Genomic DNA, 57,671 nt, shown 5'->3' on the forward strand with positions numbered 1-57,671 from the left:
CACCCAAGACAACGACTGCTGAACACACGAAACAGAAGACACCTGGGTCACTTTTGACCCGCCCAAACTGGGTCACGGTTCAGCCGCCGCCGACAGCGGCGCTGATCTATCAGCACAGGGGGGACACGGAGGGCTGAACGGCCCCGGGAACGACTGAAGGCCCAGGGAGAGGAAAACGACCTCTCGCCTGGGCCTTCGGCGTACAGAGCGGGCGACGGGAATCGAACCCGCGTAGCTAGTTTGGAAGACTAGGGCTCTACCATTGAGCTACGCCCGCAGCAGTGAGCCGCAGGTCGGTGACTGCGGCACTGGAGTGCATCGTAGCGGGTCGCCCGCCGTGGAGGCCAACGTGTTGTTCTGCGGCGATGCCACGCGCACATGCACCGGATAAAGCGGCCGCCGTACCCGGCCGGGCCATGTACCCTACGTCTCGCACCAGACGGGGTGTGGCGCAGCTTGGTAGCGCGTCCGCTTTGGGAGCGGAAGGCCGTGGGTTCAAATCCCGCCACCCCGACCACCGGCTCACGTCGCTGTGATGATCGCCTTTTGGGGCGTCCCGCGGCTGCGGTTACTATGCAGACTGCGCGCCCGTGTGTCCCGGCCCCAGGGCCTACGAACTCCTCCGGGCGGCTAAATCGGCCGGGCCTGTCAGGTCCCGGCGGAACCCGAGAAGTCAGCCACAAGGAGACCGAACCGTGAAGAGCGCCGTGGAGACCCTGAACCCGACCCGGGTTCGGCTCACTGTCGAGGTGCCCTTCGAGGAGCTCAAGGACAGCCTCGACGCGGCGTACCAGAAGATCAACCAGCAGGTCACGGTGAAGGGCTTCCGTAAGGGCAAGATCCCGGCCCGCGTCATCGACCAGCGGTTCGGCCGCGGTGCGGTCCTCGAGGAGGCCGTCAACGACGCGCTCCCGAAGTTCTACACCGAAGCGGTCAACGAGGCCGAGCTGAGCCCGCTGGGCCAGCCCGAGGTCGACATCACCGAGCTGAAGGACGGCGAGACGCTGAACTTCACCGCCGAGGTCGACGTCCGCCCGGCCATCGAGATCCCGGACTACTCCGGCATCGAGGTCGAGGTCGACGCCGTCGAGGTCACCGACGAGGACGTCGAGAAGTCGGTCGAGCAGCTGCGCGAGCGCTTCGCCTCCACCTCCCCGGTCGAGCGTGCTGCCGAGGACGGCGACGTCGTCACCATCGACCTGGAGGCCAAGGTCGACGGCGAGGTCCTCGAGGACGGCGTCGCCAACGGCGTCTCCTACACCATCGGCTCCGGTGAGCTGCTGGACGGCATCGACGACGCCGTGAAGGGCCTGGAGGCCGGTGGCGAGGCCACCTTCACCTCCGAGCTGAAGGGCGGCTCCGCCGCGGGCAAGGAGGCCGAGGTCACCGTCAAGGTCACCCAGGTCGCCGCGCGTGAGCTGCCGGAGCTGGACGACGAGTTCGCGCAGCTCGCCTCCGAGTTCGACACCCTGGACGAGCTGAAGGCCGACAGCCGCAAGCGCCTGGCCAACATGAAGCAGTTCGACCAGGCCACGCAGGCCCAGGAGCGCGTCCTGGAGAAGCTCCTCGAGCTGGTCGAGGTCCCGGTCCCCGAGAAGCTGCTCGAGGACGAGATCAACACCCGCAAGCACAACCTGGAGCACCACCAGCTCGGCCAGATGGGTCTGACCCTCGACAAGTACCTGGAGATCCAGGGCAAGACCGCCGAGGAGTTCGACACCGAGACCCGCGAGGCCGCGGTCAAGGGCATCAAGACCCAGTTCGTCCTGGACGAGCTGGTCAAGAAGGAGCAGCTCAACGTCAACCAGGAGGAGCTCACCGAGCACCTCATGCGGCGTGCGGCCTCCTCCGGCATGTCCCCCGACCAGTTCGCCCAGGCCGTCGTCGAGGGTGGCCAGGTGCCGCTCCTCGTCGGCGAGGTCGCCCGCGGCAAGGCCCTGGCCGTCGTGGTCGAGGCCGCCACGGTGAAGGACACCAACGGCGAGGTCATCGACCTGGACGACGAGGACGAGGCCGAGGCCGCCATCGAGACGGTCGAGGCCGCCGAGGCCGCCGAGGAGCAGCCGGAGGCCTGAGCGGCCGTACGGTACCTCTGACGACGTACACGGGCCCCTGGGGACTTTCCCAGGGGCCCGTTCGCCACATCCGGCCCCGGCGCAGCCGTTATGCCCCAGGCAGAGCCTCTACGCCCCCGGCGAACACCCCCATCTCCGGGATTCCCCGAAGGGACCTGCGCGTTAGGGTCCATGAATACGGGGGCAGGGGAGTCTCCTGAAGCCCCCGGCAGGACCCCGCAGGGAACACGTGAGACGGCCCGGCGCCGTCGTAAGACGAGCAGGTGGATACGTGACGAATCTGATGCCCTCCGCCGCCGGCGAGCCTTCCATCGGTGGTGGCCTCGGCGACCAGGTCTACAACCGGCTGCTCAACGAGCGGATCATCTTCCTCGGTCAGCAGGTCGACGACGACATCGCGAACAAGATCACCGCGCAGCTGCTCCTCCTTGCCGCCGACCCCGACAAGGACATCTACCTCTACATCAACAGCCCCGGCGGCTCGGTGACGGCCGGCATGGCGATCTACGACACCATGCAGTACATCCCGAACGACGTGGTCACGATCGCCATGGGCATGGCGGCCTCGATGGGCCAGTTCCTGCTCACCGGCGGTGCACCGGGCAAGCGCTTCGCGCTGCCGCACGCCGACATCATGATGCACCAGGGCTCCGCGGGCCTCGGCGGCACCGTCTCGGACATCAGGATCCAGGCCGAGTACCTGATGCGCACCAAGGTGCGCATGTCCGAGCTGACCGCGCAGCACTCCGGCCAGACCGTCGAGACGATCATCCGCGACGGTGACCGCGACCGCTGGTTCACCCCGGCAGAGGCCAAGGAGTACGGTCTCATTGACGAGATCATCACGCACGCCTCGGGTGTTCCGGGAGGCGGCGGCACCGGTGCCTGATGCCTGACCGGCCCGGCCGCGCCAGGCACCGCCACGACCCCAGCTCCCAGAACGCCACCAGGACGGTGAACACCCCATGAGCAACTTCCCCGGCGCCGCCAGCGGCATGTACGAAGGGCCCCGCCCCGAGAGCCGCTACGTCATCCCGCGCTTCGTCGAGCGCACCTCCCAGGGCATCCGCGAGTACGACCCGTACGCGAAGCTCTTCGAGGAGCGCGTGATCTTCCTCGGCGTCCAGATCGACGACGCCTCCGCCAACGACGTCATGGCGCAGCTGCTGTGCCTGGAGTCGATGGACCCCGACCGGGACATCTCGATCTACATCAACAGCCCGGGCGGCGACATGACCGCCCTGACGGCGATCTACGACACGATGCAGTTCGTGAAGCCCGACATCCAGACGGTGTGCATGGGCCAGGCGGCCTCCGCCGCGGCCATCCTGCTCGCCGCCGGTACGCCCGGCAAGCGCATGGCGCTGCCGAACTCCCGCGTGCTGATCCACCAGCCGGCCGGCTCCACCGGCCGCGGCCAGCTCTCCGACCTGGAGATCATCGCCAACGAGTTCACCCGGATGCGGACGCAGCTGGAGGACATGCTGTCCAAGCACACCGGCCGGCCGATCGAGAAGGTCCGCGAGGACATCGAGCGCGACAAGATCCTCACGGCCGAGGAGGCGCTGGAGTACGGCATCGTCGACCAGATCATTTCCACCCGGAAGATGAACAACGCATCGGTCCGCTGACCCGGAACGGCATATTCTGTGCCCCCCTTGGCGTGGCGCACGTCAAAGTGAACCGTGCCAAGGGGGGCCCGAACACCGGGCCCGGCAAGGTACCGTCGGACATAAGGCAGCACCAGGAGCCGCTGGACTCGAAAGCGTCCGGGCGTCTCCCAGGCGAAGGGGAAGCACACCGTGGCACGCATCGGTGACGGCGGCGATCTGCTCAAGTGCTCGTTCTGCGGCAAGAGCCAGAAGCAGGTCAAGAAGCTCATCGCAGGGCCCGGTGTGTACATCTGCGACGAGTGCATCGATCTCTGCAACGAGATCATCGAGGAGGAACTCGCCGAGACGAGCGAGGTGCGCTGGGAGGAACTCCCCAAGCCCCGCGAGATCTACGAGTTCCTGGAGGGGTACGTCGTCGGCCAGGAAGCGGCCAAGAAGGCGCTCTCCGTCGCCGTCTACAACCACTACAAGCGGGTCCAGGCGGGCGAGAACAGCGGCGCCAACGGCCGTGACGACGGGATCGAGTTGGCGAAGTCCAACATCCTCCTGCTCGGCCCGACGGGCTCCGGCAAGACCCTCCTCGCGCAGACCCTGGCGCGCATGCTGAACGTGCCCTTCGCCATCGCCGACGCGACCGCTCTCACGGAGGCGGGCTATGTCGGCGAGGACGTCGAGAACATCCTCCTGAAGCTCATCCAGGCGGCGGACTACGACGTCAAGAAGGCCGAGACGGGCATCATCTACATCGACGAGATCGACAAGGTGGCCCGCAAGAGCGAGAACCCGTCGATCACCCGGGACGTCTCCGGCGAGGGCGTCCAGCAGGCGCTGCTGAAGATCCTCGAAGGGACGACGGCCTCGGTCCCGCCGCAGGGCGGCCGCAAGCACCCGCACCAGGAGTTCATCCAGATCGACACGACGAACGTGCTGTTCATCGTGGGCGGTGCCTTCGCCGGCCTGGAGAAGATCATCGAGGCGCGCGCGGGTGCGAAGGGCATCGGCTTCGGTGCCACGATCCGCTCCAAGCGCGAGCTGGCGTCCAAGGACGTCTTCGAGGACGTCATGCCGGAGGACCTGGTCAAGTTCGGCATGATCCCCGAGTTCATCGGCCGTCTGCCGGTCATCACCTCGGTCCACAACCTCGACCGCGAGGCCCTCCTCCAGATCCTGGTCGAGCCCCGCAACGCGCTCGTCAAGCAGTACCAGCGCCTCTTCGAACTCGACGGCGTGGAACTGGACTTCGAGCGCGAGGCCCTGGAGGCCATCGCCGACCAGGCCATCCTCCGCCAGACCGGCGCCCGCGGCCTGCGCGCCATCATGGAGGAAGTCCTCATGTCCGTGATGTACGAGGTCCCGTCCCGCAAGGACGTGGCCCGAGTCGTCATCACGGCAGACGTCGTCCACTCGAACGTGAACCCGACCCTGATCCCGCGTGACGCGCGGGGGCGGGGGACGGGCGAGCAGAAGACGGCCTGAGCATCTCGAAGTTGGTGGGCAGGCACCCTTGGGTGTCTGCCCACCGGCATATCGGCCTACGGGTGACCGGCTCGTCGTGGCGTCACCGGCAAGCGCTAGCCAGGGTGCGTGTGGAGCGCGCCGGTGTTGCGCAGGAGGCGTGCACCCGAACCTGACGAAAGCGAAGGCGACTCGGTGTCGTCACCGAGTCGCCTTCAGCATTGAGGCAGTGCTGTGACAGGGAACGTCAAGCCTTGACGCGGACGTCGTTGCGCAGCTTGGCCGCCAGGTCCGCCGTGTCGTTGATCGTGCCGCCGTCACCGGAGGCAAGCATGGCGACGCTGAACGCCGTCACCCGGGCGATCGTGCTGTGGTCGGCCCAGATGCAGACCGGCACCTTGACCGTCTTCGCCGCTCCGCTGGACGACGACGAGGAGCTGGTGTTGTCGAGCTGAATCACCTGGCACTTCATGATGCCGCCGGAGAAGCCCGACGGGTTGACCGTCTCGGGGCTGCCGAGCAGTTTGCCCTTCAGGTCCGAGTCGCTCTGGTCCTTTTCGGACTCTGTCTTGGCCTTGGCGAACACGGCGTCCAGGACCGCTTCGGGATCGTCGATCGTGCCGTAGACACCGCTGAAGGTGAATCCCTTCGCGGTGAGCCCCTTGCCGTTCTTGTAGGTGCCGCCGGCACCCTGCGGGTTCTTGACGCCGGCCTTCTCGAAGTCCTTGAGGTCGGACGAGGTGACCTCGCTGCCGGACCCCGAGTTCGCATCCTTCGTGTAGGTGCCGTTGATCACCGTCTCCGGAGCCGTCAGCTTGTGCGGGCCATCGTCCGCCACGCCGCTGCTGCCGCTGCCGCCGTTGAGCAGCAAGGCCGCGCCCACCGCCACGGCGGCCACCACGGCCACCGCGCCGATGATCAGGCCCGTCTTCTTCTTGCCACCGGCCGGGGCCGGCGGCTGCGCCATGCCGTAGGGCTGCTGGCCGTAAGGGGCCTGCTGGCCGTAGGGGTTCGGCTGCGGGGGCATGCCGCCCTGCTGCGGGTAGCCGTAGCCGGGCTGCTGGGCCGGAGGGGCCTGCTGGGGGTAGCCGTAGCCGGGCTGGGGCGCCTGCGGCTGCTGGCCGTAGGGGCCCGGCTGGCCGTACGGACCCGGCTGCCCCGGCTGGCCGTACGGACCCGGCTGCTGGGGCGGCCCGCCGTACGGGCCCGGCTGGTTGTAGCTCATTTCTGGGTTCCCCTCCAGATGCTTATGTGTTCCAGACATCCTGGACCAAGCCCGGGAACCCCACGCCACCGGGGGCGGCACCGTTACAGAACAAACGCGTTTCGGGACCACCCCGTGACACCCCTAAACTGGCCCCCGTGACCGAGAACGCTCAGCAGCAGCCACCCGCGCCCGACAACGAACTGCCGACCCAGTACGCGCCGGCCGATGTAGAGGGGCCGCTGTACGAGCGCTGGGTAGAGCGCGGTTACTTCGAGGCGGACGCGAAGAGCGACAAGCCGCCGTACACCGTCGTCATCCCGCCGCCCAACGTCACCGGCAGCCTCCACCTGGGCCACGCCTTCGAGCACACGCTCATCGACGCCCTGACCCGCCGTAAGCGCATGCAGGGCTACGAGACCCTGTGGCAGCCCGGCATGGACCACGCCGGCATCGCCACCCAGAACGTCGTCGAGCGCGAGCTGGGCAAGGAAGGCAAGTCCCGGCACGACCTGGGTCGCGAGGCCTTCGTCGAGCGCGTCTGGCAGTGGAAGGCCGAGTCCGGCGGCCAGATCAGCGGGCAGATGCGCCGTCTGGGTGACGGCGTCGCCTGGTCGCGCGAGCGCTTCACGATGGACGAGGGCCTCTCCCAGGCCGTCCAGACCATCTTCAAGCGGCTCTACGACGACGAGCTGATCTACCGCGCCGAGCGCATCATCAACTGGTGCCCCCGCTGTCTGACGGCGATCTCGGACATCGAGGTCGAGTACCAGGACGACGACGGCGAGCTGGTCTCCATGAAGTACGGGGAGGGGGACGACGCCATCGTCGTCGCCACCACCCGTGCCGAGACGATGCTCGGCGACACCGCCGTCGCCGTCCACCCGGACGACGAGCGCTACAAGCACCTCGTCGGCAAGCTCATCAGGCTCCCGCTGACCGACCGTTCCATCCCGGTCGTCGCCGACACCCACGTCGACCCCGAGTTCGGCACCGGCGCCGTCAAGGTGACCCCGGCCCACGACCCGAACGACTTCGAGATCGGCCAGCGTCACGACCTGCCGTCCATCACGATCATGGACGAGCACGCGGTCATCACGGCCCACGGCCCCTTCCAGGGCCTGGACCGCCTGGAGGCCCGCTCCGCCATCGTCGCCGCGCTGCGCGCCGAGGGCCGGATCGTCACCGAGAAGCGGCCGTACGTCCACTCCGTCGGCCACTGCTCGCGCTGCAAGACCACCATCGAGCCGCGCCTGTCCATGCAGTGGTGGGTCAAGGTCGGCCCGCTGGCCAAGGCCGCCGGTGACGCCGTCCGCGACGGCAAGGTCAAGATCCATCCGCAGGAGATGGAGAAGCGGTACTTCGACTGGGTCGACAACCTCCACGACTGGTGCATCTCGCGGCAGTTGTGGTGGGGCCACCGCATCCCGGTCTGGTACGGCCCGAACGGCGAGGTCGTCTGCGTCGGCCCGAACGAGGAGCCGCCGTCCGGCGAGGGCTGGCACCAGGACACCGACGTCCTCGACACCTGGTTCTCCTCCGGCCTGTGGCCCTTCTCCACCCTGGGCTGGCCCGAGCAGACCGACTCGCTCGCGAAGTTCTACCCGAACTCCGTCCTGGTCACCGGCTACGACATCCTCTTCTTCTGGGTCGCCCGGATGATGATGTTCGGCCTGTACGCGATGGACGGCACCCCGCCGTTCCACACCATCGCCCTGCACGGCATGGTCCGCGACCAGTTCGGCAAGAAGATGTCGAAGTCCTTCGGCAACGCGGTCAACCCGCTGGACTGGATGGACAAGTACGGCTCCGACGCCCTCCGCTTCACCCTCGCCCGCGGCGCCAACCCCGGCGTCGACGTCCCGATCGGTGAGGACTGGGTCCAGGGTTCCCGTAACTTCGCCAACAAGATCTGGAACGCGACCCGCTTCGCGCTGATGAACGGCGCGACGGTGGAAGGCCCGCTGCCCGACGCCTCGAAGATGTCGGCGACGGACCGCTGGATCCTCTCCCGGCTCAACTCGGTGATCGCCGAAGTCGACGCGTACTACGACGACTTCCAGTTCGCCAAGCTCTCCGACGCCCTCTTCCACTTCGCGTGGGACGAGGTCTTCGACTGGTACGTCGAGCTGTCCAAGACGACGTTCCAGGCGGGCGGCGAGGCGGCCGAGGTCTCCCAGCGGGTCCTCGGCGAGGTCCTCGACGTCACCCTGAAGCTGCTGCACCCTGTGGTCCCGTTCGTCACGGAGACCCTGTGGACGACGCTGACGGGCGGCGAGTCGCTCGTCATCGCCGACTGGCCGAAGGACAGTGGCTTCCGTGACGCCGACGCCGAGCGGGAGATCGAGTCGCTCCAGTCCGTCATCACCGAGGTCCGCCGTTTCCGCGCCGACCAGGGCCTGCAGCCCGGCCAGCGTGTCCCGGCCCGCCTGACGCTGGACGGTACGGCGCTGGCCCCGCACGAGGCGGCCATCCGCCAGCTGCTGCGCCTCCAGCCGGAGGGCGAGTCCTTCACGGCCACGGCGACCCTCCCGGTCGCGGGCGCCGAGGTGGCGCTGGACCTCTCCGGCACGATCGACGTCGCGGCGGAGCGCAAGCGCCTCGCGAAGGACCTCGCGGCGGCCGAGAAGGAGAAGGCCCAGGCCACGGCCAAGCTCGGCAACGAGGCGTTCCTCGCGAAGGCCCCGGACCAGGTGGTCGACAAGATCCGCACGCGCCTGGCCAAGGCGGACGAGGACATCGCCCGCATCCAGTCCCAGCTGGACCGACTGCCGCAGGCGTAAGTCGTTCGACGCTGCTGAAGGCCCCCGGAGCTGTCACGCACCGGGGGCCTTTCGCTTGCCCGTGCGGAAGCCACCCCAGACCGGCGCCGCCAAGCCCCCGCGCGCTCCGTAGACTGACCCTGTGAGCGACCACGACGACCAGCCAGACCCCCTCGACAGCTTCGACGAGATGATCGAAGCCGAAGCCACCCGCGACCCCGACCTCGCGGTGATCGAGGCCGGCAGCCGCACCCTGCGTACCCAGGGCGGCCTGCCGCAGGCCGACGTACCCGGGCGCCCCGAAGACCCCGAGGTCGACAAGGCCCTGCGCGAGGTCGAGGCGGAGCTGGCGGCCCGCTGGGGCGAGACCAAGCTGGAGCCGTCGGTCAGCCGTATCGCTGCGCTGACGGACCTGCTGGGCGAGCCGCAGCGCTCGTACCCCTCCCTCCACATCACCGGCACCAACGGCAAGACCTCCACCGCCCGCATGATCGAGGCCCTGCTCGGCTCCTTCGAGCTGCGCACCGGCCGCTACACCAGCCCGCACGTGCAGTTGATCACCGAGCGGATCAGCCTGGACGGCGCTCCGATGTCCGCCGAGCGGTTCATCGAGGCGTACAACGACATCAAGCCGTACGTCGAGATGGTCGACGCCTCCCAGGAGTACCGGCTCTCCTTCTTCGAGGTGCTCACCGGCATGGCGTACGCCGCCTTCGCGGACGCGCCGGTGGACGTCGCCGTCGTCGAGGTGGGCATGGGCGGCTCCTGGGACGCCACCAACGTGATCGACGCCGATGTCGCCGTGGTCACCCCGATCGACCTGGACCACACCGACCGGCTCGGCGAGTCGCACGCGGAGATCGCCGCCGAGAAGGCCGGGATCATCAAGCAGGGCGCGACCGTCATCCTGGCGCAGCAGCCGGTGGAGGCGGCGCAGGTGCTGCTGAAGAAGGCGGTCGAGGTCGACGCGACCGTGGCCCGGGAGGGTCTGGAGTTCGGGGTCGTCGCCCGGCAGGTGGCCGTCGGCGGGCAGCTGATCACGCTGCGCGGTCTCGGCGGCGAGTACCCCGAGGTGTACCTGCCGCTGCACGGCGCCCACCAGGCGCACAACGCGGCCGTGGCGCTCGCCGCCGTCGAGGCGTTCTTCGGCGTCGGCGCGCAGCGCTCGGAGCCGCTGGACATCGACGTCGTCCGCAGGGCCTTCGCGACCGTCTCCTCGCCGGGCCGGATGGAGGTCGTACGGCACTCACCCACGGTGATCCTGGACGCCGCGCACAACCCGGCGGGCGCGCGGGTGACCGCGGAGGCGGTGCAGGAGGCCTTCGACTTCAGCCGGCTGATCGGCGTGGTCGGCGCGAGCGGCGACAAGAACGTCCGGGAGGTGCTGGAGGCCTTCGAGCCGATCTTCGCCGAGGTCGTCGTCACCCGGAACTCCAGCGACCGCGCCATGGACGCGGACGAGCTGGCCGCGATCGCCGTCGAGGTGTTCGGCGAGGAGCGGGTCCAGGTCGAGCCGCGGCTGCCGGACGCACTGGAGGCCGCGATCACGCTGGCCGAGGAGGAGGGCGAGTTCGCGGGCGGCGGGGTGCTGGTCACCGGCTCGGTCATCACGGTGGGCGAGGCCCGCCTGCTTCTGGGAAAGGGCTGAGGGGTCCGTCGTGCGTGTGCTCTGCTCATCGACGCTGATCGGCGAGTTCTTCGTCATCGGCTTCGCCGGTCTGGTGGCCATGAAGGACCCGGACCTGTCGGTGTCCATGGTGTGGCTGGTCAGCGGTATCGCCATGGTGCTGTCCGTGCTGCTGTGCGGCATGGTGACCCGGCCGGGCGGCGTCGCCCTCGGCTGGGTGCTGCAACTCGGCCTGATCGCCTCCGGCTTCGCCGTCCCGACCATGTTCTTCCTCGGCGTGGTGTTCGCGGGGCTGTGGTGGGCGTCGGTGCACTTCGGCAGGAAGGTGGACGAGGCCAAGGCCCGGTTCGCCGCCCAGGCCGAGGCCGAGGCGGCGGGCTCCTCCGCACCTGACGCTGCGTAACGGGCTCCCGGACACGCCCTGTAACCTCGTCCCACCGCACACGTCAGTCAGAAGGAGTCACCCCGTGAGCCAGCGCACCCTCGTCCTGCTCAAGCCCGACGCCGTCCGTCGCGGCCTGACCGGCGAGATCATCAGCCGTATCGAGCGCAAGGCCGGCTGGCAGATCACCGCGCTGGAGCTGCGCACCCTGGACCAGGGAACGCTGGAGCAGCACTACGGCGAGCACGTCGGCAAGCCCTTCTACGAGCCGCTGGTCGAGTTCATGGCCTCGGGTCCGGTCGTCGCGCTGATCGTGGAGGGCGAGCGGGTCATCGAGGGCGTGCGCCAGCTGGCCGGCCCCACCGACCCGATCGCCGCCGTCCCCGGCTCCATCCGCGGTGACTTCGGCGTCATCGTCCGGGAGAACCTGATCCACGCCTCCGACTCCGAGGAGTCCGCCGAGCGCGAGGTGAAGATCTTCTTCCCGGGCCGTGCCTGAACGGCGACGTCGCGCTGATATTCGGATAAATTTTCTGACGGGGCATCAGCTCCGCCGGGGGTCCTCGGGGGACCGCCGCCAGGGACGGCCGTACATTTTCGGCCGTCCTTTGGCATATGCGTTGCCGATCGGGGGAACGCGTGCCACCGATGGACCGTCTCCACAAGCGAGGCGGCTCGTCATCTGCTGACAATGGCGAAGACCCTCGCGCAGTGTCCGTGCAGGCGCGTCTACCATGGAAGCCTTCACGTCACAGCACCCACCTCGCCAACCTGAAAAGCCCTCAAAAGCTCGTGGGAAGGCCAGACGAATCCTGATGGGGAACTCAATGTCGTTCATCGGCCGTGACATGGCTGTCGACCTCGGGACCGCCAACACGCTGGTGTACGTCAGGGGTCGCGGGATCGTACTCAACGAGCCGTCCGTGGTCGCGATCAACACCAACACTGGTGGCATCCTCGCGGTCGGTGCCGAAGCGAAGAAGATGATCGGCCGGACGCCGGGCAACATCGTCGCCGTGCGTCCACTGAAGGACGGCGTGATCGCCGACTTCGAGATCACCGAGCGGATGCTCCGCTACTTCATCCTGAAGATCCACAAGCGGCGCTATCTCGCCCGGCCGCGCGTGGTCGTCTGTGTGCCCTCGGGCATCACGGGCGTCGAGCGCCGCGCCGTCATCGAGGCGTCCACCCAGGCCGGCGCCCGCCAGGTGCACATCATCGAGGAGCCCATGGCCGCCGCCATCGGCTCCGGGCTGCCGGTCCACGAGGCCACGGGCAACATGGTGGTGGACATCGGCGGCGGCACCACGGAGGTCGCGGTCATCTCGCTCGGCGGCATCGTCACCGCCCAGTCCATCCGTGTCGCGGGCGACGAACTGGACAACGCGATCATCCAGCACATCAAGAAGGAGTACAGCCTTCTGCTGGGTGAGCGGACGGCCGAGCAGATCAAGATCACGATCGGTTCGGCGTACGACCTCGACTCCGACGAGCACACCGAAATCCGTGGCCGGGACCTGGTGTCCGGACTGCCGAAGACCGTCGTCATCTCGGCCGCCGAAGTCCGCAAGGCGATCGAGGAGCCGGTCAACGCGATCGTCGACGCCGTGAAGACGACGCTCGACAAGTGCCCGCCGGAGCTGTCCGGCGACATCATGGACAGAGGAATCGTTCTGACCGGCGGCGGGGCGCTGCTGCGCGGCCTGGACGAGCGCCTGCGGCGGGAGACCGGCATGCCGATCCACATCGCCGAGGACCCGCTGGACAGCGTGGCGCTCGGCTCCGGAAAGTGCGTCGAGGAGTTCGAGGCGCTCCAGCAGGTCCTGGACGCCCAGCCGCGCCGGTGACGTGACGCCGATTCCGCCGTACGAGACGTTCTCCTCTCGTGCGGCGGATCGTTGATGTAGACGTTGATATAGAGGCATAAGCTCCCACAAATGGACCCCATGGGTTGATGCTTCACCGACGGCACCGTCGGGGGGTCCCCGAATTCCTACTTGAGGAAGGGCACGGCCGCCGCACGTGAGGGACACGAAAGAGAGCCGGCTGCTCCTGGTCCTGCTGATCGCCATCGCGTTCGCGCTGATCACGGTGGACATCCGAGGGGGCCGGAACTCCCCTGTCGACGGTGCCCGGCAGGCCGCCGCCGCGGTGTTCGGCCCGATCGAGAACGGGCTGTCATCGGCGGTCGAGCCGGTCGGCAACGCCGTCTCCGCCATCCGTGACTCCGGCAGCCGCCACAACCGGCTTGCCGCGCTGGAGAAGGAGAACGCGGCCCTCAAGGCGAAGCTCGGCAGCGACGACCGCAACCGCAGCCGCCTCAAGCAGCTCGACAAGATGCTGAAGATCTCGGGCGAGGGCCAGTACGGCATCAAGGGCGCCCAGGTCATCGCCATAGGGTCGGCGCAGGGCTTCTCCTGGACCATCACCATCGACGCCGGCGCCGACGACGGCATCAAGCGCGACATGACCGTACTCAACGGCGACGGGCTGGTCGGCCGCGTCACCACCGTCGGCCCGAACACCTCCACCGTGCTCCTCGCCAACGACCCCGACTTCACCGTCGGCACCCGCTTGGAGGGCAGCGACGAACTCGGCTTCGCCTCCGGGCAGGGCGACCGCCCGCTGCGCGTCGAACTCCTCAACGCCAAGGCCGAGGTGAAGAAGGGCGACCGGCTCGTCACCTTCGGCTCCGAGGCGGACAAGCCCTTCGTGCCCGGCGTCCCGGTCGGTGTGGTCTCCCGAGTCGACCCCTCCGGCGGCGGCCTCACCCGCACCCTCTACGTCACGCCGTACGTCGGCTTCACCAAGCTCGACATCGTCGGCGTGGTCGTCGAGGCGCCGAAGAAGGACCCGCGGGACACCGTGCTCCCGGCCCAGCCCAAGCCGATCCCGACGCCGACGGTGACCGTCACGGTCACCCCCTCGGCCGACGCACCCGCCGACGGACAGCAGCAGTAGGAGCTCTTCACCTCATGCGCCTCAACCGGATCCTGCTCTCCTCCGCGCTGGTCGTCGTCGCCCTCGTGGTGCAGGTCAGCGTCCTCGCCCGGCTGCATCTGCCGGGCGCCGTGCCCGACCTGCTGCTGCTCACCGTCCTCGGCCTCGCCATGGTGTACGGCCACGTCGGCGGCGCCCTCGTCGGCTTCGGCGCGGGCCTCATCGCCGACCTCGCCCCGCCCGCCGACCACGCGGCCGGCCGCTACGCGCTCGTGCTGTGCGTCATCGGCTACGGCGCCGGGCTCATCAGACCGGAGAACGGCCGCCTGAAGTCGGCGACCGGCCCGATGGCCGTCGTGGTCGCCGCCGCGATCGGCTCCACCCTGCTCTACCTGGGCGTCGGCACCCTCGTCGGCGACACCGCCGCCCGCCATGTCGGCCTGACCGGCCTGCTGTTCTCGGCCGCCCTGTACGACCTGCTGCTCGCCCCGTTCGTGGTCCCCGCGATCATGTGGCTGGCCCGCCGCGCCGACAACAACCCGCTGGCCGAGACCGGCCCCGCCGCCAAGGCGGGTGACATCTCCTCGGGCTGGCAGTCCTCCGGCACCGGCCTGCGCATCGGCTCCCAGCGCGGCGGCCTCGGCGCGCTGAAGGCCAAGGCCCGCACCCGCTCGGCCCGGGTCGGCCGCATCAAGGGGGTCAAGCGGCTGTGAACAGCGCAGAGTTCACCCGAACGGGGCAGCTTTCGCGGAACGCGGGCTCACAGGCCGGCCGTTCATCATGCGTACGCACACACACGGTTCGCGTACTCACGTTCGCGTACTGAGAGGGGGAGACAGCCACAGTGACCAACATTCCCGAGACCGGAAGGACCCCACGGGTCCAGACGCGCCTCGTCGTGATCCAGATCCTCGTCCTCTCCCTCCTCGGCACGCTCGGCGGCCGGCTGTGGTACCTGCAGATCCGGGAGGGCGCCGAGTACCAGAAGGAGGCCTCCGGCAACCACGTCCAGCAGGTCGTCCAGCCCGCCGTCCGCGGCGACATCCTGGACGCCCGCGGCGTGCCCCTCGCCGACAACGAGACCCGGCTGGTGGTCTCCGCCTCCCGCACCGACCTGCTCAAGCAGCGGGACGGCGGCAAGGCCGTCCTCGCCAAGCTGGCCGGCGTCCTCGGCATGAAGACCGAGGAGGTCAGGCAGAAGGTCCGGCTGTGCGACGCCAAGACCCCGCAGCCCTGCTGGAACGGCTCGCCGTACCAGCCGATCCCGATCACCGACAAGGCAACCGCCAAGCAGGCCCTGCAGATCCGCGAGCGCTCCGAGGACTTCCCCGGCATCACCGCCGAGCCCGAGGCCGTACGCCGCTACGCGGGCCCCGGCAAGTCCAACACCGCCCAGGTGCTCGGCTACCTCTCGCCCGTCACCGACGACGAACTCCAGAAGGCCAAGGACACCGACTCGCCGTTCCTGCGCTCCGACATGGTCGGCCGCTCCGGCCTGGAGCGGGAGTACGACAAGCAGCTGCGCGGCAAGGCCGGCGTCACCCGCTACGAGGTCGACAACCTCGGCCGGGTCATCGGCAAGGCCAAGGCGGACCCGGCCGAGGCCGGTTCCAAGCTGGTCACCAGCATCGACTCCCGCGTCCAGCGCGTCGCCGAGTACGAACTGGACAAGGCGATGAAGGTCGCCCGCCAGCAGTTCGACAAGGTCACCGGCGAGAAATACAAGGCCGACTCCGGCGCCGTCGTCGTGATGGAGGCCAAGACCGGCCGGATCGTCGCCATGGCCTCGGCCCCGACCTACGACCCGAACGTGTGGGTCGGCGGCATCTCCGCCAAGGACTACAAGGCCCTCACCGGCAAGAACTCCGACTACCCGCTGCTCAACCGGGCCATACAGGGTCAGGCCGCGCCCGGCTCGACCTTCAAGGTGGTCTCCACGGCCGCCGCGGTCCAGGCCGGCTATGTGTGGGACGGCGGCTACCCGTGCACCAGCTCGTACTCGGTGGGCGGCCAGGTCTTCAAGAACTTCGAGGGCGAGAACTTCGGCCCGATCTCCCTCGGGCGCGCCCTGGAGGTCTCCTGCGACACCGTCTTCTACGGTCTCGCGGACCGGGAGTGGAAGAGGGACGGCGGCATCCACCCGAAGAAGGGCCAGCCGAAGGACTGGTTCTTCAAGACCGCCCACCAGTTCGGCCTGGGCAAGGAGACCGGCGTCGACCTGCCCAACGAGGTCACCGGCCGCGTCCCCGACCGCCAGTGGAAGCTCGACTACTGGAAGGCCAACAAGGACGCCTGGTGCAAGTCCGGGAAGAAGGACGGCTCCTACGTCGAGAGGATTGCCTACGAGAACTGCCTCGAAGGCAACAGGATGCGCGAGGGTGACGAGATCAACTACTCCATCGGCCAGGGCGACACCCTCGTCACGCCGATCCAGGAGGCCGTGATCTACGGCGCCGTCTCCAACGGCGGCACCATGTACGCGCCCACCATCGGCAAGGCGATCATCAGCCCCGACGGCAAGACCGTGACGCCCATCAAGCCGAAGGTGCGGGGCCGGCTGCCGGTCAGCCAGGCCACCCTCCACGGCATGAACGACGCCTTCGCGGGCGTCATCACCCGCGGTACGGCCGCCTGGAAGTTCGGCGGCTGGCCGCAGGACAAGATCCCGCTGCACGCCAAGACCGGTACCGCCGAGGTCTACGGCAAGCAGACCACCTCCTGGCTGGCCACCTACTCCAAGGACTACACGGTGATCATGACGATCGCCCAGGCCGGTACGGGTTCCGGCGCCTCCGGTGAGGCCGTGCGCAACATCTACAGCGCGCTCTACGGCGTCCAGGGCGACGGCTCCATCGACAACAAGAAGGCCCTGCTGCCCGAACCGCAGAAGAACCTGCCGAAGGTCCGCACGGACGGCACCATCGCCGCCCCGAAGATCACCGGCGACCCGGGGAAGGACAACGAGAAGGCCCAGGCGACGGGGACGGACGACACCAACGCGGCCGACGACCAGCAGACCCCGGCCACCACGCCCTCGCCCGGCACGGGCGGCAACCGCGACACCCGCAGACGGCCTCGCGGCCGGGGCGGCCGAGGCGGCCGGAGGACGCTCGCATGACTGGCAACAGCTTCTCCGTCTCCGGGTACGGGCCCGAGCGGGCCGGGTGGACCAGGATCTTCGCCCGTGACTCACTGACCCGCCGCCTCGACTGGCCGATACTGCTCGCCGCCGTCGCGCTGTCGCTGATCGGCTCCCTGCTGGTGTACTCGGCGACCCGCAACCGCACCGAGATCAACCAGGGCGACCCGTACTTCTTCCTCGTCCGGCACCTGATGAACCTCGGCATCGGGGCCGCCCTGATGATCGGCACGATCTGGCTCGGGCACCGCGCCCTGCGCAACGCCGTGCCGATCCTCTACGGCCTGTCGGTCCTGCTGTCCCTGGTGGTCCTCACCCCGCTCGGCGCCACGATCAACGGCCAGCGGAACTGGATCGTCATCGGCGGCTTCTCGATCCAGCCCGCCGAGTTCCTCAAGGTCACGATCATCCTGGGCATGGCGATGATGCTGGCCACGCGGGTGGACGCGGGAGACAAGCCGTACCCGGATCACCGGACCGTGGCGCAGTCCCTCGGCCTCGCGGCCGTACCGATCCTGATCCTGCTGCTCATGCCCGACCTCGGCTCGGTGCTCGCCATGGTGGCCATCATCCTGGGCGTGCTGCTCGCCTCCGGCTCCTCCAACCGCTGGGTCTTCGGCCTGCTCACCGCCGGCGTGATCGGCTGCGTCGCCATCTGGCAGCTGCACATCCTGGACGAGTACCAGATCAACCGCTTCGCGGCCTTCGCCAACCCGGACCTCGACCCGGCCGGCGTCGGCTACAACACCAACCAGGCCCGCATCGCCATCGGCTCCGGCGGACTGACCGGCGCGGGCCTCTTCCACGGCTCGCAGACCACCGGCCAGTTCGTCCCCGAGCAGCAGACGGACTTCGTCTTCACGGTCGCGGGGGAGGAGCTGGGCTTCCTCGGCGCGGGCCTGATCATCTTCCTGATCGGCGTCATCCTGTGGCGCGCCTGCCGCATAGCCCGCGACTCGACCGAGCTCTACGGCACGATCGTCGCCGCCGGGATCGTGGCCTGGTTCGCCTTCCAGTCCTTCGAGAACATCGGCATGACCCTCGGCATCATGCCGGTCACCGGCCTGCCCCTGCCGTTCGTGTCCTACGGCGGTTCGTCCATGTTCGCGGTGTGGGTGGCAGTAGGCCTGCTGCAGTCGATCAAGGTGCAGAGACCGATGTCGGCCTGAGGCGGTTCGCGAGGTCGTTAACCGGGTGATTGGGGGGAGTTTTCCCGCCATTCACCCGGGGTGACCTCTGCCCTCCCGGCTCGACAGCCACTAGATTCAATCCATGGCGGATACGACACGCGAGATCGAGCGTAAGTACGAATCCGACGACAGTGGGCTGCCCGACCTGACCGGCGTCGGCGGAGTCACGGCCGTGCTCGACAAGGGCCTGGTCGAACTGGACGCCACCTACTACGACACCACCGACCTGCGCCTGGCCGCCGCCTCCCTCACCCTGCGCCGCCGCACCGGAGGCTCCGACGCCGGCTGGCATCTGAAGATCCCGGTCGCCCCCGGAGTCCGCGACGAGATCCGGGCGCCGCTCTCCGACACCATCCCCGACGAACTGGCCGCCCTCGTGCGCTCCCGGGTCCGTGACGCCGAGCTGATCCCCCTGGTCCGGCTGCGCTCCGCCCGCGACGTGCGCCACCTCCTCGACGCCCACGGCACCCTGCTGGCCGAGGCGAGCGTCGACACCGTGACCGCCGAGCGGCTCACCGCAGGCGGCGGGGCCGCCCAGTGGACCGAGATCGAGGTGGAGCTGGCCGACGAGGGCGACCCGGCCTTCCTCGACAAGGTGGAGAAACGCCTGCGCAAGGCAGGCGTACGCCCCTCCGAGGCACCGTCGAAACTGGCACGGGCCCTGGAACAGACCGCCCCCGGCCGCCCGAAGACCCCCGAACTCCCCGAGCCGAAGACCGCCGGCGACCACGTCCTCGCCTACCTCCGCGCCCAGCGGGACGCGCTGGTCGCCCTCGACCCCGCCGCCCGCCGGGACGTACCCGACTCCGTGCACCAGATGCGCGTCGCCACCCGCCGGGCCCGCAGCACCCTGCGCACCTTCGGCAAGGTCCTCGACCGCACCGTCACCGACCCCATCGGCACCGAGCTGAAGTGGCTGGCCGGGGAGCTGGGCGTGGACCGCGACCGCGAGGTCCTCACCGAACGCCTCACCACCGCCCTGAACGACCTCCCGCCCACCCTCGTCAGCGGCCCCGTCCACGACCGCCTGGCCGCCTGGGCGAGCGCCCGGCACGGCAGCGCCCGCGACCACGTCACCGGCGTCCTCGACTCCCGCCGCCACCTCGCCCTGCTCGACACCCTCGACGGGCTGATCGCCGACCCGCCCCTGCGCAAGGCTGCCGCGGGGAAACCGGAGAAGGCACTGGCCAAGGCCATCAGCAAGGACCTGGCGAAGCTGTCCGGCCTGGTCGGCCAGGCCCTGGAGCTGCCCCCCGGCGAGGACCGCGACCTCGCCCTGCACGAGGCCCGCAAGAAGGCCAAGCGCACCCGCTACGCCGCCGAGGCCGCCACCCCGGCCCTGGGCTCCCCGGCCCGCTCCCTCACCAAGTCCACGAAGTCCCTGACCACCCTCCTCGGCGACCACCAGGACAGCGTCATGGCCCGCCACACCCTGCGCGAACTGTCCGCGGTGGCCCACGCGGCGGGCGAGAGCGCGTTCACCTACGGCGTCCTCTACGGCAGGGAGGAGCAGCGAGCGGCCCAAGCCGAGACGGACCTGCCGGGCCTGTGGGCGGAGGTCGAGTGGCAGGAGGGCAAGCAGGGGGCGTCCGGCTGAGCGTACGGCGGCAAGCCCCGGGGGGTCCGGTGGTCGGCCGTACGGGGGAGTTCGCCGGGCGCGTTAGGCTTGGTGGTCACCCCTGTCAGCTCACGAAGGTTCCCCCGATGTCTGTCGAGTCGGTGTTCCCGCAGCTCGAATCCCTGCTGCCGCACGTGCAGAAGCCGATCCAGTACGTCGGCGGAGAGCTCAACTCCACCGTCAAGAACTGGGACGAGTGCGACGTCCGCTGGGCGCTCATGTACCCGGACGCGTACGAGGTCGGTCTGCCCAACCAGGGCGTCATGATCCTCTACGAGGTCCTCAACGAGCAGGAGGGCGTCCTCGCCGAGCGCACCTACAGCGTGTGGCCGGACCTCGAGGCGCTGATGCGTGAGCACGACGTCCCGCAGTTCACCGTGGACACGCACCGCCCGGTGAAGGCCTTCGACGTGTTCGGCCTGTCCTTCTCCACGGAGCTGGGCTACACGAACATGCTGACGGCGCTGGACCTGGCGGGCATTCCGCTGGAGTCCAGGGACAGGGGCATCGACGACCCGATCGTGCTGGCCGGCGGCCACGCCGCCTTCAACCCGGAGCCGATCGCGGACTTCATCGACGCGGCGATCATCGGCGACGGCGAGCAGGCCGTGCTGGACATGACGAAGATCATCCGCGAGTGGAAGGCGGAGGGCCGCCCCGGCGGCCGTGAGGAGGTCCTCCTCCGCCTCGCCAAGACCGGCGGGGTGTACATCCCGGCGTTCTACGACGTCGAGTACCTCTCGGACGGCCGTATCGCCCGCGTGGTCCCGAACCGCTCGGGCGTCCCGTGGCGCGTGTCCAAGCACACGGTCATGGACCTGGACGAGTGGCCGTACCCCAAGCAGCCCCTCGTCCCGCTGGCCGAGACGGTCCACGAGCGCATGTCGGTGGAGATCTTCCGCGGCTGCACGCGAGGCTGCCGCTTCTGCCAGGCCGGCATGATCACCCGCCCGGTCCGCGAGCGCTCCATCACCGGCATCGGCGACATGGTCGACAAGGGCCTGAAGGCGACAGGCTTCGAAGAGGTGGGCCTCCTCTCCCTGTCCTCCGCGGACCACTCGGAGATCGGCGACATCGCCAAGGGCCTGGCGGACCGCTACGAGGAAGACAAGATCGGCCTCTCGCTCCCCTCCACCCGCGTCGACGCCTTCAACGTCGACCTGGCCAACGAGCTGACCCGCAACGGCCGCCGCTCCGGCCTGACCTTCGCCCCCGAGGGCGGCTCCGAGCGCATGCGCAAGGTCATCAACAAGATGGTCTCGGAGGAGGACCTCATCCGGACGGTCTCCACCGCCTACGGCAACGGCTGGCGCCAGGTGAAGCTGTACTTCATGTGCGGCCTGCCGACGGAGACGGACGAGGACGTCCTCCAGATCGCCGACATGGCGACCCACGTGATCCAGAAGGGCCGCGAGGTGTCGAAGTCGAACGACATCCGCTGCACGGTCTCCATCGGCGGCTTCGTCCCCAAGCCCCACACCCCCTTCCAGTGGGCCCCGCAGCTCTCGGCGGAGGAGACGGACGCGCGCCTGGAGAAGCTCCGCGACAAGATCCGCGGCGACAAGAAGTACGGCCGCTCGATCGGCTTCCGCTACCACGACGGCAAGCCCGGCATCGTGGAAGGCCTGCTGTCGAGGGGCGACCGCCGCATCGGCGCGGTCATCCGGGCGGTGTACGACGACGGCGGCCGTTTCGACGGCTGGCGCGAGCACTTCTCCTACGACCGCTGGATGCAGTGCGCCGACAAGGCACTGGCCCCCTTCGGCGTGGACGTCGACTGGTACACCACCCGCGAGCGCACCTACGAGGAAGTCCTCCCCTGGGACCACCTGGACTCCGGCCTCGACAAGGACTGGCTCTGGGAGGACTGGCAGGACGCCCTGGACGAAACGGAGGTCGAGGACTGCCGCTGGACTCCGTGCTTCGACTGCGGCGTGTGCCCTCAGATGGATACGGCCATCCAAATCGGCCCGACCGGCAAGAAGTTGCTCCCTCTGACGGTCAAGAACGCTGGTCCGACGCCCGCTGCGAGTGGCCACGCGCACTGACGCGAGCGAGGCACTTGATCGGGTGGTTGAGGCGCTGGCGGGGGTGAGTGAGGAGGAGGTGGCGGCTGCGCTGGCTGCGGTCGCCGCTTCCCGCCCTCGCCCGTCGGTACGGGTGGTGTCCTCCCGGACACCGTTGCCAGGCCCTGGAGGCGCTCCGCGGATCGTCTCCGAGGTGGAGTGGGTCTGAAGCGGTTCCACGCTTCCATGCGCCTGAGTGGCCAGTTGAGCCCCCGACCATGCCCGGGAGGGGCTACGGATCAGGAGGTCGTAGGTTCGAATCCTGCCGAGTGCGTAGCACGTCAGAGGCCCTGTGGATCACTCCGCAGGGCCTCTGACTTTTTTCTTGACGGCACAGTTTGACGGCAGCGGCCCACGAGCCGGGGAGCGTACAGCCGTCGCTTCCAACCAGAACGGCACCCGCTTCTTCACCATCGCGACGCGCTCCTCCGCGGTGGGGAACCCGGTGACCGTGCGGCCGTCGACGAGCAGGGAGCCGTCGGAAAGCGTGACGCCATCACGACTCCTTGTGTGCCGCGGAGTTGGCCACGGACTTGGTGTTCAGGCTTGCTCGGTGGGGCGTACGAGCAACTCGGCGACGGCCACGTGCCGGGGGCGGGTGACGATGTAGCCGACGGTGTCGGCGATGTCCTGGCTCTGCAGCCGCTCGATGTCGCCCAGGGCGGCGACGATGTGCTGCTGGATGACGGCCGGGTTGTGCGTGCGCAGTTCGGTGTCGACGCTGCCCGGCTCGATGACGGAAACGCGGACGTGCTGGCGCGCCAGTTCCTGACGCAGTGCCTCGCTGAAGGCGCCGACGCCGAACTTGGTGGCGCTGTACACGGCGGACATGGCGTAGGCGTTGCGGCCTGCGAGCGAGCCGATGTTGACGATGTCGGCGACCTGACGCGGCTCCTCGGCGGCGGCCTTGACCAGGTGGGGGACGGCCGCGTGGGCGGTGTACATCAGGCCCATGAGGTTGATGTCGATCATGCGCCGCCAGTCGTCCAGGTCCGCGCTGGGGGCGGGCCCGAGCAGCATGAGGCCGGCGTTGTTGACCAGTGTGTCCAGACGGCCAAGGTTTTCGACGGTCCGTTCCACCGCTTCCGCGGCGGCCTGGGCGGTGGTGATGTCGGCGGGCACGACCAGGGCCTTGCCATCGGCGTCGGAGATTTCCGCAGCGAGGTCGGTGAGCCGGTCCTCACGCCGGCCCACCAGGGCCACGGAGGCGCCCTCGCGGGCAAGCTCCAGTGCGGTGGCGTGGCCGATACCGCTGGATGCTCCGGTGACCAGGGCGACGGTTCCTTCAAGACGACGATTCATGGGTTCAAGCCTTTCGATGAACGGCAACGCTGGTGCGAGCCGTACGGGATAGAGGGACGACCCCTATGGGTGGGGGCCGTACGGGGGTAGAGGCCGCTCAAGGCAGAGCCGAGGGCACAATGGGGAAGTGAGCAGCACTGGGCAGAAGACCACCGACAGCACGCGCCGAGAGGCCAGGACTGAGAGAGAACTACCGCCTCGCGAACGCCTGGTCCGGGCCGCGTCGCGGCTGTTCTATTACGAGGGCGTCCGCGCGATCGGCGTGGAACGGCTGATTGCCGAGGCCGGGGTGACGAAGGCAACCTTCTACCGGCATTTCGCCTCCAAGGACGACCTGGTCGTGGCCTATCTGCTGACCAAGGACGCCTACTACCGCGAGGTGGCCGAACCGCTGGCCGCCGGGCACCCGCCCGCGGAAGCGATCGACCTGATCTTCGAGGCCATCGCCGAGCACGCCCGCGAGCGCGGCTTTCGCGGATCGCCGTTCATGAACGCGGCCGCCGAGTACCCGGACGCCGACCATCCTGTCCGTGACCTGGTGACGTCCCATCGGGACTGGATCCGAACCCTCTTCCAGGATCTGCTCACCCGGCTCGGCCATGCCGATGCGGAGTCGGCCGCCGGTGCGCTGCTGATGCTGTACGACGGTGCGATGGCTGCCGGCTACCTGGACGACTCGACGGCCGCCCACAAGACCTTGCTGAACGCGGTCCGGCTCATCCGATCGGACGGCTGAGCCCAGCAGGGCCGCGCGAAACAGTGGCTCTCTGCGGGGCCCCGGCCAGGCCGGGGCGCGGGTTGCTTGCATAGAACTTTTTGATCTCTCTTCGACGTGCGCCGGGGCCCACCAGCAGTTCTCTGCATGGAGGCAGTCCCGCCCGAAAGACCGGGAGGCCATTCCATAAGAGGTAGGAAGACCGGTCGTTCTCCCTATCGACGGTAGCCCTCTCGGGGTTCGCGCGCCACTGGTCGGCCTCATTTGTGGCATCCCTCACCGGTCCGCAGCTGGCTCACGCTGCTGGTTCAGAGGGCCATCCATGACGCCGCGGCTCACAGGCACGCCGCGGCGCTCGCCGTACGGCAGCGGAGTGCAGCAACCACCACACCGAAGGTGGCTATCAACGGCCGTCGATGACCTCATGACGGGCGCCATGGACCGCAATGGTCGTCCGACCGAGAGTTTGGGACGAAGCGGTAGTGGTGTGCGGGCCAACGCAGGTCTTAGGCGGAGGGCTTCGAGGACGCGAACAGCGCCTCGCGCTGATGCCCTCAGTAGCCGGGACGGCGCTTTGCGTTGCTACCTGCCCCCAGATGGACACGGCCATACAAATCGGCCCGACCGGCAAGAAGTTGCTGCCCTTGACGGTCAAGAACGCTGCGCCGGCGCCTGCTTCGAGTGGTCATGCGCACTGAGGTGAGTGGGGCGCTCGATCGGGTGGTTGAGGCCCTGGCGGGGGCCAGCGAGGTCGAGGTAGCCACTGTGTTGGCTTCGGTCAGCCTTCCGCGTCCTCGCCTGTCGTCGCCGTCGGCCTCGTCCCGGACGCCGCTGCCGAGTCCTGGAGGCCTCTCACGCATCGTCTCCGAGGTGGAGTGGGTCTGAGGCCAGTTCCAGGCTTGTAGGCGACGGTGTGGCCAACTGGGCCTCCGCCTTCGTCCGGTAGGGGGCAAAAACCCATGACCGCGCACGATGCCGTAGCGATGAACCACCACCTCAGCGCATTTAGAGGACGTGACTACCGCTGTCTGACGGGACTACGTCAGCTCCAGCACCGCACACGACGGATGCCTCAACGGGACCGGGCTCATGCCCGTCCCAGCATGACGGCACCATGCTTTGAAGGTCAGTAGCGCCGGAGCGGCCGTTCTCCTGCGCCATCCTGCCTGCGCAGCTATCCAGGGGCCGAACGAACCTGGGTGCAGCGGCATGCAAAGCTTGTCACATGATCCTGAGCCGTCTGCCTCGCCGCACTGCCATGCTTGCCGCGACGATAACTGCAGGGGCAATCCTCTTGTCGGCATGCAGCGACAGAGGGGTGGCGAAGAGCGATGGGCAATCCACCGGCGCCGACGGAATATCCATCGTCCCGATGGATCAGAGGCAGGCTACTGGTAGCCTCAGGGGCGAAACCATCGGCAGCAAGAAATTAGATGTCGCCGATTACAGAGGCCGGGTTGTGGTCATAAATGTATGGGGATCATGGTGCCCTCCCTGCCGTGCGGAAGCGCCGGATTTTGCAAAAGTCGCCAAGGATACAGTACGCGATGGTGTGACTTTTGTCGGGATCGACACCCGTGATAATAGTCGTGAGCAGGGCCGGTCCTTCGTGGAAGACTTCGGCATCGACTATCCAAGTCTTTACGACCCGTATGGCAAGATCGCCCTGAGAGGATTTCCGAAGGGTACGATAAATCCCCAGACGCTTCCTTCCACTATAGTTCTTGATCGGCGGGGGAGGATTGTGGCTCGGGCTCTCCAGCCGCTCACAGAAGAGAGCTTGCGTAAGATGAATTCCCTCGTGATGAAGAAGTGAGACCGTGCCTACTTTTATCGCAGCATCAGGAATCAACGCGACTGTTTTGAGCGGCTCCCTGCTAGCCGCACTGCCGATCTCTCTTGCGGCTGGAGCCGTTTCATTCTTCTCGCCTTGTGTTCTTCCTCTTGTGCCTGGATACATGTCGTATATTACGGGCATTGCGGGGGCTGATCTTGCATCTGCGCGGCGTGGGCGCATGGTGGCAGGGGCTTCGCTGTTTGTTATTGGTTTTACCGCAGTCTTTGTCTCCGGTGGGGCTCTATTCGGGTATTTCGGCTCGACGTTGCAGGAGCATAAATGGGTGCTTATGAAGGCGCTTGGCGCCTTGATGATTCTCATGGGTGCTTTCTTTATGGGGCTAATGCCGTGGGTTACGCAACGTGAGCTCCGCATCCATAAGCGACCTGTATCTGGACTCCTGGGCGCTCCGCTTCTGGGTGCTTTGTTTGGGATAGGCTGGACGCCATGTCTCGGCCCCACTCTCTCGTCGGTGACGATCCTCGCAACAGCGGAGGGAAGCGCAGGTCGCGGGGCTCTCCTTACAGTCGCTTACTGCATTGGGCTAGGGGTTCCATTTGTCATCGCCGCAGTGGCGTTCCGGAAGGCGCTTGGCGCATTCTCCTGGGTTAAGCGTCGATACGGCTTGGTGATGCGCATTGGAGGGGTGATGATGATTGCAACCGGAGCACTCCTCGTAACTGGAATCTGGGATAGCGTCATCCAAGTTATGCAGACATGGTCAACTGGCTTCACGGTAGGCATCTAGATCCTCTCATTAGTTAGCAATCAGTCAAGCGCCGCACTCCTGTAAATCAGACACGGATGCAGCGCTTTTTCTTGACGGAAATCCCGTGTGAAATTTTTGGGAGATTGGCGCACTTGCAGGCTAAGGGGCTTTTTATTGCATTGGTCCTGTATGACCTAATAGGGCTGCTTGGCTGAATTGTAAATCTTGAAGGGGCTAGTTTCGGACAGCTTCTCCCGTCGAGTCGCACGTGCGTACGAAATCCGGTTGGGGATCTGCCTGAGGGACGTCATTACAAGCTGTGGGCCTGCGTGGGTGGAAGTGGTGGGCTCGTATGCTCCGACACGTACGACGTCCACGCGTGACCCAGGAAATCTGCGGATGAGCTGTTAGTGGGATTTCTGCCCACTGAGGCGGAATGATCGCCCAATTCAGATAGTTCGTCTGCGATAACCGCCGAACAAATTCGGTGTTCTAGGCGGGTGAGCCCCGGAGTGGCCTCCGGGGCTCACCCGTTTTGCTCGATCGACTCCAGGGCAACCGGCCAGCCGGGCCCCCACGCGCGCGATGTCGAGAGAACGCGAGCAGCGACCCGGGGTCAGTCAGGGCGAAGAGTCGTCCGCCCCCTCGTGCAGGTCGAAGCGGCACCACACGGTCAGTCGGTGCAGATCATGACCCCGAGGAACCTGGTCGCTCCATCTGGGTTACGGGTGGGCATGGCGGCAGCCCTTCGCGCGGGAAGTGTCCCGGACGCCCCTGCCTCTGGCGGGCCTGGAGGGCTGGAGCGGCGACGAAGTGTTCGCCGGCTGAGTACCCCATTCGGGGCTGCGCGGCTGGGGATCCGTGGGGCCACCGCCGCGTGGGCTGCGGCGCACTTGGGCGATGGCCGGGGTCCTACGGAATGAACAAGTCCGCCAGATAGGTCGGTTTGGCCTCTACCTCCGAATAGCGCCCGGTCTCCTTCGACCAAGCGACGTTCCCAGCGGTGAGCGCGTTGAAGTCCCCGACGCAGCGCAGCGCGTCGTCGACGACGTCGTCGGCGAGGCCGGAACGTGTCAGCCGCCCGGGCAGGACCTCTTCGAGATCAAGGATGCGCTGGACGTATCCGGCCTGCATCACGGCCACTCGCTCCGCCGCCTCCTGGAGGCTGCACCGGTGATGATGGCGGATCACCGTGACGGCGTTGAACGCATAGTCATGGGCGAGTTCTTTGGGCAGCGAGTAGAGGTCGTTGATGCAGGCATTCGCATAGATCACTGCCTCTCGCATGTCGGCGAAGGCCGGGTTGGCATGCAGTTGGTCGGGCAGATCCACACCGGTTCCGATTTCCATCAGGTCAAGGACGGCGTCGAATGCGAACGAGGCGCGGCGGTGCGCGAGGTATTGCTGCAGGCCGGGCACACGCCCTTGCTCCCGATGGATCATATCGGCACGGTAGCTGTCGAAATACCACAACAGGTGCGGGACAAATCGGCGCTGCCATACGGAAGAACGAACATCCGTCGTACGGCGCCACAGATCGGCCAAGGAGCGCGTCAGTCGCCCAGCCGTAACATTTCCGTCGAATACGGCGAACAGCGGCCCGAACGCCTCCCGCCACTGCTCGGGCCGGTAACCGCGCACCGGGTCGTCGTCGAACTGGTCGTCCAACTGGAAGAGCCACGCGTTCCACTGGGTGATCAGCGTCAGCGCCTCCTGTGAGGCGTTCGGGCACAGCCACGCGGTGAGCCGGTCCACACGAGTGCGCTGCACATGCCGACGCGCCTCCTCGGTGGGCACCAGGCCGAACTCGTCCAGCCACGCCTCAGCCGCCGCGGCAGCCTCCTGGAGTTCCGGATTGAGCGCTGCCGCTACAGGTATGTAGAGGTCCGGAATCCGGAAATTGTCCATACGTCAGCTCGCTTCTCGGTAATCCTCTGCCATTCGCGGCATCCGGTGACATTGCCGATGCGGCATGCCAAAGCCCGCATGGAGCATGACCGCACAGTCCCAGCCATCGACGTAAATTACCCTGCCTGTCGATGGCGTTCGACCGAGGTCTCGTTTCTTTGGTCCCGGGTCAGCTGCGGTGGCCGGGCCTGTTCAGGCGAGCCAGGAGCAGAGCGACGTCGTCGCCGAGGCCGTGAGCCTTCTGCGTACCGGCAAGGAGGTCGTCGACAACGGTCTCCAGGTCCGCCGTGGGAGCCCCTCGCAGACCCCGGAGAAACCTCTCGATGCCCTGGTCGATGTCCTTGTTCACGGCCTCGAGCAGGCCGTCGGTGGTCAGCGCGAGCACGCTGCCCGGAGCGATACGCAGGCGGGTGGTCGGGTACCGCTGCTCCCGGTCGATCCCCAGAGGGAGACCGCCGGGGACCTCCAGGAGGCGCGGCGGCTTGCGGGGTGTGATCAACGCTGGGGCCGGATGGCCCGCCCGGCACACCCGGAGCGTTCCGTCGGAGGGGGTGAGTGCGATGTAGCAGCATGTGGCGAACAGGGCCCTGTCCGGGTCGGTGTTCAGTTCGGCCAGCAGGCGGTTGGTACGTTCCAGGACGGCCGCGGGCGGGTGTCCTTCGTTCGCATAGGCGTGTACGGCGGTACGCAGCCGCCCCATGAGAGACGCGGCGTGAACGCTGTGTCCCTGCACATCTCCTATGACCAGAGCCACGCCGCCGTCGGGCAGGTTGATGGCGTCGTACCAGTCGCCACCGATCCACATGCCGGAGGTGGCGGCCTGGTAGCGGGCGGCGATGGTCACACCCGGCACCGTGAGCGGCCCGCGCGGCAGCATGCCGCGCTGGAGCTCGGTGGCGAGTGCGTGTTCCGACTCGTACATGCCGGCTCGCTCCAGTGACTGGGCGAGCAGTCCCATGGCGGCGACCAGGAGGGCCCGTTCCTCGGGCAGAAATTCCTGCGGCTCGGGGAAACCGACAAGGCAGGAACTGACGTGGCCGCGCGAGTCCGTGAGCGGCAGTACCGCCCACGCCTGCAGGGCCGACTGCGCGAGCGGTGCCAGGTGCGGATAACCGGTGATCAGCGCGTCCGCGGAGCCGATGAGAACGGGCGCCCTACGGTCGAGTGACTCCTCCACGAGTGTGCGGGCCGTGGCGTCGAGGACTCGCAGGGAGTTCTCGCCCTGCTCGTCGTCGGCGCACGAGGCGACGACGGTCAACCGGTTTCCCTCCGGGGCGATCACCGCCAGCGCGTCCGCTCCGAAGGTACGCAGTCCTGCCTGTGCGGCGGCCATGATGTCCTTGACCGTCACCGCGGCGGCCAGAGCCGCGGTCAGCTCCCGCATCCAGCGGTCACGGGTGGCGCGCTCGTACAACCGCCGCCTCTCCGCCTCGTGGCGTTCATGGACGGCCGTTGTGTCCATGACCACTCCGACCATGCGGGCGGGCAGCCCGTCGGCGCCGGGCAGGACGCGGCCCCGGGCTTCCAGGGACCGGTGCCGGTCGCCGTCGGAAGTGACCCGGTACTCGATCTGGTAGTTGCCGCAGGATTCCGCTATCAGGCCCAAGGCATCGCGCACATCGGCCAGATCGGACTCGTGTACTGCGGCCAGGAAGCTCGAGATGTCCGACGGGCCGTTCTCGGGCATGCCGTGCAGCGCGAGGGTGAGCGGATCGCAGCTCACCTCGCCCGTGGCGATCTCCCAGCAGAAGAAGCCCGCCTGCACGATGCTCGCGCTGGCCTGGAAGGCGCCGGGATTGGACTCATCCTCCCGTGCGGTAGTACGCACAGGCCCGACGTCTTTCACTAGATCTCCCTGCCGTGGCGTGAACTACTTCCCTCCGAGGGATCAACGGCGCTCAACCGGATGGGCCACGCACTGTGGTGGGTGGCCGATGGAAACCGGCCAGTGGGGCGACTCGAGAGTCTACGGGACTGCGACACCATTCCCTCCTAGAGGCGAACGGGACTCTCGCAGCGGAGTGTGCTCCCGCTCTTGCAGGGAAGATCGCCTGACTGACCCGACTGTGGCCGGATCGTGCGCATCGTAGTGACTTTCCGGATCTTGCGCTAGACACCCCACCCGGCAGACCGCGTCGGCGCCGAGACGGGCACCCCGACCCGTACGAATCGGGCGCACGCAAATCGACCCGACCGGCAAGAAGTTGCTTCCTCGCGTCGTCCAGCGTTCTATGTCGTGGGCAGGCAATTGACTCGGCCGACGTCGAGACGTTCAGTCGAGGGTCACGAGGTGGTCGGCGGTGCCCCCGTGCCACTCGATCATGAAAAGGGTGGCGTCGTCGGTGGTGCGCCCACCCCTTTCGCTCTTCAGCGTGTGGGAGAGTCGGCGCAGATCCGCCCGCACACCCTCTGACGGCTCTTCCCCCAGGCGGTTGACCGAGCGGATCAGGCGTTCCTCGCCAAACGTCTCCCCGCCGGCCACATGCTCCTCGATGATGCCGTCGGTGTAGCAGAGCACCCGGTCGCCTCGCTGGAGCACGTGCTCCCTGACTCGGGGCAGGTCACCGCCGAAGCCGACGGGCAGCGTCGTCGCGCTCTCCAACTGCTGTACGACCTGGCCGTCGCGGATCAGCAGTGGCGCGGGGTGGCCCGCGTTGACCAACTCCATCTCACCGGTGGCGATGTTCAGGTGCATCAGCTGCGCCGTGACGAAGTGGTCGGGCCCGAACTGCCGGGAAATGGCATCGTCCATGAACGCGTACTTTTCGTCCAGGCTGATGAATACGCGCCGGGCATGCCGGTAGGCGCCGATGGCCACGGTCGCCATCGTGGCGGCGTCCAAGCCGTGGCCCATCGCGTCAATGACGGCCATGTGCAGGATGTTGCCGTTGAGTGCGTAATCGAAGCTGTCGCCGGCAACGCGGTAGGCGGGCTCCAGGGCGCCGGCCACGTTGACCTGGGGCAGGGACATCGTCAGCGGCGGCAGCAGGCTCCACTGGATCTCCGCGGACACGCTCATCGGCTCCCGACGCCGGGCCTGGAAGAACTGGTCGGTATAGGCGTTCTTGGTGACCAGCATGTCGGCGACCAGGCTGGCGAGCCTGTACAGCAGGCGCCGGTCGTCGTCGTCGACTGCGTCCAGGGTGAGGGCCATTACGCCCACCTGGTCACTGCCGTCCAGCAGCGGCAGGTACATCCGGACGCCGCCGCGGGCCTGTGGTACCTCGACAATGTCCCCGCGCAGGAAGGCCCGCCCGGCGGGGGAGTTGGCCATCGGCTCTGGCTGGGCCACGTGCAGTTGCCTGCCCGGCAGCGGTACCAGCAACTCCTGCGCGTAGTCCTGGAGCAGGATGGAGACGTCACGACCGCCGATCCTGGCCACCCCTTCCGCGATCAGCGGGGCGATCATCTGGGGCGGCAGCAGCCGCGCTCTGTCCAGCAGCAGGCCGAGCAGCCGCTCGCCGAAACCCTCCGATCGGTCAATGTTCTCCGTGCCCATGGCCCTGTTTGCCACCCACCTTCCTGCGTCCACGATGGTCACTGCCTCCGCACAACGTGACCTGGGAAGCCGCCGGAGCGGTTCATTACGCCATGAGCGGCATGTCGGCCACATGCGGTGTCGGATAGCGAAGGGGTGGGCCGCGGGAGGGTGGCAGAAGGGTGAGCCGATCGCACTTTCGGTCAATCGGTGCGAGCGGTTCCCCCGAGTAGGGGAAATCGCTTAGGTTGGCCCGATTGGGATGGATTTTCCGGATGTGGATCGCCACAGGTACGGTCGGCGACCTGGGTAACGATGCCTTCGCGACCTGCCTGTACGGCATCTACGACCCGGTGACCCGGCGTCTGTCGTACGCCAGCGCCGGTCATCCGCCCCCGGCGGTGGCCCACCCCGGCGGCCCCGTCACCTTCCTGCCCATGACCCCGGACCCGCCGCTGGGGGTGGCCGCTCCACCCTTCGAAACTCTAGAGACCCTGCTGCCCGCCGACAGCCTGCTCGCCCTCTACAGCGACGGCCTGGTCGAGAGCAAGGACAGGGACGTCACCACTGGCATGAGCCGCCTCGCCGAGCTCCTCCTTCAGTCCGTGAGCGCCACGTCGACCTCACTGGCGGAGGCGTCCGACCTGGACGCCCTCTGCGCCACCCTCACCTCTGCTCTCCTCCCCGCCCAAGGCGCGCTGGTGGATGACGCCGCCCTGCTGCTGGCCCGCACCCACCCGCTGGACGCGGAGAATGTCGCGGAGTGGCCGTTGCCGGAGGACCCGATGGCGGCAGGCCATGCCCGTGAGCTGGTCCGCGCCCAGCTCGCCGACTGGGACTTGGCCGATGAGGACCTGGTCATGACCACCGAACTCCTGGTCAGCGAGCTGGTCGGGAACGTCGTCCGGCACGCCTGCGGTCCTGTCCGGCTGTGCATGCTCCGCAGCCGCGCACTGATCTGCGAGGTCTCCGACGCCAGCCTGACCACGCCGCACATCCGCCACGCTTCCGCCACCGACGAGGGTGGCCGAGGCCTGCAGCTCATCTCCGCACTCTGCCGGCGCTGGGGCACCCGGCACACCCGAACCGGCAAGTCCATCTGGACCGAACAGCCTCTCCCTACGGCCGCAGCCTGACCGCAACGGTCGTATCCGCCAGGCGTGGCCGCCCGATGTGGCGGATGGTGGTGGGGGACGAGGTCTCCGTCAGCTCCCCGTACCGGCAGGAGGACCGATGCGTGCTTCACGGCCGCTGACCGCACTCACCGGCATCGCGTTGTTCGGCATCGTGCTGACCGCCTGCCAGGATCAAGCGTCCGGCATGATCGTGGCCCGCAAGGATGCCAACCTTGTGCAGAGCATCTCGGATCCGTCCACCGGCGGATGCCACCGTTTCCGCGAGGGCGTGACCCACGTCGACAACTACACGCAGAGCGACATCATCCTGTACACGACACCCGACTGCACTGTGCCGCGGGGAGGGCAGAGCGTCTACCTGAGCGTGCAGTCGTCGGACGAGGTGGTCAGGTCCACAGGACTGTGGCAGAGCTTCCGCTTCGCCCCCGGTTGACGCGCGGGTGTGTGTGAGAGGTCATCGGCGTTCAGCCGGGACCGGACGGCCCCAGCCGGTCGGTGAGGATCATCGCCACGTCGTCCGCCAAGTCGCCCTCGGTATGGCGGATCAACGCCTGGTGCAGTTGCTCCAGGAATTCCGGTGGGGTGGTGTCGGCGCGTATCTCTTCCATGGTCTCCGGCAGGGCGAAGAAGTCGCCGTCACGGTTGCGGGCCTCGGTCACGCCGTCGGTGTACAGCAGCAGCCGGTCACCGGGGGCGTACGGATAGCTCTCAGGCTTGCCGGGGAGGTCGGTGGCGAGGTCTTCGAGGCCGAGAGGCGGCAATGGCGAGGGCGGCATCAGCGGCGTAGCCCTGCCCTGGTGCAGCAGCAGCGGCGGCGGATGCCCACGGTTGATCAGCTGCACCACAGGCTCGTCCGGCACCTGCGCGATGAGCGCCGTGGTGAACCCTTCCAGAAGAGCTTCCTGGTCGTACGTCCCCGGTACGGCGGCTGCACGTCGCAGCGCAGCCGCGCAGCGGTTCATGACCTCCGCTAGCTCATCCTCGTAGTGCACGGCTTCCCGGAACGCGCCCAACGCCACCGCAACGGCTCGGATCGCGGACAGCCCTTTGCCTCGAACGTCCCCCACGATCATCCGGACGCCGTACCGGGTCTGCACGGCCTCGTACAGATCGCCGCCCACCCGTGCCCCCGTACCGGCCGCCAGGCACAGGCTGCCCGCCACCACTGGGCCCAGCCGCGCGGGCACGGGCCGCAGCACGACCTCCTGAGCCGCCACGGCGATCCGGCGGACCTGGTCAAGCTCTCTCTGCCTGCGTGCCTGCACGGCGCTGCTGGTGATGAAACCAGCCACGGAGACCAGTGCCAGAGCCAGGAAATTGGTGTAGACCTGTAGCGTGCCCCAGGCGTGGTTATAGGTCGCGGTGGTCACGCTGATCGCCAGCGTGAGAGCCGCCGCCGCGGTGGTTCCCTTGGGTCCCATCGTCACTGCCGCCAGCGCCGGGACCGCAGTGAGGAGGGGGCCGGTGTAGATGAAGTGCGCAGGCGTGAGCTCGATGACCAGAACGGCCAGCGCAATCAAGAAGGGCACACACTTCATCAGCGCGAAGAGGGCCCGGCCGCGACCGCCTGCTCCTGGCCGAGGGGCTGAGCGCCAGAGCGACGTCATGAACCAAGCCTGCCTCGCCGAAGCCCACGGCTCCACTCTGCTGCCGACCGCTGCCCCGCTCTTAGACTCTCCACCGTGGCATATGAGCTGAACTCCCTGCTTGGTCGTCTCGTCGGCTTCCGGCTTTATTCGGTGCAGTTTGTCCTGGACTACGTCCAACTGCGGTTCGACGGCCCGGCCGACGACAGGCCCGTGCTCACGTGTGACGTGCTGCCGACCGTCACGCTGTCCGGACAGCGGTTCTCGCCGACGGAGGCCGGCTGGACCGACGCGCTGCGTGGACTCATCTCCCAGAATGTGACCGCCACGTACGAGGAGACCGGCATCGGGATCAAGGTCGACCTGGCGACCGGCTCCATCCAGTTGCACCCCACCGAGAGCGAACTCGTCGGTCCGGAGATCGCGATGCTCAACGGTTTCGTCGACAGCTCCTGGATGGTCTGGCGGCCCGGCGAAGACGCCTTCGAAGACCTGTAGTCGTATATGGTGCGCCGCGTGCGTGTGGCTGGGGGCGACGTGCCGGTGCGGTGGTTGCGTCCTGGATGGATGGTGGCCACCGTGAACGGGTGATTCTCGTTCCGGGCTGGATGTGGCAGCGGGGGTCGGTGAGCCGGGCTGTGGGGGCCGGCCTCGCCGCCGGCGTCTTCTTCGGGGCTTTCGTTCTCCTCGAGGCGAAGTCATGGGTGGGCGCCGTAGTGGTCTTTGTGGTGCTGAGCCTGTTCTACGGGACTCGGGTGGCGCGCCGGATGAACAGGATCTGGCCTGCGGCCAAGGGCATGAACCGTGCCGACCGCGCGGCCGTGGTACGCGCCACCCGGCGAGGTGAGGCCATCGGCGAGCCCCGGCTGGCGCCCTCGGTCGTCGAGTACGCCGACGCCCTGCGCCGGGCCGCCGAGGGCGAGCGGCTGCGCCGCTGGGTCGTCCTGCTCGTCACCGCGCTCGCGGTCGCTCTCGCCGTGTACGACACCGTGATGGGCTCCACCGGCGAGACCATCGTCTCGTGGCTGGTGGTCGTGCTCTTCCTGGCCGACCTGATGTGGTGGCCTCGCAGTCGGGCTCGCCTTCTGGTCCGAGCCGACCGGGCAGAGGCGTCGGCCCGCCGCATGACGGGCGCGGGCTACGGGACGGGCGGCTCCTGACCGGGACCGCGGAGCAACCTCAGGCCGGGTGCGGCTGCGCGCGCCCGTGGCGCACCGCGCCCTCCTGGGCGAGGCGGCGCAGCAGCGCCAGGACCGGTTCGAGCAGCAGGATCACGATGGCCGCTCGTTCGGCCAGCTGTTCCGGTGCGTCGATCCCGTCGAGCTGTTCGAGGTCGAGGCGGGCGACCGACGCGGCAAGCCTTGCGTAGGGGAGCAGCTCGTCGTTGCTGAAGGGGACGCCGAGACGGCTGAGTTCCTGCAGACTCGCCGCCAGGGCCTGCGGGTGGGGCGAGTCGTCCGAGATGTCCCACTCCATGGCGCCGAGCAACTCCTTCACCTGCTGGAGTCGCGCAGGGTCGACCTCCGCCTCGCCCGACTCCGCCGGGATCGGCAGCGCGTGGTGCAGTACGCCGAGGGTGGGCCGGGACTCCTCCGGGTGGTCGACCGCCGACAGCACGTCCCGGGTGGCCGCGATGGACAGGCCCCCACGGGCGGTCAGCGCCCGGATCAGACGCAGTCGCTGGACGTGCTCTTCGTCGTACTCGGCGATCGTGGCCCCCATCGAACGTCCGGGCGGCAGCAGGCCCTCGCGCAGATAGAACTTGATTCTCCCCACCGGAGTCCCGGATCGGCGGCTCAGCTCCGAGATCTTCATGCGCTCCCTCGACTTTCTGCTGGTGCCAGTGTCCCAGGCGCCTGGAGGCTGGACCCCCATCTTGGAAAGTGTTACTTTCTAGTACTGGAAAGTACGGGTTTCCAGTTTGTCGCCCCTCCCGGCGGCCGGCGCGAACACCACGCACACAGAGGAGAAGCGCATGGCCAGTTCACCCACACACGCCCGCACCAGCGCACGGCACCTGCTCCGGGGGAGCCGCCTGTGGATCGCATCCGCAGCGGTGATCGGCTTGCTGTCCTTCCTGCTCTCGCTGCTCTATCTCGGAGCGAACAGCAACCCCGTCGGGGCGATGCACGACCTGCCGATCGCTGTCGTCAACGCCGACCGGGGGGTCGAGCACGCGGGCAAGCGGATGAACCTGGGTGCGCAGATCACCGAGCGGGTCGCCGGCGCCCCGCAGCTCAAGGGCAAGGTCGCCTGGAAGCAGGTGGACCGTGCCGAGGCACAGCGGCTCATGAGCCACAACAAGGCGTTCGGGGCGCTGGTCGTCCCGGAGAACTTCTCCGCCTCCGTGCTGGGGCTCGCGACCCCTGGCAACGCCTCCCCGTCACAGCCGACGCTGCAGATCCTCACCAACCCCGCGGCCGGCAGCTTCGGCTCGAACATGGCCGAGCAGGTCAACCGCGAGGCCGCGCACAACGCCTCGGTCGCTCTGGGCAAGAAGCTGGGGCACCGGCTGGCCCACCAGGCCGCCCGGGCCGAAGCGGCCGGTAAGCACGTCAGCGCACCGAGCGCCCCCGAACAGCTGCTGCTCGCGGACCCGGTCAAGGTCGTCGTGGCCCAGGGCCACCACCTGGGCAACCACAGCGGATTCGGCCTGACCTCCTTCTTCTACACCCTGGTGCTGGTGCTCGGCGGCATGCTCGGCGCCAACGTGATCCACATGCAGGTCGACACCGCCCTCGGCTACGCCGCCAAGGACCTCGGCCCCTTCCGCACGGCCGAGCCCGTCCGGCACCTGAGCCGCACCCGCCACTTCCTGGTCGGCTGCGCACTCATGGCCGGAGTCTCCCTGGTCACCTCGGCACTGGCGATGGCCGCCGCCGTCGGGATCATCGGCATCGACGCCTCGCATCTGCTGCTGCTCTGGATCTTCGGGGCCTGCGCGACGATGGCGATGGGCTGCACGGCGCTCGCGCTGCTGGCGGTCCTGGGCACCCCCGGGCCGCTCGTCTCGATGCTCGTGCTGATCGGCCTCGCCATCCCGTCGGCGGGTGCCACCATCCCGCTCCAGGCGCTGCCGTCCTTCTACCGCTTCCTCGCCGAGTTCGAACCGTTCCGCCAGGTCCTCGACGGGGTCCGGTCGATCCTCTACTTCGGCGCCCAGCTCGACGCCGGACTCGCCCGAGGCTGGACCATGACCGGCGTGGGGCTCGCGCTCTCACTGCTCCTCGGACTGGGCCTGACCCATCTCTACGACCGCAGGGGCCTGCACCGCACCGCGCAGCTCGAGCCGGTCGCGCTCCCCGCGGCTGCGTGATCCGCCTGATCGTGCGGGAGCCGGGCCTGGACGACCGCAGGGCGGTATCCATCTGCCTCACCGCTGTGGGCCGGCAGCTCCTCGACCAGTGGCCGGCCAGGGCCGCGGATACCGGCCGACTCGCCCTGTCGTGCGGCGGCGTCGGCCGGTGCCGGAGTGGGGTCAGGGCAGCAGGACGGCCTTGCCGTGGTTGCGGTGGGCTTCCAGGTCGGTGTGTGCCTGTGCCGCCTGGGCCAGGGGATAGGTGCGCCAGATCGGCACGGTGAGCTTCCCGGCGGCGGCCAGCCGCACCAGCTCCGGCAGGGATTCCCCGGCCTGGCCGGTGTCACCGGCGCTGAAGCGGACGCCGTGCTGCGCGGCGGTCATGTCGGCGATGGTGATGACGTGTGCGCTGTCCCCGGTCAGAGCGACGGAGTCGGCGAGCACGCCGGCACCGGAGGCGTCGAAGACGAAGTCGACTCCTTGGGGGGCCGCGGCCTTCACCCGCTCCGCCCAGCCGTCGCCGTAGCGGACCGCAGTGGCCCCGAGTGCGGTGAGGCGCTCGATGTCGTGCTCGCCGGCTGTTCCGACGACGGTGACGCCGCGGGCGACGGCCAGCTGCACCGCGATGGTGCCCACGGCGCCGCCGGCGCCATGGACGAGCAGGGTCTGACCCGCGTGCACACCCAGCTGCCCAAGGACACGGAACGCGGTCCGGCCGACCGTGACCAGCGAGGCGGCGGCCTCCCACGACAGGGCCTCGGGTTTGGCCACCGGCCGGTCGAGCAGGGTGTACTCGCTGTAGCTGCCGCCTACGGCGGAACCGACGACCTCGTCCCCCACGGCCGCACCGGCTCCTTCGCCGACGGCGTCGACGACACCGGCCGCGTCCAGGCCGGGGGTCGCGGGGAAGCTGACCGGGAAGGTGCCGGCCATCAGACCGGACCGGACCTTCAGGTCGAGAGGGTTCACGGAGGCGGCCCGCACCCTGATCCGGACCTGGCCCGGGCCGGGCTCCGGCGCTGTGACCTCCGACAGCTGCAGCACCTCGGGCCCGCCGTACTCGGAGAATGTGATCGCTTTGGACATCAGGAACTCCCTGGTAGAAGCAGGTGGGGAGACGGCCGCACGTGCTCTGACCCACTGTGCGGCCGTCTCGGCCCGGTCGCCGCTCAGGCGGTGAGGGCGGGGTAGTCGGTATAGCCGCGGTGGTCGCCGCCGTAGAAGGTGGACTGGTCCGGGGTGTTGAACGGGCCGCCGGCGGCCAGGCGGGCCGGAAGGTCGGGGTTGGCCAGGAACAGCGCCCCGTAGGCGATCATGTCCGCGCCGATGTCGTCGATCAGCTTCAGCGCGTCGGGACCGGTGACATCGGGGTGGGTGAACGGGTTGAGGACGAACGTGCCGGGCCATGCCTTGCGCAGCTGCGCGGTCAGGTCGCGGTCCGGGCCCTCCAGCAGGTGCAGGTAGGCCGGCTCCAGGCGGGCGACCTGGTCCAGCAGCGCCCCGTAGACCTCGCCCAGGTCGTCCTCGGAGATGTCGTTGAACGGGTTTCCGGGCGAGATCCGCAGGCCGACCCGGTGGCTGCCGATCGCCTCGGCCACGGCCGTGACGACCTCCACCGCGAAGCGGATCCGGCCCTCGGTGGTACCGCCCCACGCGTCGGTGCGCTGATTGGTGTTGGGCGCGAGGAACTGGTGGATCAGGTAGCCGTTGGCGCCGTGGATCTCCACGCCGTCGAACCCGGCCTCGATGGCGTTGCGGGCCGCGTCCGCGAAGTCGGCGACCGTCTGCCGGATCTCCGCCTCGCTCAGCTCCTTCGGGGTCACGAACTCCTTCGGCCCCTCGTGGGTGAAGACCTGGCCGTTGGCGGCCACCGCGGACGGTCCCACCGGCACCAGGCCGTCGGGCAGCAGGCTGGGGTGGCCGACGCGCCCGGTGTGCATCAGCTGGGCGAAGATCACGCCGCCCTCGCGGTGCACTGCGTCGGTCACCGTCCGCCACGCCTCCACCTGCCCGGACGTGTGCAGGCCGGGGGTGTCGGGGTAGCCCTGGCCGACCGTCGAGGGCTGGATGCCCTCGGTGACGATCAGCCCCGCACTGGCGCGCTGCGCGTAGTACGTCGCCATCAGCTCCGTCGGCTCCGCACCGGGCCCGAAGGCACGGCTGCGGGTCATCGGCGCCATCACGACGCGGTTGGTCAGGCGCTTGCCGCCCAGGTCGATCGGTTCGAAAGCAGTGGTCATGGCCTCTTCCTCGGGATTGCCTGTCCGAACAACTAAATCACCTGTCCGAACAGGCAAATCCCGTTCGGTCATTCCCGGGTTTGAATGTGATGCGTGTCACATGTGTAGACCTGGCAATCCCCCCGGGGAAGTCCGGATGCCATGTTGAGTGGCCTACTTGGAGGTACGGTTAAGTTGCTCGGGCAGGGAAATGAGGGAGAGAGATGGCGCAGTCCACACCGGAAGCCGGATGGAGCCCCGCGGGGACGGGGTATCAGGCCACCGTCCCGGTGCCTGCCGCGGCCGGCAGTGGTCCGATCAGCCACGCGATCTTCCGCGTGGCCCGCCTGCACCGCATGTTCGCGGGACAGTTGCTGCGCCGCATCGGCCTGCATCCGGGCCAGGAGCTGGTGATGATGCACCTGTGGGAACTCGGCCCTCAGCGCCAGGCCGACCTGGTACGCCTGCTGGACTCCGACGCCGCCACCATGACCCGCACCGTCCGGCGCCTGGAACAGGCCGGCTTCGTCCGCCGTCGGCCCTCACCCACCGACAAACGTGCCTCGCTCATCGAACCCACGGCAGCCAGTCATGCCTTGCGCCGTGAGGTCGAGCAGGTCTGGGCCCAGCTCGAAGACCTCGTGGCGGCAGACCTCTCCGCCGACGAACAGGCCGAGGCCCTGCGCACCTTGGAACGCCTGGAGCACAACCTCGCGCAGGCCGCCGCCGATCCGGCGGGCGCGAGCGCGGAACGCTGACATCAACTACTGCCCCGATGCGGACGAGCCCCCTCCCGGCCGGGAGGGGGCTCGCTGCGTGTTCTCGTCGGGTGCCAGGAGTTGTTCGCGCCCGGTGTCGGGGGGTGCAGTTCTGCCCAGGAGGCCGGGCAGATGAGGATCGCCGGGTTGTTGTCGGTTTGGTTGTCCTCGACGCAGATGATCTCGAAGACCCGCCCGGTGGTCGTCAGGACGTCGATCTTGATGCCTTGCTGGGGGTTGAAGTCATTGATGGAGACCCCGCAGGCGAAGCCGGGGGCGCCGCCGTGGGGGTAGTTCCCGCGGGTGCTGAGGTCGATCCATCTCAGCGTATGGTCACGGCTGTCGCGCAGGTCCCTGATGCCGCCGTAGGTCAGGGTGCCGGTCACCGCCCCGCGCACTTCGTAGGTGGCCGTTCGCTGCGGATCCTGCGGGCCGAGCACGCCGACGACTGGCCCGGCGCCATGGACGCGCTGAGCAGGGCCTGGGAGGCGCGGCCCGAGCGCCTGGAGGCGTGCTACGAACTGGCCTCCCGGCTGCGGGTGATGGGCCGCTACCGGACCGCGCACGCGATCCTCGCCGACGTCGTCGGCCGGCCCGAACCCGACGACCTCCTCTTCACCCGGTCCTGGGTCTACCGCTGGGGCCTGCTCTTCGAGTTCTCCATCGCCGCATAACAGTTCTCCGCCCCGTACGTCTCGACGACATCGACCACCGTCCCGGCGCCGTCGTCCCCCGCACCCGGGCGGCGTCTGCCCAGGTCCAAGGCCCGGAAGCGGTGAACGGCCCCAAGACGTGACTGCATCGCAACCAAGGGCGGGAATCCGGACCCGCGGCCCCGCGCGTCTACGCCGGTATGGAACTCCAGAAGCCGTCCTCCCAGCCGCAGCAGCCGCCCGGGGGGTGTCTCGTCGTCGCGCTCAGGATCCCGCTGCGGATCCTCATGTTCGTGCTGGTGCTGCCGGTACGGCTGCTCTGGGACGCGGTGGTCGCGGTCGCGCGGTTCCTGTGGCGGTACCTGCTCGCCCCCGTCGGCCGCGCAATCGGCTGGGTCCTGTACGCCCTCTTCGTCGTACCCCTGAAGTGGCTGTACCGGTTCCTGCTCACGCCCCTGGGGCGCGCCCTCGCATGGGTGTACGTGCACGTGCTCACCCCGGTCGGGCACGGGATCATGTGGGTCCTCACGCCCGTCGGCCGCGCCCTGGCCCGGGTCCTGTACTGGATCACCCGCATCCTCTTCGTGCTGCCCGCCCTCGCCCTGTGGCGCTGGATCCTCGCGCCCGTCGGCCGGTTCCTCGCCGTGATCGGGCGGGGGATCGGTACGGCCCTCGGGCACGCCTGGCGGGTCGCCGGACACGTCTCGCGCGCCGTCGGCCGGGTGCTCGGGACCCTCTTCCGGTGGATCTTCCTGGATCCGCTGCGCTGGGTGTACCGGACCGTCCTCACCCCGGTCGGGCACGTCGTACGGGACCTCGTGCTGCGGCCCGTCGCCCAGGTGGCCCGCGCGGTGGGGCGGGCCGTGCGGGAGGCCCGCGCGGACCTGAGGCGGATGCTGTTCGGCGAGCCCCGGCAGCCGGTGCGCGTGGACCCGCGGGAAGCCGTGCGCGCAGACCGGCGGGAACCCGGGAGCCGTGCGGCACGTACTCTTGATAGGAGTACGACCGCTCTCACGAAGGACTAGGACACTGGGCAAGCGACAGCCCGAAGGCCCGCCGCCCGCACCCGCGGTGCAGCGCATCCGACTGCGCTACACCAAGCGAGGCCGCCTCCGGTTCACCAGCCACCGTGACTTCCAGCGCGCCTTCGAGCGTGCGCTGCGCCGCGCCGAGGTGCCCATGGCGTACTCGGCGGGGTTCACACCGCACCCGAAGGTGTCGTACGCCAATGCCGCACCCACCGGCACGGGCAGTGAGGCGGAGTACCTGGAGATCGCGCTCACCGATCAGCGCGACCCCGAGTCGCTGCGCGTCCTCCTCGACGAGTCGCTGCCCGCCGGGCTCGACGTCGTCGACGCGGTCGAGGCGCGGACCTCCGGTCTCGCCGACCGGCTGACGGCCTCCGTCTGGGAGCTGCGGCTGGACGGCGCCGACCCGGCCGGCGCCGAACGCGCGGTCGAGGCCTTCACCAAGGCCGACACCGTGGAAGTGCAGCGCATGACCAAGAACGGCGTCCGCACCTTCGACGCCCGCCCCGCGGTCGTCAGCCTGGAGGTCGTGAGCACAGAAAGGCACAGTTCGCCGGCTGATAGGCCTACCGACCAGCCCTGTGCGATACTGCGGCTGGTTGTTCGGCACGTGACGCCTGCCGTACGACCCGACGACGTCCTGTCCGGTCTCCGCGCCGTGGCCGACCTGGCGCCGCCGGTCCCCGCAGCGGTGACCAGGCTGGCGCAGGGGCTGTTCGATGAAGAGACCGGCACGGTGACCGACCCGCTCGCGCCCGACCGCGAGGCAGCCGAGGCCCTGACAGCCACACCGGCAGCCGCCGCGGCGACGCCGACGCCGGAAGGTCCCGCGTAGGGACGGACGTCGTAGCGCCGCCCTCGTACTCGGGAGCCACCTGGGTCGGGCAGCGCACCGACCAGAAGACTTTCGCCAGGCCGTGCACAACAAGGCGTACGGAACCGGCGAGACAAGACACAGAGAGCTCCCGTGCGGCGCCCGCGCCCCGGACGGCGGCCATTGCGCATCGCGCGGGCCGCGGACGTCAACGGCGGGCGGTCCATCGCGACCGCCGCCGGACCAGGCGCGGCGCCCGGGAGCCTGACGGGAGAAACGCCCGCATGCTGGAACCGACCGAACCCAACGAGGGTTCCGAACTGAACACTCCCAGCGACACCCTGCCGCCGCGCAGGCGTCGCCGTGCCGCCTCGCGCCCGGCGGGTTCGCCCGCCGCGGCCGAGGCAGCCACCGAGACCACCGCGCCGGCCATACCGGCCGCGGAGCTCGCCGACAGCGACGAGGTCGCTGAGCAGGGCGAGATCGCCGAGGAGGCGGTGACCGAGGCTGTGGCGGCTGCCGCCGCCGCGGCCGAGGCCGCCCCGCGTCCCCGCCGCCGTGCCACGCGCCGCGCGTCCGCGCCTGCCGGGGCTCCGGCCTCGGCCGAGGCCGTGGAGACCGCCGTTCCGGCCGCCGAGACCGCGCCCGCGGCCGTCGAGGCCGAGACCGAGGTTGCCGTAGAGGCCGCGCCTGTCGCCCGTCCCCGTCGTCGTGCCGCGCGCCGTGCGTCGGCGCCCGCCGGTGCCCCGCAGGCGGCCGAAGCCGCCGAGACCGTCGTGGCCGCCCCGGCCGCGGAGGCTCCGGAGGCCGTCCCGGCCGTGGAGACCCCTGCTGTCGAGGCTGAGGCCGCGTCTGTCCCCCGTACCCGTCGTCGTGCGACCCGTCGTGCGACCGCGCCCGCCGGTGCCCCGCAGGCTGCCGAGGCCGCCGAGGTCGTCGAGGCCGCCCCGACTCCGGAGGCCGTCCCGGCCGTGGAGACGCCCGCTGTCGAGGCTGAGGCCGCGTCTGTCCCCCGTACCCGTCGTCGTGCGACCCGTCGTGCGACCGCGCCCGCCGGGGCTCCGCAGGCCACCGAGGCCGCTGAGGCCGTGGAGACCGTCGTGACGGTAGTTGCCGAGGAGGCGCCCGCGTCCGTCGAGCCCGCCCCGGCCGCCGAGGCCGCTGAAGAGGCGGCGCCGCGTCGTACCCGCCGTCGCGCCACCCGCCGGGTCGCCGCGCCCGCCGGTGCTCCCGAGGCCGCCGAACCGGCCGCCGAGGTCGCCCCGGAGGCGGAGATCGCCGCGCCCGCCGAGGCGCCGCAGGCTCCCGTTGCCGAGGCCCCCGCCGAGCCGGCCGCACCGCGCCGTCGTCGCCGGGTCGTGCGGCAGGCCGCGACCGGGTTCTCCGAGCCCGCGCAGAAGTCCGCCAAGCAGCCCGCGCAGCCCGCCGCCGAGGAGGCCGAGGCCGAGGCCCCGCGCCGGCCGGCGCGCCCCGCCGTGGCCGTCTTCCAGGCGCCCGTGTTCGCCGAGCCGAAGTTCCAGACCCCGCAGCGGGCCGCTGCCGAGGCCGCCGCCGTGGCTGCCGAGGCCGCTGAGACCGTCGAGGCGGAAGAGACCGAGGAGTACGCGGAGGAGCGGGCCGAGGCCGGTACGCGCCGCCGTCGCCGCCGCCGGGGCGCCGCCGAGGAGACCCAGGTCTTCGAGGCCGCCGCCGCGGACGAGGAGACGGTGGAGGCCGAGGAAGCCGAGGGCGAGGCCGAGGGCTTCGAGGAGGCCGGTGCGCGTCGCCGTCGCCGCCGCGGTGGCCGTCGTCGCCGTCGTGGTGAGGCCGCCGAGGGCGAGGGCGCGGAGGCCGAGGAACTGGCCGCCGAGCAGGCCGAACAGGACGCCGAGGACACCGCCGAGCAGGAGGAAGAGGACGAGGAGGAGGCCCGCGAGGAGGGCGCCGCGTCCAGCGCCGGCAGCCGTCGCCGCCGTCGCCGCCGCCGTCGTGCCGGTGAGACCGCCGTCGACACCGAGCCCGGCGAGGGCGACCCGGAGCGCACGGTCGTCAAGGTCCGCGAGCCCCGCAAGCCCGCCGAGCCGTCCGACGAGGTGCAGTCCATCAAGGGCTCGACCCGTCTGGAGGCCAAGAAGCAGCGCCGCCGCGAGGGCCGCGAGCAGGGCCGCCGGCGTGTGCCGATCATCACCGAGGCCGAGTTCCTGGCCCGGCGCGAGGCCGTCGAGCGCGTGATGGTGGTCCGCCAGTACGGCGACCGTACGCAGATCGGCGTCCTGGAGGACGGCGTGCTCGTCGAGCACTACGTCAACAAGGAGCAGTCGACCTCGTACGTCGGCAACGTCTACCTGGGCAAGGTCCAGAACGTGCTGCCGTCGATGGAGGCCGCCTTCATCGACATCGGCAAGGGCCGCAACGCCGTCCTGTACGCCGGTGAGGTCAACTTCGAGGCGCTGGGCATGGCCAACGGCCCGCGGCGCATCGAGTCCGCCCTGAAGTCCGGCCAGTCCGTGCTCGTCCAGGTGACGAAGGACCCGATCGGTCACAAGGGCGCCCGCCTGACCAGCCAGGTCTCCCTCCCGGGCCGCTACCTCGTGTACGTCCCCGAGGGCTCCATGACCGGCATCAGCCGCAAGCTGCCCGACACCGAGCGGGCCCGGCTGAAGACCATCCTCAAGAAGATCGTCCCCGAGGACGCGGGCGTCATCGTGCGCACCGCCGCCGAGGGCGCGAGCGAGGACGAGCTGCGCCGGGACGTCGAGCGGCTGCAGGCGCAGTGGGAGGAGATCCAGAAGAAGGCCAAGAGCGGCAACGCGCCGACGCTGCTCTACGGCGAGCCGGACATGACCGTCCGGGTCGTGCGCGACATCTTCAACGAGGACTTCTCCAAGGTCGTCGTCAGCGGTGACGACGCCTGGGAGACGATCCACGGGTACGTCTCGCACGTCGCGCCCGACCTGGCCGACCGGCTGTCCCGCTGGACCAGCGAGGTCGACGTCTTCGCCACGTACCGGATCGACGAGCAGCTCGCCAAGGCGCTGGACCGCAAGGTCTGGCTGCCCAGCGGCGGTTCGCTGGTGATCGACAAGACCGAGGCGATGATCGTCGTCGACGTCAACACCGGCAAGTTCACCGGTCAGGGCGGCAACCTCGAAGAGACCGTGACCAGGAACAACCTGGAGGCGGCCGAGGAGATCGTGCGCCAGCTGCGGCTGCGCGACCTGGGCGGCATCGTCGTCATCGACTTCATCGACATGGTCCTGGAGTCCAACCGCGACCTGGTGCTGCGCCGTCTGCTGGAGTGCCTGGGCCGCGACCGTACGAAGCACCAGGTGGCCGAGGTCACCTCGCTGGGGCTCGTGCAGATGACGCGTAAGCGCGTCGGCCAGGGCCTGCTGGAGTCCTTCTCCGAGACCTGCGTGCACTGCAACGGCCGTGGCGTCATCGTGCACATGGAGCAGCCGACCGCCGTCGGTGGCGGCGGCAAGCGCAAGAAGCGCGGGCGCGGCGGCGACGGTCACGTCCACGAGGTCGCTGTCGAGGCCGTGGAGACCGGCGAGGCCGTCGAGCCCGAACTGGAGACGGTCGCCGAGGTGACCGCCGAGGTCGCCGAGCCCGTCGCGCTCCCGGCCCCCGAGTTCGCGCCGGACGAGGAGCTGTACAGCAGCATCGCCGAGGCGGAGGCGGCGGCCACCCGTGGCCGCGGTCGCCGTCGGGCGAGCCGCCGGGCCGCCGCTCCGGCGGGCGCGCCGAGGGCGGAGCGGGCTCCGAAGGCGGAGAAGGCCCCTGAGGCCGAGGTCGTCGAGGCCCTTGTCGAGCCCATGGGCGCAGAGCCGATGGCCGTCGAGGCGCAGGTGGCCGCCGAGCCGCAGGCCGAGGCGATCGCCGTCGAGGCGGCTGCCGTCGAGGAGGCCGCGCCCAAGGGCCGCACGCGCCGTCGCGCCACCCGCAAGGTGTCCGCGCCGGCCGGTGCCCCCGCAGGGGCCGAGGCGGCCGTGGTGACGGTGGCCGAAGCCCCGGTGGCCGAGGCTCCGGTGGAGCAGCCGGTGGCCGAGGTCCCGGCTCCGGCCGTGGCCGAGGAGGCGCCCGCCGAGAGCGCCGCTCCGGCCCGTCCGCGCCGCCGTGCCGTGCGCAAGGCCACCGCGCCGACCGCGGCCGAGGAGACGGCCGTCGTGGTCGTCGCGTCGGCCGCGCCGGAGGAGGCTCCCGCCGAGGCCGAGGCCCCGGTCGTCGAGGCCCCGGCTGTCGAGGAGACCGCCGAGGAGGCCGCTGCGCCGGCCAAGAAGGCGGCCCGCAAGACCGCCAAGAAGGCCACGGCGAAGAAGGCCGCCACCAAGAAGGCCGCCACCAAGAAGACCGCGGCCAAGAAGACGGCCGCGAAGAACACGACGGCCAAGAAGGCGGCGAAGACCGTCAAGACGGCCGCCGCGAAGTCGACGGCGAAGAAGACCACCACGGTCTCCGCCGCCGACGAGGGCTGACCCCCCGCCCAACACCCGTGTGGTCCTGCCGGAACCGACCGGCAGGACCACACGGTTTTCGGGGGGAATACCGGGCCCGAGTGAATGTGAAACAAAGGAGAGAACCACGATGATCGGCCTCGTGCTGGCGGCCGGCGCCGGACGGCGTCTGCGCCCCTACACCGACACCCTGCCCAAGGCCCTGGTGCCGGTGGGCCCCGACGGCGCCGAGGACTCGCTCACGGTGCTCGACCTCACCCTCGGCAACTTCGCCGAGGTGGGGCTGACCGAGGTCGCGATCATCGTCGGCTACCGCAAGGAGGCCGTGTACGAGCGCCAGGAGGCGCTGGAGCGGAAGTACGGCCTCAAGCTCACCCTCATCGACAACGACAAGGCCGAGGAGTGGAACAACGCCTACTCCCTGTGGTGCGGCCGGGATGCCCTCAAGGACGGCGTGATCCTCGCCAACGGCGACACCGTGCACCCGGTCTCCGTCGAGAAGACGCTGCTCGCCGCCCGCGGCGAGGGCAAGCGGATCATCCTCGCCCTGGACACCGTGAAGTCCCTCGCCGACGAGGAGATGAAGGTCGTCGTGGACCCCGCCAAGGGCGTCCAGAGGATCACCAAGCTGATGGACCCCGCCGAGGCGACGGGCGAGTACATCGGTGTCACCCTGATCGAGGGCGACGCCGCCCCCGACCTCGCCGACGCGCTGCGGGCGACCTTCGAGCGCGACCCGCAGCTGTACTACGAGGATGGCTACCAGGAGCTGGTGAACCGGGGCTTCCAGATCGACGTGGCGCCGATCGGTGACGTCCGGTGGGTCGAGATCGACAACCACGACGACCTCGCCCGGGGACGGGAGATCGCGTGCCAGTACTGACCCGGCTGATTCCCTCGCCGGTCGTCGTGGACGTCCGCCCGGGTGCCCTGGACGACCTGGCGGCCATCCTCGCCGACCAGCGGATCTCGCAGTCCGGGCGGCTCGCGGTCGCCGTCAGCGGCGGCTCCGGGGCGAAGCTGCGCGAGCGCCTCGCCCCCTCGTTGCCCGGGGCCTCCTGGTTCGAGGTCGGCGGCGGCGCCCTGGACGACGCGGTGCGGCTGGCCGACGAGATGAAGTCCGGCCAGTACGACGCCGTGGTCGGCCTGGGCGGCGGCAAGGTCATCGACTGCGCGAAGTACTCGGCGGCACGCATCGGCCTGCCCATGGTCGCCGTCGCCACCAACCTCTCCCACGACGGCATCTGCTCGCCGGTGTCCATCCTGGACAACGACGCCGGCCGCGGTTCCTACGGCGTGCCGACCCCCATCGCCCTCCTCGTCGACCTGGACGTCATCCGGGAGGCGCCGGTGCGTTTCGTGCGCTCGGGCATCGGGGACGCGCTGTCCAACATCTCCGCCGTGGCGGACTGGGAGCTGTCCCACCGCGTCAACGACGAGCCGCTCGACGGCCTGGCCGCGGCCATGGCCCGCCAGGCCGGCGAGGCCGTGCTGCGGCACCCGGGCGGCTGTGGCGACGACGGCTTCCTGACCGTGCTGTCCGAGGGGCTCGTCCTGTCGGGCATCGCCATGTCGATCGCCGGGCACACCCGCCCCTCCTCGGGCGCCTGCCACGAGATCAGCCACGCCCTCGACCTGCTGTACCCCAGGCGGGCGGCGAGCCACGGTGAGCAGGTGGGGCTCGGCGCCGCCTTCGCCATGCACCTGCGCGGCGACCACGAGGGCTCGCTCCTGATGGCCGAGGCGCTGCGCCGGCACGGGCTGCCGGTGGTGGCGGAGGAGATCGGCTTCAGCGACGAGGAGTTCGTCCGGGCCGTGGAGTTCGCCCCGGAGACCCGCCCCGGCCGGTACACGATCCTGGAGCACCTGGAGCTGTCGCCGGAGGGCATCCGGAAGGCCTACGCGGAGTACGTGGCCGCCGTCGCAGCCGTTTCCGGCTGAGCCAGGCCCGGTTTGACCCCCACGGTTCGGCCCCGTAACCTTGACCGTCGGCGTCTCACTGAGTACGCCACATCCCCGTAAACCTCTTCCTCCCGGGCGCAGGGTTGGCCGGGAGAGGTCGTCCATGTCGTTTCTGGGCGGCTGGCCTGCGGGGGTGCCGGTTCTGACACGAGCGAAAGAGAGATCCGCGTGTACGCCATCGTGCGCAGCGGTGGTCGCCAGCACAAGGTTGCTGTCGGCGACATCGTTGAGGTTGACAAGATTTCCACTGCCAAGGTTGGCGACACGGTCGAGCTCTCGACCCTGCTCGTTGTCGACGGCGACGCTGTGACCAGCGACCCGTGGGTGCTGGCCGGCATCAAGGTCCAGGCCGAGGTCGTGGACCACCACAAGGGCCAGAAGATCGACATTCTGCGCTACAAGAACAAGACCGGCTACCGCCGTCGCCAGGGTCACCGTCAGCAGTACACGGCGATCAAGGTCACCGCGATCCCCGCGGCTGCGAAGTAAGGACTGAGGAGACATGGCACACAAGAAGGGCGCATCGTCCACCCGGAACGGTCGCGACTCCAATGCCCAGCGGCTCGGCGTGAAGCGCTTCGGCGGTCAGGTCGTCAACGCTGGTGAGATCCTGGTCCGTCAGCGCGGCACCCACTTCCACCCGGGCGCCGGCGTCGGCCGTGGCGGCGACGACACGCTGTTCGCGCTGCAGGCCGGTGCGGTGGAGTTCGGTTCCCACCGTGGCCGCAAGGTCGTGAACATCGTTCCGGTCGCCTGAATCATCTGATTCAGCACCGAACGCTTTCGTGAGGCGGACCTCACTTCCCGGTCGGGAAGGCAGGTCCGCCTTTCGCGTGTTAAGCAAGAAACACCCGTACTTTTCTGGAGGCACTGAACCATGACCACCTTCGTGGACCGCGTCGAACTGCATGTCGCCGCGGGTAGCGGAGGCCACGGCTGTGCCTCCGTCCACCGTGAGAAGTTCAAGCCGCTCGGCGGGCCCGACGGCGGCAACGGCGGCCGGGGCGGCGACGTCATCCTCACGGTCGACCAGTCGATCACCACGCTGCTTGAGTACCACCACTCCCCGCACCGCAAGGCCACCAACGGAAAGCCCGGCGAGGGCGGCAACCGCTCCGGCAAGGACGGCCAGGACCTGGTCCTGCCGGTGCCGGACGGCACGGTCGTGCTGGACAAGGCGGGCAACGTGCTCGCCGACCTGGTCGGCCACGGCACCTCCTACGTCGCCGCGCAGGGCGGCCGGGGCGGCCTCGGCAACGCGGCGCTGGCCTCGGCCCGCCGCAAGGCGCCCGGCTTCGCGCTGCTCGGTGTGCCGGGGGACCTCCAGGACATCGTCCTGGAGCTGAAGACCGTCGCCGACGTGGCGCTCGTCGGATACCCGAGCGCCGGCAAGTCCTCGCTGATCTCCGTGCTCAGCGCGGCCAAGCCGAAGATCGCCGACTACCCCTTCACCACCCTCGTGCCCAACCTGGGTGTCGTCACGGCCGGCTCGACCGTCTACACCATCGCCGACGTGCCCGGTCTGATCCCGGGCGCCAGCCAGGGCAAGGGCCTCGGCCTGGAGTTCCTGCGGCACGTGGAACGGTGCAGCGTGCTCGTGCACGTGCTGGACACCGCGACCCTGGAGTCCGACCGCGACCCCGTCTCCGACCTCGACATCATCGAGGAGGAGCTGAAGCAGTACGGCGGCCTCGACAACCGGCCCCGGATCGTCGTCCTCAACAAGATCGACGTACCGGACGGCAAGGACCTCGCCGAGCTGGTCCGCCCCGACCTGGAGGCGCGCGGCTACCGCGTCTTCGAGGTGTCGGCGGTGGCCCGCACCGGGCTGAAGGAGCTGTCGTACGCGCTCGGTGAGCTGGTCGGCAAGGCGCGCGCCGCGAAGCCGAAGGAAGAGGCCACACGGATCGTCATCCGGCCCAAGGCCGTGGACGACGCGGGCTTCACCGTCATCCGCGAGGAGGTCGACGGCGAGCCGCTGTTCCGGGTGCGCGGTGAGAAGCCGGAGCGCTGGGTGCGGCAGACCGACTTCAACAACGACGAGGCCGTCGGCTACCTCGCCGACCGGCTCAACCGCCTCGGCGTGGAAGAGCGGCTGATGAAGGCGGGCGCCCGCTCCGGCGACGGCGTCGCCATCGGCCCCGAGGAGAACGCGGTCGTCTTCGACTGGGAGCCGTCCGTGACGGCCGGTGCGGAGATGCTGGGCCGCCGCGGCGAGGACCACCGCTTCGAGGCGCCCCGGCCCGCGACGCAGCGCCGCCGCGACAAGCAGGCCGAACGGGACGAGGCGCAGCAGGCGTTCGACGACTTCGAGGCCCTCTAGAGCCTCGGCTGCTGCCGCACCTCGGCAGCACGGAAGTCGACGTAAAAGGGCGGGGCCCGGAGGACGTATCCTCCGGGCCCCGCCCTTTCAGCGCTCGCTCACAGCTCCTTGGCCTGCTCCAGCATCCGGTCCACGACCCGCTTCGAGGCGTGGCCGTCGTCCAGGTCGCAGAACAGGTGGTGGAAGCGGTCGAAGCGGTCCTGGTACTCGACGGAGACCCGGTCGATGTCCCGGATCGAGTCGATCAGCTCCTTGGACGTGAAGACCAGCGGGCCGGGGGAGTCCTGCTCGAAGTCGAAGTAGAAGCCGCGCAGGGTGTCGCGGTAGTGCTCCAGGTCGTAGGTGAAGAACAGCATCGGCCGCTTCAGGTGGGCGTAGTCGAACATGACCGACGAGTAGTCCGTGATCATGATGTCGGCCGCCACGTACAGGTCGGCGATGTCCGGGTACTCGGACACGTCCCACACGAAGCCGTTGCCGGCGCCGGGCACCGCGTCCACGACGTTGGAGTGGCGGCGGATCAGCAGGACGTGGTCCTCGCCCAGCCGGCGCTGTGCGTCCTCCAGGTCGATCCGCAGGTCGAAGCGGTACTGCCCGGCGCTGTGCGCCAGGTCGTCGCGCCAGGTCGGCGCGTACAGGACGACCTTCTTGCCCTTCGGCAGGCCGAGCTGCTTCTTCACCCGCTCCGCGATGGCGTCCTTGTCCGGGGAGTACAGGTAGTCGTTGCGGGGGTAGCCCGCCTCCTGGATCTCACCGTCGTAGGAGAAGGCCCGCTGCAGGATCGGCGTGCTGAACCGGTTCGAGGACACGACCAGGCTCCACTGCTTGGCCTCCAGCGCCAGCTTCTCCTGGTAGCGGCGGTCGAAGTGCAGCGTGTCGATGTCGTGGCCGATCTTCTTCAGCATCGTGCCGTGCCAGGTCTGGACGATGACCTGGCCGGGGCGGCGCTCGATCCAGTCCGGCAGGTGGCCGTTGGTGACGATGTAGCGGCTGGAGGCGAGGGCCTCGTACCACTCGCGGCCCCACATGCGGACCCGCTCCACGCCCTCGGGCAGCAGGACCTGGCCGTCGCGCACGGCCCACAGCTGCTTCAGGTCCGTGCCACGGCTCACCAGCTCCTCGTACATCGCCTTCGGGCTGTCGGAGAACTGCTTGCCGTTGTAGCTGAGGTAGAAGACCTGGTCCTTCAGCGGCTTCTGGAGCAGGGGCTGGTACAGCTCCTGGCGCAGCTGCTTCTGCCGGTACGGGCCGCGCTCCAGGTCGTCCAGCTCCGAACGGCAGTTCAGCTGCGGGAAGTCGGCCCAGCGGTTCTCCAGCCAGTAGCGGCGCCCGCCCAGGTCGGCCTGGAGCGGGAACTGCGCGGCGGCGAGGCGGTCGGTGACGAAGGGGACGTCGGGGCCGTCGGCCGGGCGCAGGAAGAGGTTCCAACGGCCGGCGCGCAGCGGCACGTTGCCGTTGCCGCCCAGCGTGGAGGGGTCGAAGGCGACCTCGAAGCGGCCGTCGGCGAACCAGCGCGGCTCCACGAAGCGCTCCTCGAAGCGTGCGCGGGGCTTGAGCAGCAGCCGGGCGCCGGTGAGCCGGGCGTCGGTGCGGGCGGAGATGGTGATACGGCCGTCCCGCACGGCGACCTCGTCGATCACGGCACGCCGGGTGCGGCCGGACAGCTTCAGGTAGCCGTTGTGGCCGCCGACCACGGCCAGTTCGCACAGCTCGGCCTGCTCGCCCAGCGAGGCGGGCAGGTCGTACCGCCCGTCGGGCAGGCCCTCCTGCAGCACGGTGCTGAACTGGCGGGTGTTGCCCTGCGGGTCCGTGGCGATCAGGGCGGTGGACCAGACGCGCTTCTCCGGCTGGGCCAGGGCGTCGACGCCCTCGTGGAACACCAGCGCCACGTCGGCGACCGGGACCTCGACCGAGAACCGGCGCTTGCCGCCCTCCTCGGTCACCTCGACCGGGTACTCGTGGACCTGGGCGCCCTTCTGGTTCTTCACCCGAAGCGCCACGCTCTCACCGGCGGCCAGGGGAACCCGGATCTCGCCCGTGACCCGCAGCCGGTCGCCGTCCAGCGTCCAGCCGGTGATCAGCGCCCGCACCTTCTCGACGCGCAGCTTGAGCGCGCCGCCCTCGACGGACGGCAGCAGCCGGAAGTCGGGGCTCAGCCAGTGGTAGGGCGGGAAGTTGCAGGCGGCGCCGCCGCTGGACTGCACGGCGGCACGGCGCACCAGGCCGGAGGCGTACAGGCCGAGGCCCACGTGCCACATGCCCTCCTGCCACTCGCCGCCCTTGCGCAGCTTGGCCGGGTCGAGGGTGATCTCCCAGCCCGACCAGTCGTAGTTGTAGCGGTCCTGCCCGGACTCGGTGGTGCGCTCGGGGCGCTCCACGTTGCGGGCGGGCAGCACGATGCGGCGGCGGGACTTGTCCTTGCGCAGCTGCAGGACCTTCACCGAGGAGCGCTTGGAGGGCAGGTCGATCTTGTCGATCCAGGCGTTGCCGGACAGCACCAGCTTGCCCTCGGACCAGCTGATGTCCACCAGCGGGGCGCGCATGCGCAGGTCCTGGTCGATGCGCAGCGCCTTGCGCGGGAAGTCCAGGTCGGCGTCGGCCAGGGAGGGGAAGGAGGCGTACTTGCGGACCAGGCCGCTGACCTCGATGGCCTCCTTGCGCCGCTGCCCGGCGAGCAGGGTGATCAGCTCTTCGAGCTGGTGCTTGCGCACGAGCAGCCACTGCACCCGCAGATGGGTGGGCAGCGCCATGACGACCTTGGGGTCGATGTGGTCCATGAAGCGGTTGGCGGACCGCAGGAACTCGGCGCGGTACTCCTCGTCGCCGTCGGGCACCACGTTGAGGAACAGCCGCAGGTCGTCCAGGAGGACGCGGGTGTCGTACTCCTGCTTCAGCCGGGCGAAGGTCTCGCCGCTCTGCTTGCCCAGGAAGTCGCTGATCTCCAGCACGGAGGTGACACGGTCGCGGACGCCGGCCGGGTCGGTGCGGCGCTGCGTGATGGAGGGGGCGGACTCGCCCTCGCGCAGCCGCCAGTAGTAGCAGGGCTCGGAGATGACGTCGACGGCGTCGGCGAGGTAGTGCGCCCGCATCGTGACGGGCGTGTCCTCGTACAGCCGGCCCTCGGGGAAGGCGAAGCCGTGCTTCTCCCAGAAGGTGCGGCGGAACACCTTGTTGCAGGCGATCCGGTCCGCGACGAGCTTGGCGTACTGGGATATGTGCGTGCGCTGGCGGGCCTCGCCGGCCAGCATCTTCATCAGCGGCACCTGCCAGGACTTCTCGCCCCTGAGGTGCCAGACGTTGCCGGTGGCGAAGTCGGAGCCCGTCTCGTCCAGGCTGCCCACCATCAGCTGGTAGGCGTCCGGGGGTATGAGGTCGTCGCTGTCGACGAACGTGACGAACTCGGACTCCGGCGCCATGTGGGCGATACCGGTGTTGCGGGCGGCCCCCAGGCCTCCGTTCTCCTTGCGTACCAGCCGGAACCGCGGATCGCGCTGCGCGTAGGTCTCCGCTATCGCGGCCGAGCCGTCCGGCGAACCGTCGTCCACCATGATGACCTCGAAGTCCTGGTACGTCTGCGCCGCCAGGGAGTCGAGGCACGCCGGCAGATAGAGCTCGACGTCGTACATGGGGACGATGACACTGAGCCGAGGGGCCATAACGTGAGGGATCTCCTTTTCCGGTTTTCCGGGGTCAGGCCCGCTCGACCAGTTCGAGCGCCTGGGCGGGGGTCGGTGCGTGGGGGCGTTCGGCGAACGGCACGAACGGCAGCGGGGTCTCCTCGCCGAGGAAGACGCGCCGGACCACGCGCTCGGCGGCCCGCCCGTCGTCGAACTCGCAGAAGCGGAGCCGGAAGGCGGCGCGGCGTTCGGCCGCCTCGCTGCCGCTGTACTCGCCGGAGCCGAGCACGTCGATCAGCGCGTCCTGCGAGGTGGCCACCGAACCCGGCGGCTCCTCCAGCAGGTTGAAGTAGGTGCCCCGCACCGCCGAGTAGATGTCCCAGTCGGGGGCGTAGCTGATGATGGGCCGGTCCAGGACGGCGTAGTCGAACATCGCGGACGAGTAGTCCGTGATCAGCGCGTCCGCGGCCAGGTACAGCTCCTCGACCCGCGCGTGGCCCGAGACGTCGACGATACGGCCGCTGCGGCGCAGCTCGGCGGTGTGCGCGGAGCTGCCGTAGAAGTAGTGGCCGCGGACCAGCAGCGTGACGTCGGGGCCGAGTTCGTCCGCGAGGCGCGTGAGGTCGAGGCTCGGCCGGAAGCCGGGCTGGTACTCGCGGTGGGTCGGCATGTAAAGGAAGGCCTTGGTGCCATCGGCCAGACCGAGCGCGGCGCGGGCCCGGCGCACGTCCTCGGAGGTGGCGTTCACGAGGACGTCGTTGCGCGGGTAGCCGGTCTCCAGGGAGACGTACGAGCAGGGGTAGACCCGCTCCCACACGGCCGTCGAGAACCGGTTGGAGCTGAGGCTGAAGTCCCAGCGGTCGCAGCGCTCGAGCAGCTTCTCGAAGTCCATGTCCGTCGACGCGGGGTACTTGCGCTGGTCGAGGCCCATGGTCTTGAGCGGCGTGCCGTGGTGGGTCTGCAGGTGGATCTGGCCCTCGCGCTTGACCAGGGCGTCGGCGAAGTTGACGTTGTTGACGAGGTACTTGGCGCGGGCGAGGGCCGCCCAGTACTCGCGCGAGCCCACACGGACGTACTCCACGCCCTTGGGTACCTGGGCCACCGCGTCGGGGCGCACGGCCCACACGCGGCGGACGTGCGGGGCGAGCCGGGCCAGCTCAGCGTCGATGGCCGCGGGGTTGCAGGAGACGCTGCGGCTCCAGTAGGCGGAGAACAGCGCCAGGTTCTCGTCGAGCGGCAGCCGCAGCTGGGACTGGTAGAAGACGCCCATCGCGCTGCGCTTGGACTTGTTGATCGCGGTGCGGGTGCGGCTCTTGACCGCCTTGCGGAGCTTGACCGCGGTGGTGGCGCTGGCCATCGCCGTGTACGCGTCCCGCTCCAGCATGGCGTACTTGTGGCCACGGCCCCCCGCGGGGCGCTGGAAGCCCTCGGGCAGGCGGGCGCGGTAGTCGGCGGAGGCCTTGTGGAAGAACTCGGCGCGCGCGTTCTGCGGCAGGCGGTCGGGGCGGTCCAGGATGGTCAGGTAGTGGTCGACCATCTTGCGGAACAGCGGTCCGCGCCAGTCGTCGAGCCCCGGGTGGGCGTCGACGAAGTCGAAGACGCGGCGGTACTGGTCGAAGACGTCGAAGTGCTTGCGGCTGACCGTCTTGAGGATGTTCCCGCCCTCGCGCCGCTGGCGGTACAGCACGCAGACGCGGTTCAGCAGGGCTATTCGCTCGGCGCTGATCAGGGAGCAGAACGTCCAGGGGGCGTCCTCGTAGTACCCCGGCGGGAAGGTCAGGCCCTGGCGGGCCACGAAGTCGCGGCGGTAGGCCTTGTTCC

At 69.2% G+C, this 57,671-nt stretch carries 44 protein-coding genes, 2 tRNA genes and 1 pseudogene (1 of these 47 running past the window's edge); 34 read left to right on the forward strand and 13 right to left on the reverse strand.

The window, feature by feature from the left end; all coding sequences use genetic code 11:
- Positions 1 to 206: 206 nt before the first annotated feature.
- A tRNA-Gly gene (locus ACWD35_RS29840) sits at positions 207 to 277 on the reverse strand.
- Between the two features lie 163 nt (positions 278 to 440).
- Between ACWD35_RS29840 and ACWD35_RS29845 the strand changes: the two genes are divergently transcribed.
- From ACWD35_RS29845 to clpX, 5 genes are all read left to right on the forward strand, one after another.
- A tRNA-Pro gene (locus ACWD35_RS29845) sits at positions 441 to 517 on the forward strand.
- 178 nt (positions 518 to 695) lie between these two features.
- Positions 696 to 2,075, forward strand: coding sequence for a trigger factor (gene tig / locus ACWD35_RS29850; protein WP_451354430.1), 1,380 nt, complete (start codon positions 696 to 698; stop codon positions 2,073 to 2,075).
- Between the two features lie 283 nt (positions 2,076 to 2,358).
- Positions 2,359 to 2,964 (forward strand): ATP-dependent Clp protease proteolytic subunit, encoded by a 606-nt coding sequence (locus tag ACWD35_RS29855; protein WP_451354546.1) that lies wholly within the window; start codon positions 2,359 to 2,361, stop codon positions 2,962 to 2,964.
- Between the two features lie 76 nt (positions 2,965 to 3,040).
- Positions 3,041 to 3,706: an ATP-dependent Clp protease proteolytic subunit gene (locus tag ACWD35_RS29860; RefSeq protein ID WP_451354431.1), complete on the forward strand. Its 666-nt coding sequence runs from the start codon at positions 3,041 to 3,043 to the stop codon at positions 3,704 to 3,706.
- A gap of 171 nt (positions 3,707 to 3,877) precedes the next feature.
- Positions 3,878 to 5,164, forward strand: coding sequence for an ATP-dependent Clp protease ATP-binding subunit ClpX (clpX, locus tag ACWD35_RS29865; protein WP_451354432.1), 1,287 nt, complete (start codon positions 3,878 to 3,880; stop codon positions 5,162 to 5,164).
- A gap of 226 nt (positions 5,165 to 5,390) precedes the next feature.
- Here clpX and ACWD35_RS29870 read toward each other — a convergent pair whose 3' ends face one another.
- Positions 5,391 to 6,368, reverse strand: coding sequence for a hypothetical protein (locus ACWD35_RS29870; RefSeq protein ID WP_451354433.1), 978 nt, complete (start codon positions 6,366 to 6,368; stop codon positions 5,391 to 5,393).
- Between the two features lie 137 nt (positions 6,369 to 6,505).
- Between ACWD35_RS29870 and ACWD35_RS29875 the strand changes: the two genes are divergently transcribed.
- The 11 genes from ACWD35_RS29875 to ACWD35_RS29925 all read left to right on the forward strand — a co-directional run bounded on the left by ACWD35_RS29875 (position 6,506) and on the right by ACWD35_RS29925 (position 22,053).
- Positions 6,506 to 9,130: a valine--tRNA ligase gene (locus ACWD35_RS29875; RefSeq protein ID WP_451354434.1), complete on the forward strand. Its 2,625-nt coding sequence runs from the start codon at positions 6,506 to 6,508 to the stop codon at positions 9,128 to 9,130.
- Positions 9,131 to 9,299: 169 nt separating this feature from the next.
- Positions 9,300 to 10,757 carry a bifunctional tetrahydrofolate synthase/dihydrofolate synthase gene (folC, locus tag ACWD35_RS29880; protein ID WP_451354547.1) on the forward strand — a complete coding sequence of 486 codons (1,458 nt, stop codon included), beginning with the start codon at positions 9,300 to 9,302 and terminating at the stop codon, positions 10,755 to 10,757.
- Between the two features lie 10 nt (positions 10,758 to 10,767).
- Positions 10,768 to 11,139: a DUF4233 domain-containing protein gene (locus tag ACWD35_RS29885; protein ID WP_451354435.1), complete on the forward strand. Its 372-nt coding sequence runs from the start codon at positions 10,768 to 10,770 to the stop codon at positions 11,137 to 11,139.
- A gap of 64 nt (positions 11,140 to 11,203) precedes the next feature.
- A complete protein-coding gene (gene ndk / locus ACWD35_RS29890; protein WP_451354436.1) occupies positions 11,204 to 11,617 on the forward strand; it encodes a nucleoside-diphosphate kinase in 414 nt (137 codons plus the stop codon).
- Positions 11,618 to 11,945: 328 nt separating this feature from the next.
- Positions 11,946 to 12,965 carry a rod shape-determining protein gene (locus ACWD35_RS29895; protein ID WP_451354548.1) on the forward strand — a complete coding sequence of 340 codons (1,020 nt, stop codon included), beginning with the start codon at positions 11,946 to 11,948 and terminating at the stop codon, positions 12,963 to 12,965.
- A 175-nt stretch (positions 12,966 to 13,140) separates the two neighbouring features.
- On the forward strand, positions 13,141 to 14,079 hold the full coding sequence (mreC, locus tag ACWD35_RS29900) for a rod shape-determining protein MreC (RefSeq protein WP_451354437.1): 939 nt from the start codon (positions 13,141 to 13,143) through the stop codon (positions 14,077 to 14,079).
- Between the two features lie 14 nt (positions 14,080 to 14,093).
- Positions 14,094 to 14,771 carry a rod shape-determining protein MreD gene (mreD, locus tag ACWD35_RS29905; RefSeq protein ID WP_451354438.1) on the forward strand — a complete coding sequence of 226 codons (678 nt, stop codon included), beginning with the start codon at positions 14,094 to 14,096 and terminating at the stop codon, positions 14,769 to 14,771.
- Positions 14,772 to 14,902: 131 nt separating this feature from the next.
- Positions 14,903 to 17,176, forward strand: a complete 2,274-nt coding sequence (mrdA, locus tag ACWD35_RS29910) for a penicillin-binding protein 2 (protein ID WP_451354439.1) — start codon at positions 14,903 to 14,905, stop codon at positions 17,174 to 17,176.
- Positions 17,173 to 18,366: a rod shape-determining protein RodA gene (gene rodA, locus ACWD35_RS29915; RefSeq protein ID WP_451354440.1), complete on the forward strand. Its 1,194-nt coding sequence runs from the start codon at positions 17,173 to 17,175 to the stop codon at positions 18,364 to 18,366. The genes mrdA and rodA overlap by 4 nt, the downstream gene beginning before the upstream one ends.
- Positions 18,367 to 18,469: 103 nt before the next feature.
- A complete protein-coding gene (locus tag ACWD35_RS29920) occupies positions 18,470 to 19,984 on the forward strand; it encodes a CYTH and CHAD domain-containing protein (RefSeq protein ID WP_451354441.1) in 1,515 nt (504 codons plus the stop codon).
- Positions 19,985 to 20,091: 107 nt separating this feature from the next.
- Complete coding sequence (locus ACWD35_RS29925; protein ID WP_451354442.1) at positions 20,092 to 22,053, forward strand: TIGR03960 family B12-binding radical SAM protein; 1,962 nt, start codon at positions 20,092 to 20,094, stop codon at positions 22,051 to 22,053.
- Between the two features lie 558 nt (positions 22,054 to 22,611).
- Here the strand turns inward: ACWD35_RS29925 and ACWD35_RS29930 are convergent.
- On the reverse strand, positions 22,612 to 23,373 hold the full coding sequence (locus ACWD35_RS29930) for an SDR family NAD(P)-dependent oxidoreductase (RefSeq protein ID WP_451354443.1): 762 nt from the start codon (positions 23,371 to 23,373) through the stop codon (positions 22,612 to 22,614).
- A 127-nt stretch (positions 23,374 to 23,500) separates the two neighbouring features.
- On the opposite strand from ACWD35_RS29930, the gene ACWD35_RS29935 reads away from it, so the two are divergent.
- The 3 genes from ACWD35_RS29935 (at position 23,501) to ACWD35_RS29945 (ending at position 26,673) form a co-directional block, all read left to right on the forward strand.
- Positions 23,501 to 24,109: a TetR/AcrR family transcriptional regulator gene (locus ACWD35_RS29935; RefSeq protein ID WP_451354444.1), complete on the forward strand. Its 609-nt coding sequence runs from the start codon at positions 23,501 to 23,503 to the stop codon at positions 24,107 to 24,109.
- Positions 24,110 to 25,313: 1,204 nt separating this feature from the next.
- A complete protein-coding gene (locus ACWD35_RS29940; protein ID WP_451354445.1) occupies positions 25,314 to 25,904 on the forward strand; it encodes a TlpA disulfide reductase family protein in 591 nt (196 codons plus the stop codon).
- Positions 25,905 to 25,908: 4 nt separating this feature from the next.
- Complete coding sequence (locus tag ACWD35_RS29945; RefSeq protein ID WP_451354446.1) at positions 25,909 to 26,673, forward strand: cytochrome c biogenesis CcdA family protein; 765 nt, start codon at positions 25,909 to 25,911, stop codon at positions 26,671 to 26,673.
- Positions 26,674 to 27,546: 873 nt separating this feature from the next.
- Here the strand turns inward: ACWD35_RS29945 and ACWD35_RS29950 are convergent.
- The 3 genes from ACWD35_RS29950 to ACWD35_RS29960 all read right to left on the reverse strand — a co-directional run bounded on the left by ACWD35_RS29950 (position 27,547) and on the right by ACWD35_RS29960 (position 32,041).
- Entirely contained in the window at positions 27,547 to 28,542 is a 996-nt protein-coding gene (locus tag ACWD35_RS29950; protein WP_451354447.1) for a terpene synthase family protein, read from the reverse strand.
- Positions 28,543 to 28,711: 169 nt separating this feature from the next.
- On the reverse strand, positions 28,712 to 30,370 hold the full coding sequence (locus ACWD35_RS29955) for a SpoIIE family protein phosphatase (RefSeq protein WP_451354448.1): 1,659 nt from the start codon (positions 30,368 to 30,370) through the stop codon (positions 28,712 to 28,714).
- A 444-nt stretch (positions 30,371 to 30,814) separates the two neighbouring features.
- Complete coding sequence (locus ACWD35_RS29960) at positions 30,815 to 32,041, reverse strand: PP2C family protein-serine/threonine phosphatase (RefSeq protein WP_451354549.1); 1,227 nt, start codon at positions 32,039 to 32,041, stop codon at positions 30,815 to 30,817.
- A gap of 254 nt (positions 32,042 to 32,295) precedes the next feature.
- On the opposite strand from ACWD35_RS29960, the gene ACWD35_RS29965 reads away from it, so the two are divergent.
- Together ACWD35_RS29965 and ACWD35_RS29970 are read left to right on the forward strand one after the other, a co-directional pair.
- Complete coding sequence (locus ACWD35_RS29965) at positions 32,296 to 33,156, forward strand: SpoIIE family protein phosphatase (protein ID WP_451354449.1); 861 nt, start codon at positions 32,296 to 32,298, stop codon at positions 33,154 to 33,156.
- Between the two features lie 97 nt (positions 33,157 to 33,253).
- The gene (locus ACWD35_RS29970; protein WP_451354450.1) at positions 33,254 to 33,589 is read left to right on the forward strand and encodes a hypothetical protein; all 336 of its coding nucleotides are present in this window, start codon (positions 33,254 to 33,256) and stop codon (positions 33,587 to 33,589) included.
- 31 nt (positions 33,590 to 33,620) lie between these two features.
- Here ACWD35_RS29970 and ACWD35_RS29975 read toward each other — a convergent pair whose 3' ends face one another.
- Complete coding sequence (locus tag ACWD35_RS29975; RefSeq protein WP_451354550.1) at positions 33,621 to 34,694, reverse strand: PP2C family protein-serine/threonine phosphatase; 1,074 nt, start codon at positions 34,692 to 34,694, stop codon at positions 33,621 to 33,623.
- 144 nt (positions 34,695 to 34,838) lie between these two features.
- Here ACWD35_RS29975 and ACWD35_RS29980 point away from each other — a divergent pair, with 144 nt between their 5' ends.
- A complete protein-coding gene (locus ACWD35_RS29980; RefSeq protein ID WP_451354451.1) occupies positions 34,839 to 35,240 on the forward strand; it encodes a hypothetical protein in 402 nt (133 codons plus the stop codon).
- An 89-nt stretch (positions 35,241 to 35,329) separates the two neighbouring features.
- Positions 35,330 to 35,902 carry a hypothetical protein gene (locus ACWD35_RS29985; protein ID WP_451354452.1) on the forward strand — a complete coding sequence of 191 codons (573 nt, stop codon included), beginning with the start codon at positions 35,330 to 35,332 and terminating at the stop codon, positions 35,900 to 35,902.
- A 19-nt stretch (positions 35,903 to 35,921) separates the two neighbouring features.
- Here the strand turns inward: ACWD35_RS29985 and ACWD35_RS29990 are convergent, their stop codons facing one another.
- The gene (locus tag ACWD35_RS29990) at positions 35,922 to 36,557 is read right to left on the reverse strand and encodes a MerR family transcriptional regulator (RefSeq protein ID WP_451354453.1); all 636 of its coding nucleotides are present in this window, start codon (positions 36,555 to 36,557) and stop codon (positions 35,922 to 35,924) included.
- 160 nt (positions 36,558 to 36,717) lie between these two features.
- Between ACWD35_RS29990 and ACWD35_RS29995 the strand changes: the two genes are divergently transcribed.
- Entirely contained in the window at positions 36,718 to 38,058 is a 1,341-nt protein-coding gene (locus tag ACWD35_RS29995) for a DUF3533 domain-containing protein (protein ID WP_451354454.1), read from the forward strand.
- Between the two features lie 162 nt (positions 38,059 to 38,220).
- On the opposite strand, the gene ACWD35_RS30000 is transcribed toward ACWD35_RS29995, so the two are convergent.
- Complete coding sequence (locus tag ACWD35_RS30000) at positions 38,221 to 39,126, reverse strand: NADP-dependent oxidoreductase (protein WP_451354455.1); 906 nt, start codon at positions 39,124 to 39,126, stop codon at positions 38,221 to 38,223.
- A gap of 83 nt (positions 39,127 to 39,209) precedes the next feature.
- Complete coding sequence (locus ACWD35_RS30005) at positions 39,210 to 40,280, reverse strand: alkene reductase (protein WP_451354456.1); 1,071 nt, start codon at positions 40,278 to 40,280, stop codon at positions 39,210 to 39,212.
- Between the two features lie 203 nt (positions 40,281 to 40,483).
- On the opposite strand from ACWD35_RS30005, the gene ACWD35_RS30010 reads away from it, so the two are divergent.
- The gene (locus tag ACWD35_RS30010; RefSeq protein ID WP_451354457.1) at positions 40,484 to 41,017 is read left to right on the forward strand and encodes a MarR family winged helix-turn-helix transcriptional regulator; all 534 of its coding nucleotides are present in this window, start codon (positions 40,484 to 40,486) and stop codon (positions 41,015 to 41,017) included.
- A gap of 2 nt (positions 41,018 to 41,019) precedes the next feature.
- Here the strand turns inward: ACWD35_RS30010 and ACWD35_RS30015 are convergent, their stop codons facing one another.
- Entirely contained in the window at positions 41,020 to 41,457 is a 438-nt protein-coding gene (locus ACWD35_RS30015) for a hypothetical protein (RefSeq protein ID WP_451354558.1), read from the reverse strand.
- Between ACWD35_RS30015 and ACWD35_RS30020 the strand changes: the two are divergent.
- The 9 genes and pseudogenes from ACWD35_RS30020 to obgE all read left to right on the forward strand — a co-directional run.
- A pseudogene (locus tag ACWD35_RS30020) lies at positions 41,440 to 41,688 on the forward strand (glycosyl transferase family 2); the annotation flags it as partial. The gene ACWD35_RS30015 and the pseudogene ACWD35_RS30020 sit on opposite strands and share 18 nt — an antisense overlap.
- 182 nt (positions 41,689 to 41,870) lie before the next feature.
- Complete coding sequence (locus ACWD35_RS30025; RefSeq protein ID WP_451354458.1) at positions 41,871 to 42,695, forward strand: hypothetical protein; 825 nt, start codon at positions 41,871 to 41,873, stop codon at positions 42,693 to 42,695.
- Between the two features lie 46 nt (positions 42,696 to 42,741).
- Complete coding sequence (locus ACWD35_RS30030) at positions 42,742 to 43,533, forward strand: TIGR03936 family radical SAM-associated protein (protein ID WP_451354459.1); 792 nt, start codon at positions 42,742 to 42,744, stop codon at positions 43,531 to 43,533.
- Between the two features lie 263 nt (positions 43,534 to 43,796).
- Positions 43,797 to 47,969 carry an Rne/Rng family ribonuclease gene (locus ACWD35_RS30035; protein WP_451354460.1) on the forward strand — a complete coding sequence of 1,391 codons (4,173 nt, stop codon included), beginning with the start codon at positions 43,797 to 43,799 and terminating at the stop codon, positions 47,967 to 47,969.
- Positions 47,970 to 48,078: 109 nt separating this feature from the next.
- Positions 48,079 to 48,831 (forward strand): phosphocholine cytidylyltransferase family protein, encoded by a 753-nt coding sequence (locus ACWD35_RS30040; RefSeq protein ID WP_451354461.1) that lies wholly within the window; start codon positions 48,079 to 48,081, stop codon positions 48,829 to 48,831.
- The gene (locus ACWD35_RS30045; RefSeq protein ID WP_451354462.1) at positions 48,819 to 49,889 is read left to right on the forward strand and encodes an iron-containing alcohol dehydrogenase family protein; all 1,071 of its coding nucleotides are present in this window, start codon (positions 48,819 to 48,821) and stop codon (positions 49,887 to 49,889) included. The genes ACWD35_RS30040 and ACWD35_RS30045 overlap by 13 nt, the downstream gene beginning before the upstream one ends.
- 189 nt (positions 49,890 to 50,078) lie before the next feature.
- Positions 50,079 to 50,399: a 50S ribosomal protein L21 gene (gene rplU / locus ACWD35_RS30050; protein WP_100826193.1), complete on the forward strand. Its 321-nt coding sequence runs from the start codon at positions 50,079 to 50,081 to the stop codon at positions 50,397 to 50,399.
- Positions 50,400 to 50,412: 13 nt separating this feature from the next.
- Complete coding sequence (rpmA, locus tag ACWD35_RS30055; RefSeq protein ID WP_061922958.1) at positions 50,413 to 50,667, forward strand: 50S ribosomal protein L27; 255 nt, start codon at positions 50,413 to 50,415, stop codon at positions 50,665 to 50,667.
- A 120-nt stretch (positions 50,668 to 50,787) separates the two neighbouring features.
- Positions 50,788 to 52,233 (forward strand): GTPase ObgE, encoded by a 1,446-nt coding sequence (gene obgE, locus ACWD35_RS30060; protein WP_451354463.1) that lies wholly within the window; start codon positions 50,788 to 50,790, stop codon positions 52,231 to 52,233.
- 98 nt (positions 52,234 to 52,331) lie between these two features.
- Here obgE and ACWD35_RS30065 read toward each other — a convergent pair whose 3' ends face one another.
- Complete coding sequence (locus tag ACWD35_RS30065; protein ID WP_451354464.1) at positions 52,332 to 55,889, reverse strand: bifunctional glycosyltransferase/CDP-glycerol:glycerophosphate glycerophosphotransferase; 3,558 nt, start codon at positions 55,887 to 55,889, stop codon at positions 52,332 to 52,334.
- A gap of 34 nt (positions 55,890 to 55,923) precedes the next feature.
- Positions 55,924 to 57,671, reverse strand: the 3' portion of a protein-coding gene (locus ACWD35_RS30070; protein ID WP_451354465.1) for a bifunctional glycosyltransferase/CDP-glycerol:glycerophosphate glycerophosphotransferase. Its footprint extends 484 nt past the window's final position; the window shows 1,748 of its 2,232 coding nt (coding positions 485-2,232); its start codon lies off the right edge, out of view; it ends in the stop codon at positions 55,924 to 55,926.

Source organism: Streptomyces sp. NPDC002671, assembly GCF_053592475.1.

Coding starts and splice junctions, on each gene's coding strand:
- ACWD35_RS30065 (WP_451354464.1), bottom strand. CDS start 55,889: ATGGCCCCTCGGCTCAGTGTCATCGTCCCCATGTACGACGTCGAGCTC.
- ACWD35_RS29870 (WP_451354433.1), bottom strand. CDS start 6,368: ATGAGCTACAACCAGCCGGGCCCGTACGGCGGGCCGCCCCAGCAGCCG.
- ACWD35_RS30000 (WP_451354455.1), bottom strand. CDS start 39,126: ATGTCCAAAGCGATCACATTCTCCGAGTACGGCGGGCCCGAGGTGCTG.
- ACWD35_RS29970 (WP_451354450.1), top strand. CDS start 33,254: ATGCGTGCTTCACGGCCGCTGACCGCACTCACCGGCATCGCGTTGTTC.
- ACWD35_RS29860 (WP_451354431.1), top strand. CDS start 3,041: ATGAGCAACTTCCCCGGCGCCGCCAGCGGCATGTACGAAGGGCCCCGC.
- ACWD35_RS29940 (WP_451354445.1), top strand. CDS start 25,314: ATGATCCTGAGCCGTCTGCCTCGCCGCACTGCCATGCTTGCCGCGACG.
- ACWD35_RS30040 (WP_451354461.1), top strand. CDS start 48,079: ATGATCGGCCTCGTGCTGGCGGCCGGCGCCGGACGGCGTCTGCGCCCC.
- folC (WP_451354547.1), top strand. CDS start 9,300: ATGATCGAAGCCGAAGCCACCCGCGACCCCGACCTCGCGGTGATCGAG.
- ACWD35_RS30035 (WP_451354460.1), top strand. CDS start 43,797: ATGCTGGAACCGACCGAACCCAACGAGGGTTCCGAACTGAACACTCCC.
- ACWD35_RS30005 (WP_451354456.1), bottom strand. CDS start 40,280: ATGACCACTGCTTTCGAACCGATCGACCTGGGCGGCAAGCGCCTGACC.
- mreD (WP_451354438.1), top strand. CDS start 14,094: ATGCGCCTCAACCGGATCCTGCTCTCCTCCGCGCTGGTCGTCGTCGCC.
- ACWD35_RS29925 (WP_451354442.1), top strand. CDS start 20,092: ATGTCTGTCGAGTCGGTGTTCCCGCAGCTCGAATCCCTGCTGCCGCAC.
- rodA (WP_451354440.1), top strand. CDS start 17,173: ATGACTGGCAACAGCTTCTCCGTCTCCGGGTACGGGCCCGAGCGGGCC.
- ACWD35_RS29920 (WP_451354441.1), top strand. CDS start 18,470: ATGGCGGATACGACACGCGAGATCGAGCGTAAGTACGAATCCGACGAC.
- ACWD35_RS29965 (WP_451354449.1), top strand. CDS start 32,296: ATGTGGATCGCCACAGGTACGGTCGGCGACCTGGGTAACGATGCCTTC.
- obgE (WP_451354463.1), top strand. CDS start 50,788: ATGACCACCTTCGTGGACCGCGTCGAACTGCATGTCGCCGCGGGTAGC.
- ACWD35_RS29930 (WP_451354443.1), bottom strand. CDS start 23,373: ATGAATCGTCGTCTTGAAGGAACCGTCGCCCTGGTCACCGGAGCATCC.
- ACWD35_RS29960 (WP_451354549.1), bottom strand. CDS start 32,041: ATGGGCACGGAGAACATTGACCGATCGGAGGGTTTCGGCGAGCGGCTG.
- ACWD35_RS29995 (WP_451354454.1), top strand. CDS start 36,718: ATGGCCAGTTCACCCACACACGCCCGCACCAGCGCACGGCACCTGCTC.
- ACWD35_RS30025 (WP_451354458.1), top strand. CDS start 41,871: ATGGAACTCCAGAAGCCGTCCTCCCAGCCGCAGCAGCCGCCCGGGGGG.
- ACWD35_RS29895 (WP_451354548.1), top strand. CDS start 11,946: ATGTCGTTCATCGGCCGTGACATGGCTGTCGACCTCGGGACCGCCAAC.
- ACWD35_RS30010 (WP_451354457.1), top strand. CDS start 40,484: ATGGCGCAGTCCACACCGGAAGCCGGATGGAGCCCCGCGGGGACGGGG.
- ACWD35_RS29855 (WP_451354546.1), top strand. CDS start 2,359: ATGCCCTCCGCCGCCGGCGAGCCTTCCATCGGTGGTGGCCTCGGCGAC.
- rpmA (WP_061922958.1), top strand. CDS start 50,413: ATGGCACACAAGAAGGGCGCATCGTCCACCCGGAACGGTCGCGACTCC.
- ACWD35_RS29990 (WP_451354453.1), bottom strand. CDS start 36,557: ATGAAGATCTCGGAGCTGAGCCGCCGATCCGGGACTCCGGTGGGGAGA.
- ACWD35_RS29950 (WP_451354447.1), bottom strand. CDS start 28,542: ATGGACAATTTCCGGATTCCGGACCTCTACATACCTGTAGCGGCAGCG.
- ACWD35_RS29975 (WP_451354550.1), bottom strand. CDS start 34,694: ATGAAGTGTGTGCCCTTCTTGATTGCGCTGGCCGTTCTGGTCATCGAG.